This is a genomic window from Streptomyces sp. NPDC006458 (genome assembly GCF_040612135.1).
GTDB lineage: Bacteria > Actinomycetota > Actinomycetes > Streptomycetales > Streptomycetaceae > Streptomyces.
Window position 1 is genome coordinate 1 of sequence record NZ_JBEXPR010000028.1, and the last position, 56,135, is coordinate 56,135.

The following is a 56,135-nucleotide window of genomic DNA, read 5'->3' on the forward strand; positions in this document are numbered from 1 at the left end:
GAGACGGTTCTCTTGGTCGAAAACCCATCTACCAGGGGCTTCACCACGTTGTCAGCCCAACTGTCGGACTCCAGAACCAGGTTGGAAAAGGCTCACTGTCTCGACACCGATCCTGTTCCACGCCGACAAGGAGAGTCGTGACGTGACCCGTAGAGCCGAGCAGCGCGTGACGGCGGACCGCCTCGGCATCCGTCCCGAAGCCGGGGCCTGGTGCACGATCGGCAAGACGCCGCAGCCCCCCGCGGACGTGCTCCGGGCCGCAGGCAACCCTCGGCTCCGCCATGCCGGACCCGGCCCCCTGGGCGTCCTCGCCATGGTGCTGGCCGCACCGTTCCTGGCCGTTCTGATGCTCTTGAAGCTTCTGTCCGAAGCGGAAGAGGCCGTCAAGCGATCCCTTGGCACGAAGGACGAGAAGGAACGGCGGCGGGCCGAGCAGGAGGACGAGAGGCGCCGGGACGCCCTGCTCGCCCAACGAGGCCTCGACCAGGTCTTCGACGGTGACTGGCAGGGCGACGCAGGTCAGCTGCTGCTGCGTTGGTACAGCCGGTCCACGCACCCCGAACGGCTGGTCCTCGCGACACAGGAGGGGATCGTCCTGGCGGCTCCGCCACGACGCGTCACCGTCGGACGGGAGAAGCGCATGCAGGTCGTCGGCCGGATCCCCGCCGACGAAGCCGCCCTGGTCGACCCCCTGTCGGGCGAGTTCGAGACGACGTGCGTGCTCCTCAGCTTCCGCGACGGGTCCTGGCTCCGCGTCGACACGGAAGAGCCGCGCAGCGACCTCCACATGTACCTGATCCGGCAGCCCCGCCCCGGCAACTGACGGGCCCCGCCCGGTGCGTTCGGCGTGGGCCGACGCGACCGGGCGGGTACGGACCGGAGGCTTACTTGCTCCGAGCCGCCTTGGCCAGCTCCTCGTCGATCTGCTCGAACTTGTCGGCCGCCGTGGTGAGGTAGTCACCCATCCCGTCCAGGCCGTCCAGCGTGTCCTTCGTACCCCGCACGAACTCGTCGAAGTTCTCGTCGAAGGCCTTGGAGGAGCTCTTGGTGACGTAGCCGGACTGGACCAGGTTGTTGATGTACTTGCGCAGGCCCTCCAGCTTCTCCTGGAGCTTCTCCTTCTCCTTCACGACATGCTTGGCCGCGTCGCGCATGTCTGTGTATGTGATGTCAAGGTCCTTGGCCATGAAGCCGCTCCCTCTTCGCAACGCCGCAGGGCCAACCCCCGTGGCTCCCTGTTTGCGGACGTGTCGGTCTCGACGCCCTGCCCGAGGGCCGGGTGGGGACCGGTGTGATCGTCCGTCCTGAGGCAGCAGCTTACGGGTGGGGCTTGTGGTGTCACATCCCGACCGTGTGAACAAGACGCGCAGGCGCGTGTGTGAGATGTGTGCCCCACCGGGCGGACAGGCGTGGGGCGTTGCCATCGGGAAGGATGCCCCGTCCCCCACTGCTCCCCCGCCGCACGAAGCGGCTATCGTCACGAACGACTCGCACTGGGGAGGACAAGCGTGCGCCTGACTCTGACCGTCGTCGATCCGTTCGGCGGGGGCTCCGCCGACGTGGTGCTCGATGCCGATCCCGAGTCCACCGTCGGGGACATCGCCGAGGAACTGGCCAAGCAGGTCGGGGACATCGGCGCGCAGATCATCCCGATCGGGCAGCAGAGCAGGGTCGGCGGCAGCCCGCTCGTCTACGTCGACGGGTACGCCGTCGACCCCGGTGCCACCGTCGTCGGCTCGCCGCTGCGCGACGGCGCGGTCGTGAGCCTGCAGGATCCCGCCGGGTGTCTGCCCGGCGAGCCGACCGGACTGGTCGAACTGCGGGTGGTCGGCGGGCCGGCCGCCGGGTTCGTGCACCGGCTCGGGGTCGGGCGGTACGACATCGGCAGCGGGCCCGCGGCGTACATCCGCCTCGACGACCCCGAGGTCGACGCCCGCGCCCTCACCCTCTCCGTCGCCACCGACGGCACCTGCACCCTCTCCGTCCACGCGGACGAGGAGGGCGTGCGGGTCGACGGTTCGTCCGTCTCCGAGCGGGAGGACGACGACTCCTGGCCGCTCGACGCCCAGGTGTCCGTCGGCAACAGCCTGCTCCAGCTGGCCCGTTACTCCCCGCCCAACGCCGCCCTGAAGTGGTCCGACGACGGCGTCGGGCTCGACTACAACCGGCCGCCCCGGCTGCGCCCGGCCGATCGGCAGACCTCGTTCCGGCTGCCCAGCCCGCCCCGGGACTACGAGGCCCGGCCCCTGCCCTGGCTGATGGCGCTCACCCCGCTGGTCGGCGCGATCGTGTCGGTGCTGATCTTCCAGCGCTGGTACTACCTGATCATGGCGGGCCTCAGCCCGATCCTGCTGTTCGCCAACTACTTCAACGACAAGAAGCACGGCCGCAAGTCGCACGCCAAGCAGGTCAAGGAGTACAAGGAGCAGAAGGAGCGGATCGAGGCCGACGCCCAGGAGGCCCTGCGCACCGAGCGCGACGACCGGCGCAAGGCCGTGCCCGACCCGGCCGCCGTGCTGTCCATGGGCACCGGCCCGCGCACCCGGCTGTGGGAACGGCGACGTACCGACGCCGACCATCTGCTGCTTCGGGTCGGCACCGGAAAACTGCCCTCCGAGGTCGTCCTCGACGATCCCGAGCAGGACGACCACCGCCGCCATGTCACCTGGGACATCGAGGACGCGCCCGTCGCACTGGAGCTGCGCCGGCTCGGTGTCGTCGGCGTGGCCGGGCCCGGCGACTCGGCGCGTGCCCTCGGGCGGTGGGCGGTCGCGCAGACCGCCGCCCTGCACAGCCCCATGGACGTCCAGTTCTGCGTGCTGAGCGACAACTCCGCCCGTGACAGCTGGGACTGGCTGCGCTGGCTGCCGCACGCCCGGCCCGCCTCCGGCCTGGACGTGAACATCGTCATCGGCACCGACGCCGAGACTGTCGGCGCCCGTATCGGCGAACTGACCCAGATCCTCGACGCCCGCAAGAAGGCCGCCGAGCAGAACCGCGGGCAGAACGCCACCTTCTCCGACCCGGACATCGTCGTCGTATGGGACGGATCGCGGCGGCTGCGGTCGCTGCCCGGTGTCGTGCGGCTGCTGCGCGAGGGGCCGTCGGTGTCGATGTTCGCGATCTGCCTGGACTCCGAGGAGCGCTTCCTGCCCGGCGAGTGCCAGGCGTACGTCGTCGCCGAGCCGCGGCACCAGGAGGAGCAGCCCGCCGCGGACACCCCTCACCCCGTCTCCGGCGGCTTCCCCTCCTTCCAGGCCTGGCACACCGCCGGTCCGCGGGAGCCCGAACGCGCCGACGACCGCCCGCTCCAGCTGCGGCTGCGCGTGGAGGAGGCCGGTGCCCGGCGGATCGAGGACGTACGGCCCGACTTCGTCTCGCCCGCCTGGTGTCTGCGGCTGGCCCGCTCCCTGGCGCCCCTGCGGGACATCAGCGGCGAGACCGAGGACTCGGCGCTGCCCGGCTCCTCCCGGCTGCTCGACGTGCTCCAGCTCGAACCGCCGACCAGCGACGCGATCGTGGCCCGGTGGCGAATGGGCGGGCAGTCGACCATGGCCGTCATCGGCGAGTCGTACGACGGACCCTTCGGCATCGACATCCGCAAGGACGGCCCGCACGGTCTGATCGCCGGTACGACCGGTTCCGGCAAGTCCGAGCTGCTCCAGACCATCGTGGCGGCCCTGGCCGTGGCGAACACGCCCGAGAACATGACCTTCGTGCTCGTCGACTACAAGGGCGGCGCGGCGTTCAAGGACTGTGTGCATCTGCCGCACACCGTCGGCATGGTGACCGACCTCGACGCCCATCTCGTGGAACGGGCCCTGGAGTCGCTCGGCGCGGAGCTGCACCGGCGCGAGCACATCCTCGCCGCCGCCGACGCCAAGGACATCGAGGACTACCAGGACCTGGTGCGCCGCGACCCCTCGCACAAGCCGGTACCCCGACTGCTCATCGTCATCGACGAGTTCGCCTCGATGGTCCGCGATCTGCCCGACTTCGTCACGGGCCTGGTCAACATCGCCCAGCGCGGCCGGTCCCTCGGCATCCATCTGCTGCTCGCCACCCAGCGGCCCTCCGGTGTCGTCTCCCCCGAGATCCGCGCCAACACCAACCTGCGGATCGCGCTGCGCGTGACCGACGGAGGCGAGTCCTCCGACGTCATCGACTCGCCCGAGGCCGGCCACATCTCCAAGAACACGCCCGGCCGCGCCTACGCCCGGCTCGGCCACGCCTCCCTCGTGCCCTTCCAGTCCGGACGCGTCGGCGGCCGCAGGCCCGGTGCCGCCGACCCGGCCGCGCTCGCGCCCTGGGTGGGCGCGCTGTCCTGGGAGGACCTCGGCCGGGCGGCGCTCGCCAAGCCGAAGTCCGAGGCGCGCGAGGACGACGAGATCACCGACCTGAAGGTGCTGGTCGACACCGTCCGCGACGCCAACCGCTCCCTCGGCATCCCCGCCCAGCACAGCCCCTGGCTGCCCGCGCTGGACGAGACGCTGCTGCTCGACGACATCCGGGTGCCGGCCGTGGCGTCCCGGCCCGGCACCCTGCCGCCCGCGCCGTACGGCATCGAGGACCTGCCCGCCCAGCAGGCCCGCCGCCCGGTCGTGGTCGACTTCTCCGGCTTCGGCCATCTGATGATCGGCGGCGCCCCGCGCAGCGGCCGCTCCCAGGTGCTGCGCACGATCGCCGGCTCGCTGGCCCGCACCCACTCCGTCGCCGACGTCCACATGTACGGCATCGACTGCGGCAACGGCGCCCTCAACGCGCTCACCCGGCTGCCGCACTGCGGCGCGGTGGTCAGCCGCAACCAGACCGAGCGGGTGATCCGGCTGGTCAACCGGCTGAAGGGCGAACTCTCCCGCCGTCAGGACCTGTTGGCGGACAAGGGCTTCGCGGACATCGGCGAGCAGCGGGCCGCCGTCGCCGAGGACGAGCGGCTGCCGCACATCGTGGTGCTGCTGGACCGCTGGGAGGGCTGGGTGCCCACGCTCGGCGAGGTGGACCACGGCTCCCTCACCGACGAACTCCAGACGATCATGCGGGAGGGCGCCAGCGTCGGCGTCCATCTGGTCCTGACCGGCGACCGCACGCTGCTGGTCGGTCGGATCGCGACCCTCACCGAGGACAAGTACGGCCTGCGGCTCGCCGACCGCGCCGACTTCTCCTCGCTCGGCATCCCGGCCCGCAAGGTCCCCGAGGAGATCCCGCCGGGCCGCGGCTTCCGCAACGAGTCCGGTACGGAGACGCAGTTCGCGCTGCTCGCCGAGGACACCACCGGCCAGGGCCAGGCCGCGGCGCTCACCGCGATCGGCGAGGCGGCCGCGGCGCGGGACGCCGAAGTGCCGCGCTCGCGGCGCCCGTTCCGCGTCGACAGCCTGCCCAGCCGGATCTCCTTCCCCGACGCCTGGGAGATGCGCGGCCCGGAGGCCTCGCGCGCCCGGCTGTGGGCGCTGGCCGGCATCGGCGGCGACGAGATCGAGGGCCTCGGCCCCGACCTGTCCGAGGGCGTCCCGGCGTTCGTCGTCGCGGGCCCCGCCAAGTCGGGCCGCTCCACGGTCCTGATGAACTTCGCGCAGTCGTTCCTCTCGCAGGGCGTACGACTCGTGATCGCGGCCCCTCGCCAGTCGCCGCTGCGGCAACTGGACGGCACGGAAGGCGTCCTGAAGGTCTTCACCGGGGACGACATCGACGAGGACGAGTTCGAGGAACTGCTGGACGAGGCGGAGCCGTCGACGGACGAGCCGGTCGCCGTCCTGATCGACGACGCCGAGATCCTGGAGGACGCCGACGCCGCGAGCCAGCTGAAGAAGATCGTCTCCCGGGGTGCCGAACGCGGCCTCGCCCTCGTCATCGCCGGTGACGAGGAGGACGTCTGCAGCGGCTTCTCCGGCTGGCAGGTCGACGCCAAGAAGGCCCGGCGCGGCATCCTCCTCTCCCCCCAGGAGTCCTCCAGCGGCGATCTCATCGGCCTGCGCCTGTCCCGCAGCCTGGTCGGCGGCCAGATCGCCCCGGGCAAGGGCATGCTGCACCTCGGCGACGGGGAGCTGCGCACGGTCGTGGTGCCGGGGTAGGGCAGCCATGGCGAAGGGTTCGGCACGGCCGAAGCGCGGACGGGCGGCACCTGCGAGCCTGCGCTACGACAACCGGCGGGGGCGGCCGCCCGCGCCGAGGGACCGGGACGGGAACGGGGTCCTCGGATGCCTCGGTATCTTCCTCGCCGTGCTGGCGCTCATCGTGCCGGTGGCCCTGGGCACCCTGGCCTGGGGCGAGACGGTCTGGGGCGAGACGGCGTCCGCCTGGCCCGGCGGCGGCTACGGCCTGGCCGCCACGGTCGGCGCCGCGGTCCCCTTCGCCCTGGCGGCGTTCATCGCCCCGCTCACCCGGATGAACTGGCGTGCGGGCAGGGCCCGTTCGCTCGCCTGGGCGGCCGCGGCCCTGCCGGGGCTGCTCGCCTGCCAGGCACTCGCCGCGGTGATCTTCGGCGTCATGCGGCCCAAGCGTCGACGCGACTGGGACGGCGCCTGCTACAGGGAGGGCCATCCCTGCTGGGTGCATGTGCACTATCCGTGGGTCTGGCTGGTCGGCCTCCTCGTCACGCTCGCCGTGGCCGCGCTGCTGATCGCCGTACTCGTACGCCGTGCTCCGCGCGCCGGGCGGCCCGCGGCCGGGGCGGAAGCCGCTAGTTGACCCGGGACATGCGGGCCTCGGGGTTCCCCGACTCGGCGCTGTCCGACTCGTAGGTGAGGTCGTCGCCGGTGGGGACGAGGCGGACGGTGGTCCGGGCCGGGTTGCAGCCCGCGTGGTTGTCCTTCGCGCCGACGGAAGTGGCCACGAGCCGTTTGTCCGTGACCTGCTTCAGGGTCAGTACGTCGGTGCAGACGCCGCCCGCGATGTCCGTCTGGGTCAGCCGGCCGAGCTCCTCGCCCACGGCGGCCTCGCGGACGGTGATCCGGAAGGTGCCGATGGGCAGGGTGCCGTTCAGGGCGGTGCCCTGGCCCTCCCAGGTGCCGAGGTAGCGCTCGGGCACACCGCCCGGGACGGCGGTGGGTTCGGACGCGGGCAGGGACTCCGACGCGCTCGGGGCCGGGGAGTAGGCGTCCTGGGGGCCGCCGCCCGCGGTGTCCCGGCGGTCGTCCGGCATGAGGTCGAACAGGAACACCGACCCGACCGTCACCGCCGCCAGCGCGCCCGCCACCGCGAGGACGAGGGAGCAGCTCAGCCGCCGCCCGCGGCCGCCCGCGCCCGGTGTCGCGTCGGCGGCCACGGTGACGGAGAACCGGCCGGGGCTCTCGGCGGCCTTCGCCCCGGCCCCGGGCTGCCGCCCGGCCGCGCCGTGCCCGTCGGCCACCGGCTGCCCGGGGGGCATCACGGGCGGCGGGCCGAACGCCCCGGCGGCGGCCCCCTGGGAAGGCGTCCCGGTGCCGGAACCGGGCGAGGGCGCCCCGAACCCAGTGCCGGAACCGGGCGAAGACGCCCCGAATCCGTTGCCGGCCGCGCCACCCGGCGACGTCACCCCCGGCCGCGCATCCCCCGGCGCGCCCTGCGAAGGCACCCCGAAGCCCACCGGCCCGGACGGGGACGCGTGCGGCTCTCCCGCGTCCAGGTTCAGCAGTTGCACGGCACTGCGGCTGACCCGCTCCACCAGGGCCCCCGGCAGCCAGCCGCCGGAGACCAGGCGGGCCGCGCCCTCGGGGGCGAGGCGGCGGGCCAGTTCGCCGGGGGCCGGCCGCGTGCCCGGCTCCTTGGCCAGGCACGCGGCGACCAGCTCGCGCAACTCGCCCTCCAAGCCGCCCAGTTCCGGCTCCTCGTGGACGACCTTGTAGAGCAGGGCGGCGGAGGAGTCGCCGGGGAAGGGCGGTTCGCCGGTCGCGGCGTAGGCGAGGACCGCGCCCAGGGAGAAGACGTCCGCGGCGCCGGTGACGCCCTTGCCGAGGATCTGCTCGGGCGCCATGTAGCCGGGCGAGCCGACGGAGACTCCGGTCGACGTCAGGGACGCCGTGCCCTCGGTGGCACGGGCGATGCCGAAGTCGATGAGGAGGGGCCCGTCGAGCGTGAGCAGCACGTTGGAGGGCTTCACGTCCCGGTGGACCAGGCCCAGGCCGTGCACCACGACCAGCGCCTCCGCCAGCCCCGCTCCCAGCGCCCGCACGGAGGGCGTGGGCAGCGGGCCGCCGCCGGTGACCGCCGCCGTCAGGGACGGCCCGGCGGCGTACGCGGTGGCCACCCACGGCACCGGGGCCTCGGGGTCGGCGTCCAGGACCGGAGCGGTCCAGGCGCCGCCGACCCGCCGGGCCGCCGCCACCTCGCGGCGGAAGCGGGCGCGGAACTCCTCGTCGAGCGCGAAGTGCGGATGCACCACCTTCACGGCGACCGTACGGCCGCCCGCGCTTCGTCCCAGATAGACCCGGCCCATGCCCCCGGAACCCAGCCGGCCGAGCAGCCGGTAGGGCCCCACGGCCGTGGGCTCGTCCGTGCCGAGCGGCTGGATGGCGTCCACTCGTCCTCCCCCGTACGCCTGACTGCTCAGCAGCGTAGTGCCGCGCTCACGGCTGGAGGAGGTCCACCTTCACGTCTGCGGGGAAGCCGGTCGTCGGGCCGACGCGCCGGGCGAACTCGGTGACCGCCGCGAGCTGGTGCTCGCCGAAGCGGAAGTCGAGGGTGGTGAAGTACCGCTCCAGCACCCGTTCGTCGAAGGCCTCCCAGCGGGCGGCCTGTTCGGCGACCTTGGAGACCTCTTCGAGGGAGAGGTTGCGGGAGGCGAGGAAGGCCTCGTGGACCTGGCGGGTGATGACGGGCTCGCGCTCCAGGTAGTCGCGGCGCGCCGCCCATACGGCGAAGACGAAGGGCAGGCCCGTCCACTCCTTCCACAGCGCGCCGAGGTCGTGGACCGTCAGGCCGTAGCGGGGTCCGTCGAGGAGGTTGGCGCGCAGTGCTGCGTCGCCGATCAGGACGGCCGCGTCGGCCTCCTGCATCATCAGGCTGAGGTCGGGCGGGCAGGTGTAGTAGTCGGGCGTGACGCCGTAGCGCTCGGCCAGCAGGAGCTGGGCGAGGCGGACCGAGGTGCGCGAGGTGGAGCCGAGGGCGACGCGGGCGCCGTCCAGGCGCTCCAGCGGCACCTGGGAGACGATCACGCAGGACATGACCGGGCCGTCGCAGCCGACCGCGATGTCGGGGAAGGCGACCAGGTCGTCGGCGTTGCGGAGGAACTCGACGAGGGTGATCGGACCGATGTCGAGGTCGCCGCGGACCAGGCGCTCGCTGAGCTTCTCGGGGGTGTCCTTCGTCAGCTCGAAGTCGAGGAGCGTGCCGGTTCTCGCGAGCCCCCAGTACAGGGGCAGGCAGTTCAGGAACTGGATGTGGCCGACACGCGGCCGGGTGCGAGAATTGTCCACATCGTGAGGCTAGACCCTGTCGGCGCCGGACCCGTGTCCGACCCCCGCGGGCCGCGTCGGCGCAACCTCCGCGCCACCTTCCGGACCACCCCGGCGTCAGCTCCGTGACAAACTCGTCAAACGTCCGGGTGACGTGATCTTGCCCTCTATTGCTTTCGGCGGCCCGCGTGCTAGGCTCGCCGCAAGTTGCAGTTTGGTTTCCCTTGCAGTACAGAGCCTGCGGAGCATGTGACCGCGGGCTCTCGTCGTTTTCAGACATATGCAGTTGTGCAGAATTTAGTCTTCACGGTTGCTGGTTCTGGAGCAGGGCAACCCTTTTGAGCCCAAGGAGGGCTTATGGCTACCGGAACCGTGAAGTGGTTCAACGCCGAAAAGGGCTTTGGCTTCATCGCCCAGGAAGGCGGCGGCCCCGACGTCTTCGTCCACTACTCCGCGATCAACGCGAGCGGCTTCCGCTCGCTCGAGGAGAACCAGCAGGTGTCCTTCGACGTCACGCAGGGCCCGAAGGGCCCGCAGGCGGAGAACGTCACCCCGGTCTGATCGTCCGGAACCTCCCGATCCGGCTGACCGGATCGGTTCGATCCGACTTCTGATCGAAACCGAGTGCAGCACCCAAGGAGCCCCGCCGCCGTTCACGGTGGCGGGGCTCCTGCCTTTGCGATCACCAAGCCTCGGTGAATTCTCCGCGAATACCTCATAGGTGCTGCATGACCAGCACGAAGCGGCTGCCGGGTTCCAGCGCCTCGTAAGCGTGCGGCACATCCCCCCGATAGGACATGTAGTCCCCCGGGCCCAGTTCCACGCTCTCTCCGTGCGGGCCTGCTTTGACTTTCCCCGTACTGACGACGAGGTGCTCCACCGTTCCCGGAATGTGCGGTTCCGAATCCCGCACCGTGCCGGGCTCCAGCAGGATGTCGTAGATGTCCCGGCGTACTCCGGGCGGGCTCGCCGACAGCAGGGTCGCGACATAGTCGGCCTGCTCGGAGCGGACCGCGGGGCCCTCCCCCGAGCGAATTACCCGGACGGCCGGAACCGGCGGCTCCACCAGCGCGCTGAACGGCACGCCGAGTGCCACCGCCAGCGCCCAGATGGTCTCCATGCTCGGATTGCCGCTCGCCGCCTCCAGTTGGGACAGCGTCGACTTGGCGATCCCCGCGCGCTTGGCCAGTTCCGAAAGGGAGAGCCCGACGCGGGCGCGTTCGCGCCGCAGCGCGGCGGCGATCCAGTCGAGGGGGAGGCGGGGCGGTACGGAACCCGTCATGATCGTTCGCTCCATCGGTACGCTCGTTCGCCTTGACGAACACTGGGGATGCTGTTCATTGTAGAAAACATGCGTTCGGCACAGCGAACACCACGCACCGGTTCCGTCGACCCCGACCTCCTGCGGGACGTCGCTCTCGTCTGCCTCGCGGGCGGGATCGTCGGCGTCTCCTTCGGCGCGATCGCCGTCGCGGGCGGCCTGCCGGTGTGTGTGCCGGTGGTGATGTCACTGGTGGTCTACGCGGGCTCCGCCCAGTTCAGCGCGGTCGGCGTACTGCTCGCCGGAGGCGGCCCCGTCGCCGCCGCGGCCACCGGACTGCTCCTCAACACCCGCACGGCCGCCTTCAGTCTCGCCGTCGCCCCGGTCATCGGCCGCGGCCGCCTCGCCCGGCTGGCCGGCGCGCACCTGGTCACCGACGAGACGGTCGCCTTCGCCCTCGCCCAGCAGGACCCGGCCCGCCGCCGCGCCGCCTTCTGGGTCAGCGGCATCGCCCTGTTCGCCGTCTGGAACACCGGCGTCGCCGCCGGGGCCCTGGCCGGAAGCGCCCTCGGCGACACCGCCCGCTACGGCCTCGACGCGGCCTTCCCCGCCGTCCTCGTCGCCCTGGTCCTGCCGACCCTGCGCAAGGACACCGGGCTGCGCCGCGCCGCGCTCGCGGGCGCCGCCCTGGCGCTCGCTGCGACACCGTTCGTCCCGGCCGGGGTCCCGGTGCTGCTGGCCCTGGCCGGCCTGGCGCTCCACGGCCGCCCGCGCACGAAGGGCCGTACGGCATGAACGCCACGTTCGGCATGATCCTCGCCCTGTCCCTGGGCACCTACGCGTTCCGCCTGGTGGGTCCCGCCCTGCACGGCCGGGTGGAGATCCCGGCCCGCGTGCGCGAACTGCTGGCCGCCGGTGCCGTGGTGCTGCTGGCCGCGCTGCTCGCCACGGGTGCCCTCACCCAGGCCGCCGACTTCGCGGGCTGGGCCCGGCCCGCCGGGGTCCTGGTCGCCGGGGTACTGGCCTGGCTCCGTGCCCCCTTCGTGCTGGTGGTGCTGGGCGCGGCGGCGGCCACGGCCCTGCTGCGAGCGGCCGGGGTGGCTTAAGGGGACGGCACGGGCCCGCGCGGGGAAGTCGGGGGCGAGGGAAAGGCGGCCGGCTGTCGGTGGGGGCCGTTAGGGTCCCCGGCCATGACCGACTCCGACTTCCTCACCGCCACCCGGATCTTCTACGACGCCGTCGCCGAGGACTACGCCGACCGCTTCCGCGCCGAACTCGCCGCCAAGCCCCTGGACCGCGCCCTGCTCACCGCCTACGCCGAGCTGGTGTCCGGCCCGGGGCCGGTGGCCGATCTCGGGTGCGGTCCCGGCCGGGTGACCGCGCACCTCGCCGGGCTGGGGCTGGACGTCTACGGACTGGACCTGTCGGCGTCCATGCTGGCGGTGGCCCGCCGGGAGAACCCCGCCCTGCGGTTCGAGCAGGGCTCGATGCTGGACCTGGACGTGCCCGAGGGGCATCTCGCCGGGATCGTGTGCTGGTACTCCTCCATCCACACCCCTGTGGACCGCCTGCCCGCCCTGTTCGCCGGTTTCCACCGTGCCCTGGCCCCCGGCGCACCGCTGCTGCTCGCCTTCCAGGCCGGTGATGTCCCGCGCCGCCTGCAGCACCCGTTCGGGCACCCGGTGACGCTGGACTTCCTGCGCAGACGCCCCGAGGCCATGGCGGCACTGCTGGAGGAGGCCGGCTTCGCCCTGCGTTCGCGGACGCTGCGCGAGCCGGACGAGACGGTCGGGGAGTCCGCCCCTCAGGCCTTCCTGATCGCCGTCAGGGCGGACTGACCCGAGCCGCGGGCACCTTCGCTACAGCCCCCCCCCGGCGATGTCCCGCGCCGCGATGTGGCCGAAGGTCATCGCCGGGCCGATCGTCGAGCCGGCTCCGGCGTACGAGCGCCCCATGACGGCCGCGCTCGCGTTCCCGGCCGCGTACAGCCCCGGGATCACCGAGCCGTCGGCACGCAGTACGCGGGCACGGGCGTCCGTCACCAGCCCGCCCTTCGTGCCCAGATCCCCCGGCACGATCCGGAAGGCGTGGTAGGAGTCAATGGCGACTCGGGTGCGGCCCCGGAAACCGGTTCGGATGCGCGGGCGCGGTGGGGCGGCCGCCCGGGCGGGGCCGGGTCGGGCGGGGAGCCGGGGGGTCAGAGTCGTCCGGTCGTGCTGCGGTCGTCGAGTACGGCGACACAGTCGTCCCACGCCGCCGGGCTCAGCAGCGGCCTCAACCGGCCGAACAGGTCGAGCAGTTCGGCCCCCCACAGCGCGCGGAAGGCCTCGTCGCGGCCGGCGAGGTCGAGCTCGTTGGCGGCGGTCAGCTCGGCGAAGTCGCGGCGGAGGCGCGGGGTGGGGGCGACCGGGCGGCCGGTGAAGCGGTCGTGGAAGGGCGCGCCGGGTTCGGCGAGGGCCGCGTAGGTGGCGCCCCGGTCGCAGCTGCCGTACGCGTAGACGATCTCCTCCGCCTCCGCGCCGATCAGGGCGGCGAGTTCGGCACGCCGGTCGAGCGGGAGGAGGGTGGTGGGGAAGCCGTCGGTGCCGTAACAGGCGTGACAGAGCCCGGCGAGCTGGAGTGCGGGGCGGGCGTCCCAGGAGGCGAGGCGCCGGCGGACCCGGTCGAGATGGGCGAGGAGGGTGCCGCCGGGGTGCGCGATGGCTTCGGCGCCCGACCGGCGGAGGAATTCCAGGACTTGGCTCGGCATGAGGTGCGTCCCTTCGTGTGGGGCCCCGGCTGGGTCGGCACCCGCCCCCGCGTCCTCGCACTGGTCCGGACCTCGGCGGGACGGGGAGCGGGTTGCCGCCCTGGGCCCGTGGAGATCGTCGCGCAGCGGGCGGAGCCCAGTCAATCCTAAGGTTTTCTCTCCAACTCCAAGGAAATGCTTGGGTATTGTCGCGGTATGACCCTCGACGACCTACGCGTGTTCGTGGCGGTGTGCCGGGCCGGCAGTCTGAGTGCGGTGGCCCGGGAGCTGGGCTGCACTCAGTCGGCGGTGAGCCAGCATGTGAAGCGGCTGGAGCGGGAGACGGGTGTGAGCCTGCTGGAGCGGCTGCCGCGCGGGGTGGCGCCGACCGGGGCGGGCCGGGTGCTGGAGGCGGCCGCGGCGGAGGGCATCGCCGGGCTGGATCAGGCGGTGCGGCGGCTGCGGGACCTGGCGGACGGGGAGAGCGGCTCGGTGCGGGTGGCTACGGGCGCGACGACCGTGCGGCACTTCATGGCGGACGCGATCGTCGCCTTCCGTCGGCTGCATCCGAAGGTCAACCTGGATTTCCGTACGGAGAGTTCGAGCCGCGCGTGTTACACGGCGCTGGCCGACAGCGCGCTGGATCTGGCGTGGATCACGCTCGGGGCGCCCGTGCGCGGGATCGAGCAGCGGCCGGTGGCGGAGCTGCCCTGGGTGCTGGCCGTGCGGCCCGAGGACCCGCTGGCCGGGCGGGAGCGGCTGACCCTGCGGGATCTCGCCGCGCTGCCCGAGCCCCGGCTGATCCGGCTGCCGCCGAACTCGGCCTCGGCGGCTCATCTCGACGCGGCCTGCGCCGAGGCGGGTGTCCGGTTCGCCTTCGACACCGGGGTCGCCGACTGGGACACCGCGTTGCTGCTGGCCGAACTGGGGCTCGGGCGGGCCCTGGTACCGGCCCGGCCCGGGCTGCCCTTCTCGGGCGAGAGCGGCGGTGGCCTGTGCCTGTTGCCGCTGCCCGAGATCGACGCTCTGCGGGTGGGGTGGGCGGTGCGGCGGTGGGACGCGCTGACGCCTGCCGCTCGGGCGTTCGCCGACACGGTTGCTGTGGCGCGGGCCGCCGATCGCCGGTCGCCGTGGCTCCGGCCTCTGTGACGCGGGCTGCGGCGGCGTCGTGGCTTGTCGCGCAGTTCCCCGCGCCCCTGAGGGCGGTGCCGTTGCGGCTCGTCGCTCAGCCCCTGAGGACGGTGCCGTTGCGGCTCGTCGCTCAGCCCCTGAGGACGGTGCCGTTGCGGCTCGTCGCTCAGCCCCTGAGGGCGGTGCCGTTGCGGCTCGTTGCGCAGTTCCCCGCGCCCCTCAAGGCGATGCCGGGCGCCGTGGGTCCGGCCGTCGTGACGCGGCCTGCGGCGGTGTCGTGGCTTGTCGCGCAGTTCCCCGCGCCCCTGGGGGCGGTGCCGTTGCGGCTTGTTTTGTCGTTATCTCACCTCACTGACACACCCCCTCACTCCCGCGCCCGGCCCTCGTACAACCCCTCCACCGCGTCCGCGAAGTCCCGCAGGATCGTCTGGCGGCGCGGTTTCATGGACGGGGTCAGATGGCCGTCGATCTCGTTGAAGTCGACGGGCAGGACGGCGAAGCGGCGGATGGACTCGGGGCGGGAGACGAACCGGTTGGCGTCGTCCACGGCGCGCTGCAGGACCTCGCGCAACTCCTCGTCGTCCACCAGGAGTTCGGCGGGGACGGGATGCTTGCCCCGCATTCGCCGCCAGTGGCCCACCCCGTCCATGTCGAGGGTGATGAGCGCGGCGACGTAGGGGCGGCCCTCGCCGACCAGGAGGCACTGGGAGATCAGCGGATGGGAGCGCAGCCAGTTCTCCAGCGGCGCCGGGGCCACGTTCTTGCCGCCCGCGGTGATGATGATCTCCTTCTTGCGGCCGGTGATGACGAGGGGCTGTGCAGCCGTGACCCCTTGCGGCTCCTTGGTTTACCTACGGTAACCTTACTTCGGAGTAAGAAGATAGAGCCGTGCTGTGAATCGCCGCGTCGCCGAACGCGCTGGGAGCCGCCCCATGCCCGAGGTCACCCTCACCGGCCCGCCCGCCCTCGCCCCGCTGCTCGCCCGCGGCGCGACGCGCTCCGCGTCCAAGCGGCGGCGCGCTGCCTCGCCGCGTACGGCGTGCCGCAGCGGGCGCTGGTGGAGGTGGAGTTCCGCACGCCCGTACTGCTGCCGGGTGTCGTGGAGTACGGGGCGCGGGACGGGCGGTTCGAGCTGCGCGGCGGGGGGGCGGGTGCATCTGACCGGGCGGCTGCGGGGGTGGTGAACTTCGCCGCCGGGTCGCGTCCTAGGGGCGGGCCGACCAGCCCTGGTCCGTCATCAGGTGTGCCAGGCCCGACCACGCGAAGTTCATCAGCGTCGACGCCGTCTGCCGGGCCGTCACGCCCTGGGTCGCGTTCGCCCAGGTCGCCAGGGACTCGGCGGACCCCACCAGGGCCTCCGCCAGGCCGGCCACCTCGCGTTCGGCGAGATCCGGGTCCTGATGGGCCTCCCGCGCCGCGACCGCGATCAACCGGGTGACGAAGGTGACCATCTCCGCGCGCATCGCGGCCACCTCGACGGCGAAGCGCTCGCCGTGGGTGCGGGCCTGGAGGTGCAGGACGGACCAGGCGTCGGGGTTGCGCGAGGTGTGCGTGAAGAAGGCCAGCAGGCCGTCCCAGAGGCGCTGGTCGACGGGCCGGCCCGGGTCGACGGCCTCCCGGACCGCCCGGATGAGCGCGGCGGCCTCACGGCGTATGACGGCGGTGAAGAGGTCGTCCTTGGAGTTCAGATAGAGGTACACCAACGGCTTGGAGACACCGGCGAGTTCCGCGATGTCGTCCATCGACGCGGCCGTGTACCCCCGCTGACCGAAGATCCGTACCGCGGCGTCCAGCATCTGCTGCTCACGGACTGCGCGCGGCATCCGCTTGGTCTTCACAGCTCCCATGGGAGCAAGGGTAGTTACGAAGTCTGCCGGGTACGGGCCGCCTCGTCGACCGCGGCGTCCTCCTGGCCGGCTTCGGCCTCGAACCTGGCCTTCATCCGCTCCACCTTCGGCACGATCGCCATCGACGCCCGGTCCCGCTCCTTGCGGAGCACGACGAAGCTGATGGGCGCCGAGATCACCAGGGCGAGCAGCACGACCCACATGCCATTGGAGCCGCCGAGGCCCCGCGGGACGATGCCGGAGTAGACGAGGCCCCAGACGACCACGAGGCAGCCCGCGAAGATTCCGAGGCGCATCAGTGTGTAGCGGAGCATCGCAATTCCACTCTTCCGGTTCCTTACAGGACGACAGTCCAGTGAACCACGCCGGATCGCCGATCTTGGAGGGGGGCCTCAGGCCAGGGGCAGCAGCATGATCACGTCGTCCCGGTCGTCGCCGGGGGCCACGCGGATGGCGTCGGGGACGCGGCCGACCTCCTTGTAGCCGCAGGAGGCGTAGAAGCGTTCCAGGCCCAGGCCGCCGCGGCAGGTCAGGCGGATGGCCTCGATGCCGTCCAGGGTGCGGACGGACCTCTCGGCGGCGGCCAGCAGGTCGCGGCCGTAGCCGCGGCCCTGGTGACGGGGGTGCACCATGACGGTGTACAGCCACACCCAGTGCTTCATCAGGGGGTGGCTGTTGTGCGTGACGAAGGCGGTGGCGGCGACCGTGCCGTCCTCGTCGTGGCCGACCAGCAGGCGGCTGGTGCCGTCGGCCATCGCGGTGAAGTGCTTGAGCAGCGACGGGCGGATGTCCTCGCGGGTCACGGGCGGCACGAAGCCGACGGCTCCGCCGGTGTTCGAGACGTCGGTCCAGAGGGTGAGGAGGCCGTCGCGGAGGGTGGGGGTGATGGCGGGGTCGAGGGTGAAGGTAAGGGCCACGGAGGAAGCGTAGCTATTACGGGGAGTTCTGTACCGCGGCTTTCAGATGCTGGACGGGTCGCGCGCGCCGTGAGGCACCTCGGGTTCATGCCCTCCGGGGGTGCGGGGAGTTGCGCGAGCGACCACGACGTGGCCAGGGACCGAGTCTCACAGTCACCGTCCCCGAGCGGACTCGGCACCATGCCCCTCGCGGGGGGCGGAGGCCTTTGTCCGGTGCGGGCCCGTGGGGCTTGTCGCGCAGTTCCCCGCGCCCCTTGTCGGGGGGTGGCGGAGGGCCTGTCCGGTGCGGGGCCGTTCGTGGTCTGTTGCGCAGTTCCTCGCGCCCCTTGCCCGGTGGTGGCTGAGGGCTTGTCCGGTGCGGGGGCGTGCGTGGCTTGTCGCGCAGTTCCCCGCGCCCCTTGTCGGGGGGTGGCGGAGAGCTTGTCCGGTGCGGGGCCGTGCGTGGCCTGTTGCGCAGTTCCCCGCGCCCCTTGCCGGGGGGGGTGCGGGGGGATTGTTCCGTGTGGGGTCGTGCGTGGCTTGGCGCGCAGTTCCTCGCGCCCCCTGTCGGGGGCGGTGCGGTGCCGTGGGGGATTGGCGCGGAGTTTCCCGTGGCCCTGGGAGAGGGGCGGTTGGGTATCCCGCTGATCCTCGGAAGGGGGTGGTTGTGGTCAGAGGCGCATGGGCTGGGGGGATTCTCGGCGGGTGGGGTCGGGGGACTCGTGTTCGCGGATGATCTCGTAGCGCGTGTTGCGTTCCACCGGGCGGAAGCCGGCGTCGCGGATCAGGTCCAGGAGGTCGTCGCGGGTCAGCTTGTTGGGCGTGCCGTAGTTGTCCGCGTCGTGGGTGATCTTGTACTCCACGACCGAGCCGTCCATGTCGTCCGCGCCGTGCTGGAGGGCGAGCTGCGCGGTCTGGACGCCGTGCATGACCCAGAAGACCTTGACGTGCTGGACGTTGTCGAACAGCAGACGTGAGACCGCGAAGGTCTTCAGGGCCTCGGCCGGGGTCGCCATGGTGGTGCGGGCCTGGAGGGTGTTGCGGACCTTGCCGTCCTGCACGTCGACGAAGTCGTGCTGGTAGCGCAGCGGGATGAAGACCTGGAAGCCGCCGGTCTCGTCCTGGAGCTCACGCAGCCGCAGCACGTGGTCGACGCGGTGGCGGGGCTCCTCGATGTGGCCGTACAGCATGGTGCACGGGGTCTTCAGACCCTTCTCGTGCGCCAGGCGGTGGATGCGGGACCAGTCCTCCCAGTGGGTGCGGTGGTCCACGATGTGCTGCCGGACCTCCCAGTCGAAGATCTCGGCGCCACCGCCGGTCAGCGACTCCAGGCCCGCGTCGATCAGCTCGTCGAGGATCTCCGAGGCCGACAGCCCGCTGATCGTCTCGAAGTGGTGGATCTCCGTCGCCGTGAACGCCTTCAGCGAGACGTTCGGCAGCGCCGCCTTCAGCTCCCGCAGCGAGCGCGGGTAGTAGCGCCACGGCAGGTTCGGGTGCAGGCCGTTGACGATGTGCAGCTCGGTGAGGTTCTCGCTCTCCATCGCCTTGGCGAGCTTGACGGCCTCCTCGATGCGCATCGTGTACGCGTCCTTCTCGCCCGGCTTGCGCTGGAAGGAGCAGTACGCACAGGAGGCCGTGCACACGTTGGTCATGTTGAGGTGGCGGTTGACGTTGAAGTGGACGACGTCGCCGTTCTTCCGCGTCCGCACCTCGTGCGCCAGGCCGCCGAGCCAGGCCAGGTCGTCCGACTCGTACAGCGCGATGCCGTCCTCGCGAGTCAGCCGCTCACCGGAGCGGACCTTCTCCTCCAGCTCGCGCTTGAGCCCGACGTCCATGCGTTTGCCCTTTCTACGACAGCCCGCCCCACGTTACTCCCCCGCCCCACCGGCGCAGGGACCCCTACCAGGCCCTCAGGTCCTAGACCTCGTCGGGGAGTTCGCCGACGCGGTTCTCCCACTTCGTGGAGAGCACGATGGTGGTCCGGGTCCGCGACACGCCCTTGGTCCCGCTGAGCCGCCGGATGATCCTCTCCAGGCCGTCCACGTCGCTCGCCCGCACCTTGAGCATGAACGAGTCGTCACCGGCGATGAACCAGCAGTCCTCGATCTCGGTGAAGTCCTTCAGCCGGCGCGCCACGTCCTCGTGGTCGGCGGCGTCGGACAAGGAGATGCCGATGAGGGCGGTGACACCGAGGCCGAGGGAGGCGGAGTCGACCGTGGCCCGGTAGCCCGTGATCACCCCGGCCGCCTCCAGCCGGTTGATGCGGTCGGTGACGCTGGGGCCCGACAGGCCGACGAGGCGTCCCAGCTCCGCGTAGGAGGCCCGGCCGTTCTCTCTCAGGGCCTGGATGAGCTGCCTGTCCACCGCGTCCATGCGATCGAAGCCTTCCGAGATAAAAAGTGATGGGGTCTTGGTACGAGTAACCGGTCAGGAGGGGCGGGCCCCGCCGAGGCCGCCCTCCCACCGGCGGTAGAGGCCGTGCGGGACACCCGCCGCGTCCAGCACGCGTCCGGCCACGAAGTCCACCAGGTCCTGGATGTGCGTGGCCCCCGCGTAGAAGGCGGGTGAGGCGGGTACGACGGCGGCGCCGGCGTCGTCGAGTGCGACGAGATGGCGCAGGGTCTGGCCGTTCAACGGGGTCTCCCGTACGGCCACGACCAGGGCGCGGCGCTCCTTGAGGGTGACGCTCGCCGCGCGCTGCAACAGGTCCTTGGACAGGCCGAGCGCGACACCCGCGACACAGGCCGTGGAGGCGGGCACGATCAGCATGCCCTTCGTGGAGTACGAGCCCGAGGACGGCCCGGCCGCGAGGTCACCGGCGTTCCAGTACCTCACCCCGGACAGGTCGACATCGAAGCTGTCCGGCTTTCCGTCGGCCCCTCTGCCCAGCCATTCCCGCAGGTCGTCCCTCCAATGGGCGTCCCGGAAGGAGATCCCGGTCTCGTCCAGCAACGTGAGCCGCGAGGCCCGGCTGACCACGAGATCGACGCTCTCCCCGGCGTCCAGCAGTGCCCGCAGTACAGCCGCCGCGTAGGGCGTCCCGGACGCACCGGACACCCCCACGATCCAAGGCTTGCGCTGCGTTTCTCCTGCGTTCACATCTTGAGCGTACCGGTGAGACGGGCGTCGCTCAGGCCGGGGCGGGTGCCTTGGGGTCCACGGGCGGTCGCCCCGTCCGCCTCGGGCCGCGGATTCGGCGCGCCCGATCGCGCAGTTCCCCGCGCCCCTCAGAACGTGCGGGTCCGTGGTGGCTGGTCGCGCAGTTCCCCGCGCCCCTTGAGCCTGCCGGCCCGTCGTAAGCGTTCGCGCAGTTCCCCGCGCCCCTCAGAACGTGCGGGTCCGCCGTGGCCGGTCGCGCAGTTCCCCGCGCCCCTCAGAACGTGCCGGTCCGCCGTGGCTGGTCGCGCAGTTCCCCGCGCCCCTTGACCCCTGCCGGTCCCCCGTCGGTGTTCGCGCAGTTCCCCGCGCCTCTCGGGGCCCGACGGTCTCTCGTGGGTCGGGGTGTGGTGTCACGCGCTCGCAGGACCCGGCGGGGTGGCGTTTGGGGGCGCGGGGAACTGCGCGAACGGCCACGGGCGGCCTGTAGTCGGAGACGTTGCTCAGTCGGCGGAGCGCACTCGCGTCAGAGAGTCAGCCCTCGGACCAGCAGATCCAGCAGCGCGCACACGAACAGGGCGATGCCGATGAAGCCGTTGACCGAGAAGAACGCGCGGTTCAGGCGGGACAGGTCGTGCGGGCGGACGATGTTGTGCTCGTAGACGAAGGCGCCCGCCACGATCAGCAGGCCCAGCCAGAAGAACGCGCCGGCGTCCGTGGCCAGGGCGTACCAGGCGAGCAGGACCGTCGTGACGACATGGCACACCCGCGCGCCCCGGATCGCCGCCGGGATGCCGAAGCGCGCCGGGACCGACATGACGCCGGTCTCGCGGTCGGTCTCGACGTCCTGGCAGGCGTAGATGAGGTCGAAGCCGCCGATCCAGACGCCGACCGCCAGGCCCAGCAGGACCGCGTCCCAGGACCACTCCCCGGTGATCGCCAGCCAGCCGCCCACCGGGCCCATCGCCTGGGCGATGCCGAGGATGGCCTGCGGGAAGTTCGTGAACCGTTTGCCGTACGGGTAGACCACCATCGGGATCACCGCGACCGGGGCCAGCGCCAGGCACAGCGGGTTCAGCAGGGCCGCCGCGCCCAGGAAGACCGCCAGGGCGATCAGGGCGCCCGTCCAGGCGTGCCTCACCGACATCGCGCCGGTCACCAGCTCACGGTGCGCCGTACGGGGGTTGCGCGCGTCGATCTCCCGGTCGATGATCCGGTTCACCGCCATGGCGAAGGTCCGCAGTCCGACCATGCAGACGGTGACGAGCAGCAGCTTCGCCCAGTGGATGTTCTTGTCCCACTCGTACATCGCCGTGAGCGAGGCGATGTACGCGAAGGGCAGCGCGAAGACCGAGTGTTCGATCATGACGAGGCGCAGGAAGGCGCGTGCCCTGCCGGGCTGGGGCATCGCGGCGGCGGAGGCGCTCACAGCCCGTATTCCTTCCAACGCCGCGTCACCCGTTCGGCCGTGTCCGGGTCGGACTCGACCATGTCCGGCCACCCCCCGTCCCGCGTGTACCCCTCCTCGGGCCACTTCTTCGTCGCGTCGATGCCCGCCTTGCCGCCCCAGAACTGCTGGTAGGAGGCGTGGTCGAGATGGTCGACGGGGCCTTCCACGACGGTGAGGTCGCGGGCGTAGTCCGTGTTGCCCAGCGCCCGCCAGGCGACCTCGTGCAGGTCGTGGACGTCGCAGTCGGAGTCCACGACCACGATCAGCTTGGTCAGGGACATCATGTGGGCGCCCCAGATCGCGTGCATGACCTTCTGCGCGTGTTTGGGGTACTTCTTGTCGATCGAGATGATCGCGCAGTTGTGGAAGCCGCCCGCCTCGGGCAGGTGGTAGTCCACGATGTCCGGAACGATGATCTTCAGCAGGGGGAGGAAGAAGCGCTCGGTGGCGCGGCCCAGGGGGCCGTCCTCCGTCGGCGGCCGGCCGACCACGATCGACTGGAGCAGCGGGCGCCTGCGCATCGTCACACAGTCGATGGTCAGCGCCGGGAACGGCTCCTGCGGCGTGTAGAAGCCGGTGTGGTCGCCGAACGGCCCCTCCGGGAGCGTCTCCCCCGGCTCCAGCCAGCCCTCCAGGACCACCTCCGCCTGGGCGGGCACCTGGAGCGGAACCGTCTTGCAGTCGACCATCTCGATCCGCTTGCCGGAGACGAACCCGGCGAAGAGGTACTCGTCGATGTCGCCGGGCAGCGGGGCCGTGGAGGCGTACGTCACGGCGGGCGGACAGCCGAAGGCGATGGCGACCGGGAGGCGCTCTCCGCGGCGGGCGGCGACCTGGTAGTGGTTGCGGCTGTCCTTGTGGATCTGCCAGTGCATACCGATCGTGCGCTTGTCGTGCCGCTGGAGCCGGTACAGCCCGAGGTTGCGGATGCCCGTCTCCGGGTCCTTGGTGTGGGTCAGACCCAGGTTGAAGAAGGAGCCGCCGTCCTGCGGCCAGGTGAACAGCGCCGGCAGCCGGTCCAGGTCGACCTCGTCGCCGCGCAGGACGACCTCCTGCACCGGGGCGTTGTCGGGCTTGACCTTCTTCGGCGGCACATGGGCCATCGCGCCGAGCTTGCCGAACGCCTCGCGCACGCCGACGAACCCGTGCGGCAGCTCCGGCTTCAGCAGCCCGCCGATCTTCCCGCTGATCTCGTCGTACGACTTCAGGCCCAGGGCCTTCAGCAGGCGGCGGTCGGTGCCGAACACGTTCATCGCGAGGGGCATCGAGGAGCCCTTCACGTTCTCGAAGAGCAGCGCCGGACCACCCGCCTTGTTGACCCGGTCGACGATCTCCCCGACCTCCAGATACGGGTCGACCTCCACCTTGATGCGCTTCAGGTCCCCGTCGCGCTCCAGTGCCCTGAGCAGGGAGCGAAGATCGTCGTAAGCCATGCGGCCAAGTATCCCCGAGCGGCTAACCTGAGCCCGTCACCGGGGCCGGACACAACGCCCCACCGCCTTCACAAGGGGCTGTACTCCATGCTCAGGGTGCTGATGTTCCTCGTGCCGCTGGCACTGAGCATCTACGCGTTCATCGACTGCATCAGCACGGACGAGAAGGACGTCCGCCATATGCCCAAGCCGCTGTGGGCGATCCTCGTGCTGCTGTTCCCGCTCGTCGGCTCGCTGTCGTGGATCCTCGCGGGCAAGCGGCGCAGCCCCGCCGCCGAGGGCTGGTCGGGGGTGTCGGGCAGCCGTACGCGCTGGGTCGCGCCGGACGACAACCCCGAGTTCCTCAAGTCCCTGGGCGAGGCGACGGAGCCGAAGGACGAGGGGACACGCGAGGACGAGAGGCCGCGGAAGGACGACGAGCCGAAGGGCGAGTGATGGAGCTGCGGCTGCTGGTCACCTTCGAGAAGGTCGCCACCGTGCTGAGTTTCACCCGCGCGGCGGCCGAACTCGGGTACGCGCAGTCCAGTGTGACCTCCCAGGTCCGGTCTCTGGAAGTCAGAATCTGGAAGGCGAGTCCGGGCTGGGGGCTGTTCCTGGTCGCCCGTGCCGCCGCGTCGTGGGGAAGCCGTAAGGGGCGCGCTGGGCGGGTCGTCCGGGCGCATGTGGATGCGCCCGGTGCCATGGCATGAATCTGCCGTCGAGCGGAGCGGCACGGCGTTGACTCACCATGAGAGCCCGAGCAAGAGGCTCTTCACGGGGACTCCGGTTGAGCTCCCAGCCGTGTCTCGATGGCATGGCGGGCCGCCTGCAGAGGCGTGAGGTGACTGCTGAGGTTCCGCGAGGTCAGCCGTGTGGCCGGGCCTGCCACGGTCAGTGCGCCCACGACGGCGCCGGTGTAGTCCCGGAGGGTCACGGCAACGGAGCACAGGCCCACTTCCCGTTCCTGCCAGCAGGTGGCGTAACCCTGCTGGCGCACCTGTGCCAACTCCTGCCTCAACTGGGCCGGGTCAGTGATGGTGGTCTTGGTGTAGCGGTGCTGGGGCTCACTAAGGATCTTCTCGACGAGTTCGCAGTCGGCCGCGAACGCCAGCAGTGCCTTTCCGGAGGCGGTGGCATGCAAGGGGCCGCGTCGGCCGGCGTTGGCCACCATGCGCAGCCCGTGGGGAGGTTCTCCGCGGTCGAGGTAGAGCACCGACTCGTCGTTGAGAATGCCCAGCAGGACCGACTCGCCGGTCTGTACGGCCAGTTTGTCCAGGTAGGGACGGGCGACGCGAGAGAGGTCCACGTCGCGTACAACGTTGGCTCCAAGTTCATACAGACCCCAGCCGAGGCGGTAGCGGGTGGTTTCCTCGTCCCGCATGACAAGGCGCCGGCTCTCCAGTGTGGCCAGCAAGTGGTGGACGGTCGCCTTGCTCAGGCCGGTGCGTCGCGCGAGGTCACTCACTCCGACGGGATGCGCGGCTCGCGCGATGGCCTGCAGCACGTCCACCGCGTGATCTACGGCCCGGACACGGCGTGACGTGGTGGCTGCACCGGCGGCCGTCGTCTGGTGACTGATCAACGCTTCCCACCCACTCCTGGATGTGCTTGCCCATACCGAACGGCTCCGGGAACAGTCTGCACGCGAAGACCCTCAGGGCCGCAAACAAGTGTTTGCCTCTCGCTAACAGCGTTAACGAGAACGAAACGTCGGGCCTACGGTGAGCGCAGTTCGGCTGCAGTGACCGCATTACGGCGATTTCCGCAGCCTTGGTCGGTAGTCCTGGAAAGTTGGTTTCGTTCTATGAGATACGCAAAGGCGCGTCTGCTCGCTGCATGTGCCACGGGGGTCCTCGTCCTGGCCGGGTGCAGCACCAACAACCCGAGCTCGTCCTCATCCGCGCAGGCCAAGGGCAACAGCGGCGGTTACAAGATCGCCCTGCTGCTGCCCGAGACCGCCGTTCCGCGATACGAGGGCAAGGACAAGCCGTACTTCCGAGCCCATCTGAAGAAGCTGTGCCCCTCGTGCAGCCTGCTGTACGCCAACGCCAACTCCAGCGCCGAAACGCAGCAGCAGCAGGCACAGTCCATGCTTACCCAGGGCGCGGATGTGCTCGTGGTGGACCCGGTGGACGGCGTGGCGGCAGCCAGCATCGTCACGGCCGCCAAGTCGAAGAACGTCCCCGTCGTCGCCTACGACCGTCTCATCAAGAGCCCGGATCTGTCGTACGTCGTGTCCAACGACTACGAGCAGGTCGGAAAGCTGCAGGCGCAGGCTCTCGTCGACAGACTGAAGGCCGACAAGGTGTCTCCCTCGCGGGGCGGCATCATCATGATGAACGGCGCCGCCACCGACAACAACGCGGGCACTATCAAGGCGGGCGCGCTCAGTGTGATCGACAAGAGCGGCTACAGGGTCCTGTCCTCCACCGACACCTGGGACCCCGCAGCCGCGCAGAAGTGGGCAGCCGGACAGATCACCCGCTTCGGCAAGAAGATCACCGGCGTGTACTCGGCCAACGACGGCAACGCCGGCGGTGCGATCGCCGCGTTCAAGGCAGCCGGTGTCTCGCAGCTTCCGCCGATGACCGGGCTGGACGCGACACTCGCGGGGCTGCAGGCCATCCTCGTCGGCAACCAGTACATGACGACGTACAACTCCTTCCAGCATGAGGCGGAGACCGCCGCCACGGCCGCCTACGACCTCGCGCAGGGCAAGACGCCGAAGGCTCCCGCCACCGTGGACGGGCATCCCGCCACGCTGAACCCGCCGGTCGCTGTCACGGCGTCCACCATCGAGTCGACCGTGATCCGTGACCGCTTCTGGCGGGCAGCCGAGCTGTGCACCTCTCCTTACCAGGCGGCATGTGCCGAGCACGGCATCAAGTAGCGGAGACGCGTACCGAACTTCCCCGGCCGCCCGGTGCACCGTCCCATCCGCACAACCCGGCACTGCCAGGAGCAACGATGACGTCTCCCACCCCTACCGCATCAATCCCCCCGCCTTCGCGGCACCCGCGACCCCTGCTGTCCTTGCGGGGCGTGAGCAAGACCTTCGGCGCCGTCCGAGCCCTCACCGATGTCGACCTCGACATCTACCCGGGCGAGGTCGTGGCCCTGCTCGGCGACAACGGCGCAGGCAAGTCCACCCTGGTCAAGACCCTCTCCGGCGCACATCTCCCGGACTCCGGCGAGATCAGCTTCAACGATGAGCGGGTGAGCATCACCTCTCCCGGTGAGTCCCGCAGCCTCGGGATCGCCACCATCTACCAGGACCTGGCCCTGTGCGACAACCTCGACGTCGTCGCCAACCTGTTCCTCGGCTGCGAACGTACCCGCTTCACCTTGAGTGAAGAAGACATGGAGGAGCGGGCCTGGACCCTGCTGCGCCAGCTGTCCGCCAAGATCCCCTCAGTGCGTACCCTGGTCGCCGGACTGTCCGGCGGCCAGCGCCAGACCGTCGCCATCGCGCGTTCGCTGATCGGCGACCCGTCCATCGTCATCCTCGACGAGCCGACCGCCGCCTTGGGCGTCGAGCAGACCGCCGAGGTCCTCAACCTCATCGAACGGCTCCGCGACCGCGGCCACGGAGTCCTGCTGATCACGCACAACATGGCCGATGTGCGCGAGGTGGCCGACCGCGCTGTTGTCCTGCGACTGGGACGCAACAACGGGGTCTTCCAGGTCAAGGACGTGACCCACGAGGAGATCATCGCGGCCATCACCGGAGCCAGCGACAGCGCCGTCACACGCCGGGCGGCCGCCGTGGTGACGACCAAGAACACGGAAGGGGCCGCGTCATGAGCGCCACGAAGACCGACCAGACACCGGCCGGCACGGCCCCCACGCCGATCGACCTGCGAGACGAACGCCTCATCCTCCCCGACCGGGCGCACGGCACCCTGCGCGGCTTCCTCGACCGCGTCCGCGGCGGCGATCTGGGCTCGCTGCCGGTCGTCATCGGCCTGGTCCTCATCGCCGTCATCTTCCAGAGCCTGAACGGGTTCTTCCTCTCCAGCGCCAACCTCGTCGAACTCGCCACCGAGTGCGCCGCCGTAGGCACCATCTCCCTGGGCATCGTGCTGGTCCTGCTGCTTGGCCAGATCGACCTGTCCGTGGGATCCATGAGCGGCCTGGCCTCGGCCATTCTCGGCGTTGGCCTCACCCAGCTGGGCTGGTCCGTGTGGACCGCCCTGGCCTGCGCACTCGCCGCGGGACTCCTCATCGGCATCATCTACGGGATGATCTTCACCCGGTTCAGCGTGCCGTCGTTCGTCATCACCCTCGGCGGACTACTGGCACTGCTGGGACTGCAGCTGAACATCCTGGGCACGAACGGATCCATCAACCTCCCCTTCAGCAGCTGGATCGTCCGCTTCAGCCAGCAGACGTTCGTCGCACGCCCCGTGGCCTATGTTCTGGCGGCCCTCATCGCTGGGGGCTACCTCGCCTCCCAACTGGCCCGCCACTGGCGCCGGCGCCGGCATTCCCTGTCTACACCGGCACCCATAGCGGCGATCGTCAAGTCCAGCATCTTCCTGGCTGCCTTGGAGGCCGGCTGCTGGTACCTGAACCGGGACCGCGGTGTGAGCGCGCCCTTCGTGCTCTTCGTCGCCCTCGTCGCGGTGATGAACTTCCTGCTGACCCGGACAGTGTGGGGCCGGTCCGTGTTCGCCGTCGGCGGCTCCGTCGAAGCGGCCCGCCGTGCCGGCATCCGGGTGAACCACATCTACATCTCCGCTTTCGCCCTCTGCTCCCTGCTCGCGGCCCTGGGCGGACTGCTCGCCGCCGGCCGCCTGGCCACTGCGAGCACCAGCAGCGGCGTGGGCGACACCAACCTGAACGCCATCGCCGCGGCGGTCATCGGGGGAACCAGCCTCTTCGGAGGACGGGGCAGCGCCTATTCCGCCTTGCTGGGCATCGCGGTCATCACGGCCATCGCAAGCGGCCTGACACTGCTCAACCTCAGCTCGTCCATCCGATTCGTCATCACCGGTGTCGTTCTGCTGATCGCCGTGATCGTCGATTCACTCGCGCGGCGATCCCGCGCGGCACACGGACGCGCCTAGCGCACAGCCGCCGACAACACCGCACGACCGTGAGAAAGAGGCAAGAGCAATGACCGCACAGACCACACAAGTTCCCGGACGTTCGGACACGAACCGCCCGCGCATCTGCGGACACTTCATCGACGGGTCCTGGCGCGAGCCCGCCGATGTACTGCAGCGGCATGCGCCGGGCACGGGCGCCGTCGTCAGCACCGTGGGGGCGGGCACTGCCGGCGACGTGGACGAGGCCGTCCGGGCTGCCCGGCACGCCTTCGACAGTGGCATCTGGTCGGATGCCACGGGCACCGAGCGGGCCCGCATCCTGCACCGCGTCGCAGACATGATCGAGGCCAACAGCGCGCTGCTGGCCGCCCTCGACGCCGAGGAAGGCGGCAAGCCCATCCGCCTCAGCGAGGGCGACATCGCAGGCGCCGCCGCCCTCACCCGTTACGCGGCCGGCCTGGCCGTCCAAATGCACGGCACCACCTACACCAATCACGGCGCCGACCACACCGGACTGGTGCTCCGCGAACCCGCCGGGGTCGCCGGGCTGATCACCCCCTGGAACTTCCCGGCCCTCATCCTGTGCCAGAAGCTGCCCTTCGCACTGGCCGCCGGTTGCACCGTGGTCGTCAAGCCGTCGGAGCTGACCAGCAGCAGCACCCTGGAGATCGCCCGGCTGTACGCCGAGACCGGACTGCCCGACGGTGTGCTCAACGTCGTCACCGGCGATGGCCGTGCAGGGCAGGCACTGGCCGAGCACCACGGCGTGGACGTGCTGTCCTTCACCGGCTCGACCACGACCGGGCGGAAGATCCTCACCGCCTCGCAGGGCAACCTCAAGAAGCTCTCCCTGGAACTGGGCGGGAAGGCCGCCAACATCGTGTTCGCCGATGCTGACTTGGATGACGCCGCGGAGGGTGTGCTCTTCGGTGCCTTCTTCAACAACGGCGAATGCTGCGTCTCCCAGGCCCGCCTGCTGGTGCACGACAGCATTGCCGACGATTTTCTCGCGGAACTGAAGTCCCGCGTCGGGCGGATCAGGGTTGGCCAGCCCCTTGATCACGCCACCGACGTCGGCGCCATGATCCACCCCGGACACCTGGAAGCGGTCCTCGGCCACATCACCCAGGGCACGGACCAGGGTGCCCACGTGGTGGCGGGGGGCGCCCGCGCCTCGGGGCCGGCTCTGGACGAGGGCCTGTTCGTTCAGCCGACCATCCTCGACGGCGTCGGTCCCGGTATGAGCGTCTTCCGCGAAGAGATCTTCGGACCGGTGCTGACGGTCTCGCGCTTCCACGACGTGGCAGAGGCCATCAACCTGGCCAACGACGTCGACTACGGCCTCGCCAACAGCATCTGGTCCAAGAACGTCGACACGGTGCTGCCCGTGGCCAAAGCGCTCAAGAGCGGCACCGTCTACGTCAACACCACCATTGACGCCCCGCCGACCCTGCCCTTCGGCGGATTCAAGACAAGCGGCGTGGGGCGGGAAATGGGGCAGGCCGGCTTCGAGGAGTTCACCGAGCTGAAGTCGGTGAGCATCCGGACCGGCAAGCGCAGCGGCACTTTCGCCTTCGGCGGCGTCCATGCGCCCAGGTCCTGACCCTTCTCTGCCCGGCGATCGCGCACGGGCCACCCACGCAAGTTCCTCAAGGAGCGGTGGCGATGAGAATCTGTAACACCCAGGAGGCGGCGGCCCTGGTGCCGGACGGTGCGACCGTCCTCGTCGACGGGTCCGGCGGCGGAGTCAACGAGCCGGCAGCGATCCTGGCTGGCCTGGAAGCCCACTTCCTGGCAGAGAGCCATCCCCGTGACCTCACCTTGGTGCACATCTCCGGCATGGGGGACGGCCACGGCGGCGGCATCGATCGTTTCTCCCACCCCGGCATGGTCCGCCGCGTCATCGGCGGTCACTGGGGCTGGACCCCAAGCATGCAGAACCTCGCTCTCACGGAACAGATCGAGGCCTACTGTCTGCCCCAGGGCACCCTGTCGCACCTCATGCGCGACATCGCCGCCGGGCGCCCCGGTGCCATCTCCGCCGTCGGACTGGGCACCTTCGTCGACCCCCGCCTCGGCGGAGGGCGCCTCAACGCCTCCGCGACCCAAGACATCGTGCAGCTGATCGAGCTCGCCGGACGCGAGTGGCTGTTCACACCCGCTTTCCCCATCGACGTCGCCGTCATCCGCGGAACCCGCGCCGACACAAAGGGCAACATCACCATGGACGGCGAGGGCCTGTTCGCCGAGACCCTCTCTGCCGCACAGGCCGCCCGCAACAGCGGCGGCCTGGTCATCGCCCAGGTCCGCGAACTCGTCCAGGCCGGCACCCTCGACCCGCGGCGGGTCCGCGTCCCCGGCGTCCTCGTCGACGCCCTGGTCATCGACCCCGCCCAGCGGCTGTCCTTCGCCACCGCGGACGACCCCTTCATGACCGGCGAACTACGCGCCCCGGCCGCTGCCCACGCCCCCATGCCGCTGTCCGTGCGCAAGGTCATCGCCCGCCGCGCCGCTCTCGAACTCCGCCACGGCGACGTGATCAATCTCGGCTTCGGCATGCCCGACGGGGTGGCCGCCGTCCTAGCCGAGGAAGGACTCAGCGACGAGGTCACCTTCACGGTCGAGCAGGGTCACATCGGCGGTGTCCCGGTCGGGGGCAGCGACTTCGGCATGTGCGTCAACCCCGAGGCCTCCATCGACGCCGGTCACCAATTCGACTGGTACGACGGCGGTGGCCTGGATGTCGCGGTCCTCAGTTTCGCCCAGGTGGACGCCGCCGGGAACGTCAACGTGGGCCGGTTCAGCGGCCGCATCCCCGGCGTCGGCGGCTTCATCAACATCTCCCAAGGCGCCAAACGCCTCGTCTTCATCGGCACCCTCGTCGTCGGCGGCGACTACGCCATAGGCGGTGACCAGCCCCTCACCCTTCCCGAGAACCGCCCCACCAAAGCGGTCCAGGAAGTCGCCCAGATCAGCTTCTCCGCCGAGCAGGCGTTGCGCGCGGGGCAGCCCGTCACCTACGTCACGGAGCGGGCCATCTTCCGGCTGACCGAGGAAGGGCTGGAGCTCACCGAGATCGCACCAGGCCTGGATCTCACCCGGGACGTGCTCGATCACCTCGAGTTCAAACCACGCATCAGCCCCGACCTTCATGCGATGGACTCCCGCCTCTTCCAGGCACAACCCATGGGGCTCACCCTGCCCTCCTCCCGAAAGGAACACGGTCGTGGCGCAGAATGACGACCTCCTGCTGCGCGAGCGGCGCGGAACGGTCCTGCTGGCCACCCTCAACCGCCCGCGCAAAGGCAACGCCCTCAACCAGCCCCTCATCGACGCCCTCGACGACCTGGCCGACGAGGTGGAGCAGTCCCAGGCCAGCACCGATCCCCACCGGGCCCTGGTCATCACCGGTGCCGGGACGAAAGCCTTCAGCGCCGGCGCGGACATCACCGAACTCGACGGCATCGGCGGATCCCGGGCAGCCGAGCAGATGCGGCGCGGCCAGCGGGTCTTCGACCGCATCGAGCAGCTTCCCGTCGTGGTCATCGCCGCGATCAACGGTTTCGCGCTCGGTGGCGGCCTCGAACTCGCCATGGCTGCCGACCTCCGCATCGCTGCGCCCTCCGCCCGCCTCGGGCAGCCCGAGATCACCTTGGCCAACCTGCCCGGCTGGGGAGGAACCCAACGCCTGCCGCGGCTCCTCGGCCGCAGCCGCGCCACACGGCTCATCCTCACCGGCGACCTCATCACCGCCCAGCACGCCCACAAGCTCGGACTCACCGACGAGGTGGCCGACGACCCGGTCACCGCCGCCGTCGACCTCGCCGCCCGGATCGCCGCCCACAGCGCGACCGCGGTCGCAGGCGCCAAACGCGCCATCCACATCGGCCTGACGCACGGCTACGAGGCGGGCTTGGACGTGGAAGCGGATGGCGTCGCCGCCTGCTGCGAGACGGCCGAGCAGAAAGCGGCCGTGCAGGCATTCCTCAAGCGCAGAACCCCGAGTGGCTCCTGACCGGCCGCGTCACCGCGCCTGACCACTGCCACCCGATGAAAGGTCCACCGCCATGGCTTTCTCGCACCGCGACCACCATCCACAGCGGTCCGCTGCCTCCCACCCCGAAGACGTGGGCCGCACGCTGGACTTCGGCGAAGCGTTCGCCTTCGCCCAGCAGCAGGTCCGCAACCTCATCACCAAGGCGCCCGGACAGATGCCGACCTATACCGAACACGGCACCTGGGCCCTTACGGACGACCCCTGGGCTCCGACCTGGAGCGGCGGCTTCCTGACCGGCATGATGTGGATCTTCGCCGACCGCACCCAGGACCCGTGGTGGCGTCAGCAGGCCGAGCGGTACAGCGAGTTGCTCGAGCCGCGCAAAGCCGACACCGGCACCCACGACATCGGGTTCGTCCTCGAACCCAGCTGGGGTCGCTGGTACGACCTCGACCCCAACCCCCGCGGCCGCGACGTCCTCATCGAAGGCGGCCGCACCATGGCCGGCCGACTCGAAGCCCCCGGCGGCTACCTCAGCACCTGGGTCGACCCCGGCAGCACCTTCATCGACGTCATGATGAACGTCGGCATCATCTTCCGCGCCGCCGCCTACAGCGACGACCCAGAACTTCACAAGATCGCCGTGACCCACTGCCACACCACCCGCCGCTATCTGATGCGCGGGGACGGCAGCACCCTGCACGAGGCCTGGTTCGACACGGCCACCGGCGAATTCCTGCGCAGCGCCACTCACCAGGGCTGGCGCGCTGACTCCACCTGGTCACGCGGGCAGGCCTGGGCGATCTACGGCTTCACCACCGCCTATGAGCACACCGGCGACCACAGCATGCTCGACACCGCCCGGCGTGCCGCCGACTACTACATCGGGCACACGCCCGACCACGGCGTGCCGCCCAACGACTGGAACGATCCCTCGCCCGCCCAGCCGTTCGAAGCCTCCGCCGCAGCCATCGCCGCCGCCGCGATGCTCCGCCTCGCCGGCTGCCTCAGTTCGACTGCGGACGCCGACCGCTACCGGGACTACGGGCTGCGGATCCTCACGACGCTGCGCTCGACCGAGTTCATCGCCGCCGACACCCCCGGCTGGCAGGGCATCATCCGCCACGCCACCTATCACCAGCGCAACGGCCTCGGCATCGACGAGAGCGTCATGTGGGGCGACTACTACTTCCTCGAAGCCCTCGATCTGGCCGCCGGCCAGACACGTCAGGGAGGACCACAGGTATGACGGTCACATCACGCCCCGTTCCCACTCCGGCTTCTGCCGCCGAGCCCGTCCCCGGTCCGCGACACGACGCCACCGCGGCCATCACCGCCAGCGGCCTCATCGCGATTTTGCGCGCCCCGACCGCCCACCACTTTCCCGCCATCACCGACGCCCTGGTCCGCGCCGGCGTGCGTGCCATCGAGGTGACGCTGACCACCGGCGGAGCCCTGTCCTGCTTGCGCGCGCTGACGGCCGCCTACGGCGACGACATCGCTATCGGGGCAGGCACGGTACTGACCGCCGACCAGGCCGACATGTGCATCGAGGCCGGAGCCGGCTTCCTCGTCTCCCCCGTCGCCGCGCCGGACGTCGTCGCGGCAGCCCGCATCGCCGGAGTCCCGGCCTACCCCGGTGCCCTCACCCCGACCGAAATCGCCGCCGCGCACCATGCCGGAGCCCCGGCCGTCAAACTCTTCCCCGCCTCGGCCGCCTCGCCGCGGTTCATCACCGACGTGCACGGGCCCCTGCCCGACGTCTCCATCATCCCGACCGGCGGCATTGCCCTGACCGACATCCCCGCCTGGATCTCCGCAGGCGCCGCCGCCGTCGGACTCGGCAGCCCCCTCAGCGGCGCAGCCGGCACCGACGGAGTCACCAAAGACCTCACCGTACGGGCCCGGCAGGCTCTGGGATTCATCGCTGCGGCACGGAGTACATCATGACCGTCAACGCCGCTGTCCCCAGTCGGCGCACGCCGGTCGGTCTGCTCACTCTCGGTGAGACGATGGGCCTGGTCAGCGCCATCGGAACCGGCTCCCTCGACTATGTGCACGCCTTCACCTTCGGTATCGGCGGAGCCGAGAGCAACGTCGCCATCGGCGCGGCTCGCCTGGGAGTCCCGGTCACCTGGGTCGGCCGTATCGGATCCGACGCCACCGGCGATGTGATCGAACGCCGCCTGCGCGCCGAGGCCATCAACGTCCGTGCCATCCGTGACCGCAGCTTCACCGGGCTGATGGTGCGCCATTGCCGCGCCGGGACCGCCGTACACGTCGACTACCACCGCGCGGGATCGGCAGGCTCGCACCTGACCCCGTCCGACCTGCCTGCCGAGCTGATCGAGCAAGCCTCGATCGTGCATCTGACCGGCATTACACCCGCTTTGAGCGACTCTGCCCGGAAGACCGTTCAACACGCGCTGGCTGCCGCTAAAGCCGCCGCCGTGCCTGTCAGTGTCGACATCAACTACCGCAGCAAGCTCTGGGAGCGCAACCACGCCCGCCCCCACCTTCGCGAACTCGTCAGTTCGGCGGACATCGTCTTCGCCGGTATCGAAGAGGCACAACTCGTCCTCGATACCCATACCGGTTCCGCAGCATCGCTGGCCGAGGGCCTTTCGCTGCTGGGCCCGAAGGAAGCGATCATCAAGGCAGGACGTGACGGCTGCGCGGCGTGCATCGACGGAGCCGTGCTCGCCGAGCCCGCCATCAGCGTGCACCTGGTAGACCCCGTCGGCGCCGGAGACGCCTTCGTCGCCGGCTATCTCACCGAACGCCTCACCGGCGCCGACGCCGAACAGCGGCTGCGTACCGCCTGCGCCATGGGCGCCTACGCGGTCACCGTGCCCGGTGACTGCGAACTGCTGCCCACCCGCAACGAACTCGACGCCCTGCTGTCGCCATCCGACGACGTCGTGCGCTGACCCGCCAACCCGGCACCATCCCGCCACAAGACGCAGGGGCCGCATGCCCCCGCTCGAGCTCCCGCCTGGGGTTCGACAGCCAAGGAGAACGTCCGTGAGTTACGACTACATCATCGTCGGCGCCGGAACATCCGGCTGCGTTCTGGCCAACCGGCTCACCGAAGACCCCAGCGTCAAAGTTCTGCTCCTGGAAGCCGGCAGCCGCGACATCAACCCCATGATCCACGTCCCGGGCGGCATCGGCATGCTCTTCGGCCCCCGGGTCAACTGGCGCTTCCACACCGTCCCCCAGCCGCACCTCGACAACCGGCGTATCTGGTACCCCCAGGGCAAGACCCTGGGCGGCTCCAGCGCCATCAACGCCATGATCTACATCCGCGGCCAGAAGGAGGACTACGACCATTGGGCATCGCTCGGCAACGACGGCTGGTCCTACGACGACGTGCTGCCGTACTTCAAGAAGTCCGAGGACAACAGCCGCCTCGTCGACGACTACCACGGCCAAGGCGGTCCCCAGGCGGTGTCGGACCAGACCAACCCGCACATCCTGAGCACCTCCTTCGTCCGCGCCGCCACCTCCTGGGGGCTGCCCTACAACCCCGACTCCAACGGCGCCTCCATGTACGGCGCGGGCATGTACCAGGTGACGTACCGCGCGGGCATGCGCCGCTCTCAGGCAACCTCCTTCCTGCACCCGATCCGGCGCCGCAAGAACCTCACCCTCAAGACCGGCGCCCGCGTACTCCGCGTCGTCGTCGAGAAGGGACGAGCCGTGGGCGTGGAGATCGGCCGTGGCTACGGCTCCACCATCGTGCGCGCCGACCGCGAGGTCATCCTCTCCAGCGGCGCCATCAACACCCCGCGCCTGCTCATGCTGTCCGGCATCGGAGCAGCGGACGAACTCGACGCGATAGGAATCAGGCCCGTCCACGACCTCCCGGCCGTCGGTAAGAACCTGATGGACCACCTCAACACCAACGTCCACTCCCGCTTGAAGGAACCCATCAGCTACGACGGGCTCGACCGGTTCCCCAAGCTCCTCGCTCCCGGCATGCAATGGGTCTTCCTGCGCACCGGACCGGCCGCATCCGTCATCGTCGAAGGCGGCGGCTTCTTCAAGAGCCCCGGAGCCGACCGCCCGGACATGCAGATCCACATCGCACCCGCGCTCGTCGTACGCGGTGGCCAGACCCGGCTCGACGGGCACGGCTTCACCATCAACTCCACATTCCTGCGCCCCGAAAGCGTCGGCTCCGTCAAGCTCGCCAGCAACGACCCCACCGCCGAACCGCTCATCGACCCCCAGTACCTCAGCGCCCCGCGGGACAGGGAGATGGCACTGCGGCAAGTGCGGACCATCCGCGAAGTACTCGCCCAGCCGGAGATGGCCCACTTCATCAAGGAGGAACTCCTGCCAGGGACCCATCTGCAGACGGACGAAGAAATCATGACCTACATCCGCCAGTACGCCTCCTGCGACTACCACCCGGTCGGCACCTGCCGCATGGGCACCGGCGAAGACGCCGTGGTCGACCCGCAACTGCGCCTTCGCGGCCTGACCGGCCTGCGGGTTGCAGACGCCTCCATCATGCCCAAGCTGATCAGCGGCAACACCATGGCACCCACGATGATGATCGCCGAGAAGGGTGCGGACCTCATCAAGGCATGACAAAAGAAGCAACCCCACGTCCCTGTCCCCTGCCACCAGGGGCGCAAGACCGGTCCCTCGCCCGGAAAGCACCTCGTGTGAACACCCGTAGTGTGCAAGTCACCATTGCTCGACGCGCTCCCGTAGCAATGATCACCACAGCGATCCTCGTCTCACTCACCGCCTGCGGCACCGTGGATGGAATCGGCGGCGACAGCGGCTCGTTCCGCGTGACGATGGGGTCATCGGGCCCGCCGATGGGGCCTGGTCAGTCCAGTCGGGCCTGATCCACCTGCTCGACCCTGATGTGCTCGGTGCCGAACTCGCGCTCGATCAGCGGGCGGGCGGTGTCGGGATCGTCGACGCCGATCCTGACGTATCCGCGCTCGTCGACGCCGACCTCCCGCATCTGGAAGGTGCCCTCCCAGCGGCTCATGTCCTCGCCGACCCGATCGGCGAGGGCGTCGAGGTCGCGGCGGTTGGCGTCGGCGTCGTGGAAGCGGACGCGGACGCCCTGCTCGGCCGCGGCGCAGACGGCCTCCTCGAAGGCGGTGGACGGGATGCGCCAGACGTCGGCGGCGTTGGTGTCCTCGTCGACGGCGAGGCCGGCGAACACCCCGGAGTGCCGTCCGGTGGCCAGCTCGTCGATCCGGGCGAGCGTGCGGTACAGCGGGCTGTCCTCGGGCGCGTCGCCCGTTCCGGCGGACCCCGGCCGCCCGCCGACACACCCCCGCGCCGCCTTCCGCGACTCGGCCGGAGCCCCGTCGCCGCCGCGCCCGGTCCCGTCCGCGTCCACCCACACCGCGAGCGCGACCACAGCCGCGGCCGACGCGGCCCCTGCCGCCAGGCTGCCGTATTTCATGGTGGCTCCTTCGTCCGTCACCGGCTTCTCGGGACTGTGACGCGGGAAGGGTCCGAAACGTTGTGCACGGGGTGGCGCCCATACTGAGCGTGCTGACTCTGGGCGTATCGGACGTCACTCACGGGAACCGTCCGTGTCAACGCCGGCAGAGAGGGCTGTTTGTGATCAGTACCGCTGAGTTCCTCGGCGAACTGCTCCGGCACTTCCGCGAGTCGGCGCCGCTCACCCAGGAGGCTCTCGCCCGGGAGATCCACTGCGATCGGCGCCGGCGGCATGGGCCGCGTCTATCTCGGCGTCCACGAGGCCCGCTACGCCGCCGTCGAGCAACTCCTGCCCTCCGTCGTGGCCGAGAACAACCAGACCTACGGCGCTGCCAGCCACGGTGGCTGCTCCGGGTCCGCCACGTACTGGACGGCGCAGAGCGTCTCGGGGGGCTTCCGGCTGGTCAACCAGCAGTCCGGTGGCTGCCTGTCGGCCAACATGCTCGGCCAGGCCGTCTTCGTGAACACCTGCGACGGCTCGACCTCGCAGATCTGGCGCAACGGCTCCGACGGCAGCCTCGGCGGCTGCCTGGACCTGGCCCTCACCATGGCGGGCGTGGACGCGACGACCTGTGCGGGGGAGGCGTCCCAGCGCTGGAGCCCGCTCTGACGTCGGATCCCCACCCGCGGCAGCGGCTCGTCCGTGCGGGTGCCCACGGCCCCCGAGGGTGTTCGATGGGAGCAGCGCTGCGGGAGGACATGTCATGAAGGTGCTGGACCGTGCGGCGGCCCGGGTATGGCTCGGGACCGCGCTCGAAGAGGCCCGCGAGGGGCTCGCCGAGGGCGGTGTCCCGATCGGGGCCGCGCTCTACGGGCCCGACGGCGAGCTGCTCGGCCGTGGGCACAACCGGCGGGTGCAGGACGGCGACCCGTCCCTGCACGCGGAGACGGCGGCGTTCCGCGCGGCCGGGCGGCAGCGGTCGTACCGCGGGACGACGATGGTGACGACCCTGTCGCCCTGCTGGTACTGCTCGGGGCTGGTGCGGCAGTTCGGGATCTCGCGGGTCGTGATCGGCGAGGCCGAGACGTTCCACGGCGGGCACGACTGGCTCGCCGAGCACGGCGTGGAGATCATGCTGCTGGACGACCCCGCGTGTACCGCGCTGATGCGGGCGTTCATCGACAGCGACCCGGCTCTGTGGCAGGAGGACATCGGTGCGTGAGCCCCGTATCCCGACCATCGATCTGCGGCCCTGGGCGGAGGGGGACTCCGGCGCCCGCGCCCGGATCGCGCGGACCGTCGACGACGCCCTGCGCGGCGCCGGGTTCCTGCTCGTCACCGGGCACGGCGTCCCGGCGGAGCTGCGCGCCCGGGTCCGGGCGGCCGCCCGCCGCTTCTTCCTGCTGCCGTCCGGGGCCAAGCGGGCCTACGAGGCGAAGGTCGGCGGGCGCGGCTGGCTCGGGCCGGGCGCCGAGGCCAACGGGTACGCCGAGGGGACCGAGACGCCGCCCGATCTGAAGGAGTCGCTGACCTTCGCCACGCACGAGCCGTTCGAGGACCCGGCCGTCAACGCCGAGTGGTACGCGCCGAACGTCTACCCGGCCGAGGTGCCCGAGCTGCGGCCGCTGTGCGAGGAGTACCTCGCCCGGATGGCCGCTCTGGAGAACCTGCTGCTCACGCTGCTGGGGCAGGCGCTCGGGCTCGGCCCGGACTTCTTCTCCCGGCACATGGACCATCCGACGTACGGGTTCAACATCAACTGGTATCCCGGGACGGAGGTCGTCGGGGAGCCGCAGCCGGGGCAGTTCCGCATCGGGCCGCACACCGACTTCGGCACGGTGACGATCCTGGACCGGCAGGCCGGGAAGGGCGGCCTTCAGGTGTGGACCGAGGAGGGCGGCTGGGAGGACGCGCCGTTCGATCCGGCGGCCTTCACGATCAACATCGGGGACCTGATGGCGCGCTGGACCGGGGACCGGTGGCGATCCGGGCGGCACCGGGTGCTGCCGCCGCCCGCCGACGTCCCCGCCGAGGAGCTGATGTCCCTGGTCTACTTCGGCGAGTGCACCCCGGGGACGCGGGTGGAGTCGGTGCCCGCGCCGGTCGGGCGGGTGGCGTACGAGCCGGTGGACTCGCACGTGTATCTGCGGGCCAAGCTGGACTCGATCACCGTCGACCCGTGATCTCGATCAACCGTTCGAAGCGGGCGCGCCAGCTCTGTTCCGTCTCGCCCTCGCCCTGGAACTCGTGGGTGAAGCGCAGCACGCTGGCGCCGGCGCCCTCGCGCTCCAGATGGAAGCGGATGCGGCCGCCGTCCTCGACGGTGTACTCGGCGATCCGGTCCACGTCCCAGGCGCTGACCCGGCCCGTACCCAGACCGCGCAGCACGACCGCGCCGCCGAGCCGTGGCTCCAGGACCTCGGCCGGGGCCAGCCAGCCGGACAGCCCCTCGGCGGTCGCCAGCGCGGGCCAGACCGTGTCCATGGGCCCCGGGAGCCGTACCAGGAAGTGCAGGATGTGGGTGTTCCCGTGGGTCTGGCTGGTGCCCGCCTCGATGGAACCGGTCATGAGACCAGACTGACCCCGCAGGGCGTGATGCGCACGCCCTCCGGGGTCGGGTCGGGATCGGGAGGAGACCCCCGGCTCAGAAGCCCGCGGCCCGCAGGGCGCCCAGGCCCACGTCGGCGTAGGAGTGCTTGCCGGAGACGAAGATGTTGACGCCGTAGTAGTTGAACAGCCAGCAGCCGAAGGCGATCAGGGCCAGCCAGGCGGCCTTGCGGCCCTTCCAGCCGGCCGTGGCGCGGGCGTGCAGATAGCCGGCGTAGGCGACCCAGGTGATGAAGGACCAGGTCTCCTTGGGGTCCCAGCCCCAGTAGCGGCCCCAGGCGTCACCGGCCCAGATGGCGCCCGCGATGATCGTGAAGGTCCACAGCGGGAAGACGGCCGCGTTGACGCGGTAGGAGAACTTGTCCAGGGAGGCGGCGGAGGGCAGCCGGTCCAGGACCGAGCCGGCGAAGCGGCCCGGCCTGCCGCCGGACGCCAGCTTGTTCTCGAAGGAGTCCTTGAACAGGTACAGGACCGTGGAGACCGCGCCGAGGTAGAACACCGCGCCGCAGAAGATCGCCGTCGAGACGTGGATGTACAGCCAGTACGAGTGCAGGGCGGGAACCAGCTGGTCACTGGCGGTGTACAGGACGGTGACGGCGAGACCGAGGTCGAGGAGGACCGACGTGGTCAGGAACAGACCGATCCAGCGCACGTTCTTCCTCAGCGCCAGCAGCAGGAGATAGACGCCCACCGCCACCGTGGAGAAGGTGATGTTGAACTCGTACATGTTGCCCCACGGCGCCCGCTCCACCGACAGGGCCCGGGTGAACACACCACCGAACTCGACCAGGAACGCGAGCACGGTGAGCGAGACGGCGATACGCCCGTAGAGGTCGCCCTGCTCGTCGCCGCCGTGCGCGCCCGGACCGTCGGGCACGTCACGGGCGCCGGCCGCGGCCCGGACGGTCACCTTGGGGCGCTCCAGCACCGCGGTGCCGCCGGCCTTGTTCACCGTGACCGCCGGGGCGTCCGCCTCCGACCTGGCCTGGGCGGTGAGCGCGGCGGCCGTGCGGCCGACCTTGCTGCGGCTGCCGAAGAGCCATTCGGCGATGTACGCGAAGAAGGCCAGGGTGTAGACGGCCATCGAGGAGTAGATCAGCGTGTTGCTGATGTTCGCGAGGTTCTCGTTGGTCGCGGCGGCCAGATCGCTCGCGGCGGCGAAAGTCACGGCTTGTCAGCCCCTTCGGCAGATACGGCGTGGGGGTCGGGGGTGGATGAGGGATCGCCCTCGGGGTCTTGTCCGGGGCCGGGCGCGCCCGGCGCCCTCTCGTACAGTGCCGCCGCGAGGTCACCCAGCTCCTCGGGCAGCTTCGCGGACTCGCTGCGGCCGAGGCCGGCCATCTCGACGACCGTGACCCCGTCGTCGCCGGTGGCGGCCCGCACCCAGACGCGGCGGCGCTGGATGAACAGGGAGCCGGCGAGGCCCGCGATCGCGGCGATGGCGCCGGCCAGCGCCCAGCCGCCGCCCGGCTCCTGCACGATCTGGAAGCCGGCCCACTCCCGGGTCTCCTTCTCGTACGTGAGGGAGCCGGCGCCGTCCGGGAGCTCAAGGGTGTCGCCGGGGCGCAGCTGCTTCTTCAGCAGATTGCCCTTGGCGTCCTTGAACTCCTTCATGTGCGTCTTGTCCAGCTGGTACACGTTCTTCGGGATGCCGGAGTTCACGCCGAGGTCGCCGTGGTAGGCGTTCACGGCCATCATCGGGCTGATCAGCGCGGGGAACTGGGAGACCATCGCGCCCTTGCCGTAGGTCGGCAGGAACCAGATCTGGAAGCCGAGCTGGTCGCTCCTGCCCTGGGCGTCCTTGTAGCCGTCCATGACGCGGACGACGCCGGAGGAGGTGACGTTGCCGTCCTGCGGGAGCAGCGGTACGGCGTCCTGGAAGACGATGTCGCCCTTGCCGTCGCGGACCGTGATGACGGGCGCGTAGCCGTGGCTGACCAGGTAGGCCTTGGCGTCGCCGATCCGCAGCGGCTCGTTGACCTCGACGGTGGTCTTCCGCTCCTCGCCGTCGGCGCCCTCGCTGTAGGTGAGGTCGGCCTCGTAGGTGCGGGGGGTGCCGCGGTTGGGGCCGGTGAGCTCGTAGGTGCCGGTGAAGCGGTCCAGGCTGAAGCTGAAGGGCTCCAGGTCGTCGTTGCGGAAGAGGTTGCCGGACTTGAAGTCGTCGTACTGCGAGAGCGTGTTGGAGAAGCCGTCGCCCTCGACGATCAGCTTGTTGCCCTCGGACTTGAACAGCTGGCCCCAGGCGAAGGCGACCAGCAGCACGATCAGGGCGATGTGGAAGGCCAGGTTGCCGGCCTCGCGCAGATAGCCCTTCTCGGCTGCGACCGCGTCGCCCACCTCGTGGGCGCGGAAGCGACGGCGCTTGAGCAGGGCGAGGGCGGCCTCGCGGACCTCCTCGGGCGGGGCCGTGGTGCGCCAGGTGGTGTGCGCGGGCAGCCGGGTCAGACGCCGGGGCGCACCCGGCGGGCGGCCGCGGAGCTGGCCGACGAACTGCCAGGTGCGCGGGACGATGCAGCCGATGAGGGAGACGAACAGCAGGATGTAGATCGCGGAGAACCACACCGAGCTGTAGACGTGGAAGAGGCCGAGCTTGTCGTAGACCGACGCCAGGGTGGTGTGCCGCTGCCGGAAGTCCTCGACCTGGGTGATGTCGACGCCGGTCTGCGGGATGAGCGAGCCGGGGATCGCGGCGAGCGAGAGCAGCAGCAGGAGCAGCAGCGCGACCCGCATGGAGGTCAGCTGGCGCCAGAACCAGCGGGCCCAGCCGATCACGCCGAGGGTGGGCAGGCCGGGTGCCTCCTCCTCGGGCGCGGTGGACAGCTGGGAGCCGGCGGCGCCGAGGTCCTGGTCCTCGGGGGCGCTGGGTGTCGTCTTGCTCATGGTTCAGATCCCCACAACGAATCCGTTGGACCAGTTCTGCATCTCGCGCACGAGACTGTCCCACGCCCCGGTCAGCAGCAGCACGCCGGTGACGATCATCATCGTGCCGCCGATCCGCATCACCCACACGTAGTGGCGCTTGACCCAGCCGAAGGCGCCGAGAGCCTTGCGGAAGGCGACGGCGGCGAGCACGAACGGGATGCCCAGGCCCAGGCAGTAGGCGACGGTCAGTATGGCACCGCGCCCGGCGCTGGCCTGTTCCATGGCGAGGGTCTGCACCGAGGCGAGGGTCGGGCCGATGCAGGGCGTCCAGCCGATGCCGAACAGCGCGCCGAGCACCGGGGCGCCGACCAGGCCGGTGGCGGGGCGCTTGTGGAAGCGGAACTCCCGCTGGGTGAGCCAGGGCATCAGGCCCATGAAGAACACACCCATGAGGATCATGAGCACGCCGAGCACCTTGGACAGGGTCTCCTGGTGCTCACGCAGGGTGTAGCCGAAGAAACCGAACAGCGCGCCGCCGGAGACGAACACGACCGTGAAGCCGAGCACGAACAGCGTGGCGCCCGCGACCATCCGTCCGCGCCGGGCCTCGGCCAGGTCGGTGCCGCTGACTCCGGTGACGTAGGAGAGGTAGCCGGGGACGAGCGGGAGGACGCAGGGGGAGAAGAAGGAGACGAGGCCGCCGAGGACCGCGAGCGGCAGCGCCAGGAGCATGGCGCCGTGCAGCACGGTTCCGTTGGTGTCGGTGGCCGCGGCCAGGGTGGACAGCGCGGTCACGTCACTTCTCCGCGAGGACCGGCTTGATCATGTCGCGCAGCTTGTCCTCGCTGAGCGGCTGGAGCGCTCGGGCGGCGATGCGGCCTTCGCGGTCGATGACGAGCGTGGACGGCACCAGCTGCGGGTTGAGGGTGCCCTTCTTGAAACGGAGCATCAGCTTGCCGGTCGGGTCGTACAGGCTCGGGTAGGTGATGCCCCACTCCTTCTCGAAGGCGAGGGCGGGGACCGTGCTGGTGTCGCGGGTGTTGATGCCGACGAACTCGACGCCCTGGCCCTTGACGTCCTGGTAGACCTTCTCGAAGTTCTTCGCCTCGACCCGGCAGGGGCCGCACCAGGAACCCCACACGTTCAGGACGAGGACCTTGCCCCGGTAGTCCTTCGTGCTGAGCGGACTGCCCTCCAGGGACTCGCCGTCGAGCACGGGTGCCTCGGACCTCTCGCCCTGCTTGGCGGTGGCGATGCCGTCGTTGCCCGTGACGAAGTTGGTGTCACCGCCGCCGCCGGACGTTCCCCCGGAGGTGCACGCGGACAGTGCCAGCGCGGTGACGACGGCACCGGCGGCGAGCAGGGTGGTACGGCTGGCGGCACTCATGTGAAAAGTTTCGCATGTCCGTTCCGGGGATCTTGCGCACCCCCCTGACGGGGGCGAAGCCGCATTTCACAGGGCCTTGAAGCCCCCGGCGGGCGGCTGCCCGACACCGAGCGTGCGCAGCTTGTCGAGGACCTCGGGCCGCTGCACGTCCAGCCAGTCGGCGAACTGCCTGAAGGACACCATCCGCACGTCCCCGCCCTTGTCCCGCTCGCGCGCGATGCGCTCGATCACCTGCTGGACGGCGTCCATGTAGATGCCGCCGTTCCACTGCTCGAAGTGGTTGCCGATGAAGAGAGGCGCGCGATTCGTCCCGTACGCCCGCTCGAAGCCGGATATGTACGCCTGCGCCGCCTGCTCGCGCCAGGCCGGGTAGTTGTGGGCCGGGGCGTTGGTGGAGGCCAGCGACTGGTTGGCGAGCATGTTGTAGTCCATCGACAGGACCTCGAAGCTGCGGCCCGGGAACGGCACCTGCTGGAGCGGCAGGTCCCAGATGCCCTGCTTCTTCGCCGGCCAGACCTGGAGGCCGCCCGGCGAGGAGGCGTCGTAGCGCCAGCCCAGCTCGCGGGCGACGGGCAGCAGGTTGTCCTGGCCGAGCAGACAGGGCGTGCGGCCGCCGACGAGTTCCTTGTCGTAGTCGAAGGGCAGCGAGGGCAGGTCGGTCCAGCCGCTGTTGGTGCGCCACTGCTTGACGAAGGACTTCGCCTGGTCGATCTCGCTGCGCCACTGCGCCTGCGTCCAGTGCGCGACGGAGCCGTGGCCCTCGCCGCAGAAGTGCCCGTTGAAGTGGGTGCCGATCTCGTGGCCCTCCAGCCAGGCCCGGCGCAGACCGGCGAGCGTCGCCTTGATGTGGTCGTCGGTGAGGTAGCCGATGTCGGAGGCGCCGCGCGGATTGTTGGGCGGGTCGTACAGGCGCTGCTTCGACTCGGGCAGCAGATAGAGCCCGGAGAGGAAGAAGGTCATGGCCGCGCCGTGCTCCTCGGCGAGGTCCAGGAAGCGCGGGAAGAGGCCGTTGCCGACCTCGCCCGCGCCGTCCCAGGAGAAGACGACGAACTGCGGCGGGGTCTCGCCGGGCTCCAGCGGGACGGGCCGGGGCGGCTGGTGGGGCTGCTTGCCGGTGAAGGCGGTGGAGCCGTCCCCGATGGGGCGGGCGGTGGGCGAGGGGCTGCGCGACGGCTTGCCCGACGGTCCGCCGGAACGGTTCTTCCCGGAACCGGGAGCCGGGGTCGTTCCGTCGGAGGCGGTGAGGGTGCCGCACCCGCCGAGTCCGACGGTGGCGGCGACGCCCGCACCGAGTCCGAGTGCTCCCCTGCGAGTGACAGTGCGCATCGCGCACCCCCCGTTCGTCGCGTTCTCTCGTTGTCATTCAGAGAGAGGGCGCGGCGAACGGGGAGGTTCCCGCCGGAATTCGGCGGTTGCGTAACAGATCGGCGCATCGCTCGACGGAGGGCGTCCTGCGCCCCGGAGAGCGACTGCCGTGCCCCGCGGGGCGGGGGCCCGCGCCGGGACGGTGCGCCTGCGCGCGGGGCCCACGCCGGGGACGGTACGCCTGCGCGCGGGGCCCACGCGGGGGCCGCGCGCCTGCGCGGGGGCCTACGCCCCGAAGGCCTTGTCCTTGCCCTGCACCGGCTTGGCGCCGGCCCGCAGATGCGCGGGGACGAGGTCGAGGGCCGGCTCGGTGTAGCCGACGGACACGATCCGGTCGCCCTCGTAGGTGAAGGACGTCAGCGAGGCGAGCGTGCACTGCCGGCGGCGCGGGTCGTGCCACAGCCGCCGCCTCTCGGCGTAGGAGCGCACGATCCAGATCGGCAGCTGGTGGCTGACCAGCACCGCCTCGTGCCCGCGCGCGGCGTCCTTGGCGGCGTCCAGCGCGCCCATCATGCGCACGACCTGGTCGACGTACGGCTCGCCCCAGGACGGCCTGAACGGGTTGACCAGGTGCTTCCAGTTCTCCGGCTTCTTCAGCGCGCCGTCGCCGACACCGAAGGTCTTGCCCTGGAAGACGTTGTCCGCCTCGATCAGCCGGCCGTCCGTGGCGAGGTCGAGGCCGTGCGCCTTGGCGATCGGGGTCGCGGTCTCCTGCGCCCGCTCCAGCGGGGAGGAGCAGACGTACGTCACATCCCGCTCGGCGAGGTGCTCGGCGACCCGGTCGGCCATCCGGCGGCCCAGCTCGGACAGGTGGTAGCCGGGCAGGCGGCCGTAGAGCACCCCGTCCGGGTTGGCGACCTCCCCGTGCCGCATCAGGTGGACGACGGTGATGTCCCGGCCGTTCAGACGTTCCCGCGTGCCGCTCATGCGCTCGCCTCCGCCGCCGCGCGGGCCGCCGCCGGAAGGGCGTCGGCGATCCGGTCGAGGGCGCGCTCGTCGTGCGCGGTGGACACGAACCAGGACTCGAAGGACGAGGGCGGCAGATAGACGCCCCGCGCGAGCATCGAGTGGAAGAACGCGTTGAAGCGGAAGGACTCCTGGCGCCGGGCGTCCTCGTAGTCGCGCACCTCGCGGTCGGTGAAGAACACCGAGAACATGTTGGAGGCCGTCTGCAGCCGGTGGGCGACGCCCTCCTTGGCCAGGGCCCCGCTGACCAGCGCCTGGATCTGCGCCGACACGGCGTCGACCTTCTCGTAGGCCGCGTCGTCGAGCAGCCGCAGCTGGGCGAGCCCGGCGGCGGTGGCGACGGGGTTCCCGGAGAGGGTGCCGGCCTGGTAGACGGGCCCGGCCGGGGCGAGGTGGGCCATGACGTCGGCACGGCCGCCGAAGGCCGCGGCCGGGAAGCCGCCGCCCATGACCTTGCCGAAGGTCATCAGGTCGGGGACCACGCCCTCGACGCCGAACCACCCGGCCCGGCTGGTGCGGAAACCGGTCATGACCTCGTCGGAGACGAACAGCGCGCCGTTCTTCGCGCACGCGTCCTTCAGGCCCTGGTTGAAGCCGGGCAGCGGCGGGACGACGCCCATGTTGCCCGGGGCGGCCTCGGTGATCACACAGGCGATCTCGCCGGGGTGCCGGTGGAAGGCCTCCTGCACGGCCTCCAGGTCGTTGTACGGCAGCACGATCGTGTCGCCCGCCTGGGCGCCCGTGACGCCGGGCGTGTCGGGCAGCGCGAAGGTGGCGACGCCGGAGCCCGCCGCGGCCAGCAGGGAGTCGACGTGGCCGTGGTAGCAGCCGGCGAACTTGATCACCTTGGACCGCCGGGTGAAGCCGCGGGCGAGCCGGATGGCCGACATGGTGGCCTCGGTGCCGCTGGAGACGAGGCGGACCTGCTCCAGCGGGGCGATCCGCGCGACCATCTCCTCGGCGAGCGCGACCTCGCCCTCACCGGGCGTGCCGAAGGAGGTGCCGCGGGCGACGGCGGCCTGCACGGCGGCGACGACCTCGGGGTGGGAGTGGCCGAGGATCATCGGACCCCAGGAGCAGACCAGGTCGACGTACTCGCGCCCGTCCGCGTCCGTCAGATAGGGGCCGGTGCCCGAGACCATGAACCGGGGCGTACCGCCGACGGCCCGGAAGGCGCGCACCGGGGAGTTCACACCACCCGGGGTGACGGCAGCCGCACGGTCGAACAGCACCTGCGAGACGGGTGCTTCGTATGGATATGGCAGTTCGCTCATGACCTGCGACTTCTCCGACTTCTCGGACTCCGGTGGGCAGTGACCCGTTCAGGGTAGGCCGAGGGGGACGTTGATCGATCCTCCACCGCTCGTGAAAGCATCTGCGAAACTGAGAGCTGACACACACGTCATTCGGGCGAAGGTGGTCAGGGGCTGCGAAGATCCTGCGGACACGAGTTCCCGCCGCACGTTTCGGCGGGCGGCCGTGGGGGAGGTCACTGACACGATGATCAGGTTGCGCGGCGGGGGCCACGCGTCCTAGAAAAGCAGTCGGGTGGAGATATGCATCGCGGTGGCGGACTGGGCGAGGGGACTGACGATCTGGGTCCTCGACGTGCCAGGCGGGGACGGCACCGGCGCGACGCGGACGAGACGAGCGAGGCACGTCAGGCACACGGTGGACCGGGTGAGCCCGAGAGCGCCGACCGGCGGTGGGAGCGCCGCTCGGATCCGCTGGGGGCCGAAAGCAGGAATGGTGGTCGGGTGGGGGTGACGTACAAGTACTTCGGCGCGCCGGACGGCGCGACCGCGGCCCGTGTCCCGATCTCGATGCGCCCCGAGGAGCTCGGCGGCGACGAGCTCGGGATGAACGGCATGTTCACCAAGATCAAGCCCGAGACGATGGCCGCGATGGTCCTCACCGGCATCGAGGGCGTCCCCCTGCACAAGGTCCCCCCGCTGGAACTCGTCGTCCTGCATCCGGACTACGCCGTCGTCAAGCTCCCCATGACGGTCGTCGACCCGCTGCGCGACATCGGCGAGGAGGCCGTCGGCGCGGCGGCCTTCATCTGGTCGACGGTCCCGGACCGCGGCGGTCCGCGCGACGCGTTCGACGTGTACCAGCTGCTGCACGAGTGGCAGGACTTCTCCAAGCGTCTACACGATGCCGGGCATCAGCCGTACTGTCTGGTGTGGCCCTGAGCGTCCGTTAGGTCCGTGCCCTCGTCGAAGTGACGTGCGTACGGCCGCCCGAGCCCGGCGGGGCGAGTCACCGCCCGCCCCCGCGGACCGCCGTGGGTTCCGCCCGCCCCCGCAGACGACCACAGGTCTCCGGCCACCCCCGCGAACCGCCCTGGACTGCCGCCCGCCCCCGCAGACGCCCCTGGGCTACAGCCCGCCCCGGCGGACGGCCGCCGTCACGGGTGCGCTCCCACGACGGGCGGTCGGCCGCGCTCGGTGTCACACGATCTTGCGGACCCCGTATCCGGCCACACGGTCGGCCGCGCGCAGGGCCGCGCCGACGCCACTGCTGTCGTGGTCGGTGGTGGCCTGGGCGGCGCCGATGTACCGGCCGGGCAGCAGCCGGGACAGGGCGTCGAGCACCCCCCGGGAGCCGGGGCGGGCGCCGACGACGACGAAACGGCTGTGGGAGCGGGTCAGTTCGGCCGCCGCCACCTCCAAGTGCTCGTCGTCCAGGTACACCAGGTGCGCGTGGGCGAGCCAGGGCGCACAGGCACGGGCGGCGCGGGCGGTGCCGGTGCCGTACTCGCCGACCGAGACCAGACACACCGGGTCGTCGTCGCCGTGGCCCGTGGACTCCCAGACCAGGGGCGAGGTCAGCCCGCCCGCCCCGAGGTCGGGGCGCTGCCAGTAGGGGCGCGGCGCGGAGCCGACCCTGATGTGGAAGGGCCGGTCCGTGGCCGCCGCGGTCCGCACCACCGCCCTGGTCTCCGCGTCCCCGCAGGGCGCGGCCAGCGTCACCCCCTCCAGGCGGCGCAGCACCTGGTAGTCCTCCAGGATTCCGGCGTACGGCGTGACCACGCTGGCGCCGGCCTCCAGCAGCCGTGCACGTAGGCCGAGTTCGCCGGCCGCCCCCAGCCCGCGCGGGCCCTGCCCCGTGCACACGAAGGGGCGGAACCCGGCGGCCACCATGCCCTCGACGACGTCCACCATCACCGAGGCGACGCCGGCCAGGCCGAAGAAGCGGTCGGGGTGGGTCGACTCGAAGGGGTGGCCGGCCCGCCCCGGTGAGGAGTCCAGGCACACCACCCGGCCGTTGTGCACGGCCAGCGCGGTGAGCTCACTACGGTAGGCGTCGTACCCCGAGAGGTTCATCGCCTCACCCTGGTACCTCGCGTGGTCCGCTCCCCTGACCGGGGCGCCCGACGCGTTGTCGCCGTGGCTTCGAACGGTTTCATGACCTCGACCCCACTCCATCCAGCATCCAGTGGAAAATCACAGCGGTTTCACACCCTTCACCTCTTGGGCGGTCGGTTCCCCTCCTCTACGCTCCCTTCGCATGCTCTGCTCGTCCGCGGCCGCCGCCCTCGCCCAACTCGCTGCCGAAGGTGTGGCCGTGTGGCTGTCGGAGAGCCCCGGCGACCCTGTCCCCGCCGCCACACTGCGACGCCTTGTCACCGGTGCTCCGTACGCCTTCCAGGGGCTGCTCGGCACGGCCGCCTCGGTCGCGGAGGTCCGCACCGTCTGCGACGCGCTGCTGCCCGCCCACCGGGCCGGCGGCGGGCGCACCGGTCTGGTCTCCGTGCCCCTGGACCCGGACGCCGCGCTCGCGGTCGCCAGGCCCAACCTGCTGGTGCGGATCGTGCCGGACACCAAGGGCCTCGCCGCCATCGCCGAGGCCCTCGGCCGGGGGCTGCGGGTGGACGCCGCCCCGGTGACCACGCCCGAGTGCTACGGGCGGGTCCTGGATGCCTGTTTCGCCGGTCTGGAACAGGCGTTGGCACGTGGACTGCCGCTGCGCACCGCCACCGCCGTGACCTCCGTCCCGGTGGGCGCGATCGACGCGGCGGTCAACGCCAGGCTGGACGGCCGGCAGGCCGGCGGCAGCCGGGTGCAGGCCTCGCTGGCGCTGGCCCGGGTGCTGTTCCGGATGCGCGAGGAACGTCTGGAGGACGGCTGGTGGCAGGTGCTCCGGGCGGGCGGCGCGCAGCCGCCGAGGCTGCTGTGGACGACGTCCACGCCCCGGCATCTGACCGCGCTCGTCGGCTGGAACACCGCGCACACGGTGCCGGCCGCGATGGCCGAACGCCGCCTGGCGGTCGCCGGGTTGCGCGGTGACACCCTCCTGAACGAGCACGCGCGCGGCCGCTCCGGGCTGGACGGCCTGCGCAGGCTGGGCATCCGTCTGGAACGGCTGGGCCTCGGCCCGCAGGATCGCGGCACCTCCCTGACCGGGGTGACCGGTCACTGACCCGGGGCGGATCTCCTCCCCGGCGCACCCCGTGTGCGCACCGGATGTACGCCTGTGCCGTCGCGCTCCCCCACGCCCGGTTCCCTTCGTCTCTCCCCCGCTGACCTCTGTCCGGGCCGCGGCCCGCACGACCCTCCACAGCGAGGCTGCCTCCCGGCCCCGCCCGGGGGGAAGGTGTTTGGGCAACAGCGTTCCGCCGCCGGGTGGTGGTTGGACCACCCGCCCGCCTCCGACCTGCGGTGATGCACCGTCAAAAAGGATCGGAGGAACGGATTCCGGCCAATGTTGACGGTGGCGGCGGAAGGCATCTAGGTTCACAAAAGCCCGAGGCGGATTCCCGTGTCCGCCAGGGCATGGCTGGGGGTGACAAACGGTGCCGGACGAGGACCGTCTCGTACGTGACGGGCTGCTCGGGCTTCTGGAACTCCTGGCCGCGGAGGCACCGTCGACCACGCCGAGCCGCTCCGACGCCGCCGCGCCCGCCGCGCCGCCGGTCGAGGAGCAGTCCGAGGGCCTGACCAAGGGGCTGGCCCGCGACATCCAGGCGCTGTTCGCCCGCCGCCGCCAGCGCGAGGCGGGCCTGGCCGCGCTGATGGAGACCACCCGTGAACTGACCGTGCCCTACGAGGTCGAGGAGTTTCTCGGCGTGGTCGCCCGCCGGGCCCGGTTACTGCTCAACTGCGACACCTCCTGGGTCGATCTGGCCGCCTCGGCCGGGACCCGCTCGGGACGTACCGTCGCCGTCGGCACCGACGGCCGCTCCCGGGCGCTGACCGTCGGCCTGCCGCCGTCGTCGTCGCCGCAGCCCGGAGCCTCGGCGGGCCCCACGGTTGGTAGCACGTGCGAGGCGGAGGGCGGGGCGGGAGCGGTCGACGCGGTCGACCCGGACCACACGGTCGACGCAGAGGGCCCGGGCGACGCCGAGGCCGCGGACGGCTCGGGCCGCTCGCGCCATGCGACCGCCGGCAGGCACTCCCTGGACTCCGCCGCGAGCCCCCTGGACTCCGCCGCGGGACGCGGGTTCGCCGGGGTCTCTCCGGCCGACAACGGCGGCGACGGCGGCGACGGCGACGGCTACCTGGACGGCACCACCGCCGAGCTCGACCCGGGCCCCGGCGGCCCCGGCAGCCCGGACGGCCCCGGCAGCCCGGTCGGCTCCGACAGCGTCAACCGCCATGCGGAGCAGCTCTGTTCGGCCCCCTTCTGGACCCCCGACTACCTCGCCGACGAGCGGTTCCCGCACGCGCCCGCGCTGGACGACACGGTCCGCGAGGACGGGCTGCACGCCTTGCTGACGGTGCCGTTGAAGCAGGGCGGCACCGTGCTCGGGACGCTCTACGTCGCCGACCGCGCGGTGCGCCACTTCACGCCGGACGAGATCACCCTGATGTCGGCCCTCGGCGACCTGGCCGCGCTCGCGATCGAGAAGGCGCGGCTGCTCGGACTGGCGGGTGAGCAGCGGTCCGGCGGCGGTGCGCGGGAGGCCGGTCCCGAGGAGGTCCACACCCGGCTGATCGACATGGTGCTGCGCGGCTGCGACGTGGGCGAACTGGCGGCGAGCGCGGCCGACGAGCTCGGCGGCGCGCTGCTGGTGCGAGACGCTGCCGGGCGCACCCTCGCGGCGACGGACGGCTTCCCGGCGGTGAGCGCGGACGAGTGCGACCGCTGGACGCTCCAGGCACACGCCGCGCGCGGCCCGGTCCGGGTGGCCGACAGGCTGTGGGTGTGCCCGGCCAGCGCGGGCGAGGAGCCGGTCGGCACCCTGTTCCTCGCCCTGGGCCCGGGAGGCCGGGGACCGAGGCTGCTGGAGGCCGTCGCGCAGTCCACGGCCGTACTGCTGCGGCTGCGCTCCACGGCGGCGGCCGCCGAGGGCACCGGGCGTGACGAGCTGCTGGCCGAGCTGCTGGGCGACCGGCCGCGCTCGGGCCGGCTCCAGGGCCGGGCCCGCCGTCTCGGCGTCGACCTGGACCAGCCGCACATCGTGCTCGCCATCAGGCCGGAAGGGGGTCCGCACGGCCGGGCCCTGGTGTGGGCGACCTCGTACGCCAACCGGCTCACCGGGCTGAAGACCACCGACGGCGGCTGTCTGGTGCTGGCGCTGCCGGGCACCGACCCGTCGGCGGCCGGGCGGAAGGCGGCGGCGGAGCTGCGCGCGGCGATCGGCCAGCCCGTGACGGTCGGTTCGGCCGGGCCGGTGACCGGGCCGGAGGCCGTGCACCGCGCCTACGCCGAGGCCCGCCGCTGCCTGGACGCGCTCACCTCGCTGGGCGGCACCGGCGGCAGCGCCTCCCCGCAGGACCTCGGCTTCCTGGGCCTGGTCCTGGCGGAGAACCCGGACACCTCGGCGTTCATAGCGGGCGCGATCGGGCCGGTGCTGGAGTACGACGAGCGCCAGGACACCGAGCTGGCGCGGACCCTGGAGGCGTACTTCGCCTCGGGCGGCTCGCCGCGCCGGGCGGCGGAGAGTCTGCATGTGCACCCGAACACCGTCTCGCGCCGGCTGGAGCGCATCACCGACCTGCTGGGTCCGCGCTGGCAGGAGCCGGTCCAGGCGCTGGAGGTCCAGCTGGCCCTGCGGCTGCGCCGCGCCCGTCACGCGGTGCGCGGCCGCCAGATGCCGATGGCGACCACCGACGAACACCGGCCCTGACCTCCGCCGGAGCCCGTCCTGGCGGAGCCCGACCGGCGGAGCCCGTCCCGGCGGAGCCCGACCGGCGGAGCCCGTCCCGGCGGAGCCCGACCGGCGGAGCCCGTCCCGGCGGAGCCCGTCCCGGCGGAGCCCGACCGGCGAAGCCCGTCCCGGCGAAGCCCGTCCCGGCGAAGCCCGACCCGGCGAAGCCCGACCCGGCGGAGCCCGACCCGGCGGAGCCCGTCCCAGCGGAGCCCGTCCCGGCGAGGCCCGACCGGCGGAACGCACCCCGCGAACCGCACCCCGCGGCACGCACCCCGCGGCACACACCTGGCGGCACACACCTGGCGGAACGGTTCTCGGCGCGCGGTCCCGGCCGGTCCGCTCAGGTCAGCGCGATGTCGTCGATGAGGGAGGACTTGGCCAGCAGATAGGCGAGTTGGGCCCGGCTGCGGCTGTTGAGCGCCTCGGATGCCTTCTTGATGTGGGCCGAGACGGTGCGGGTGCTGATGCCGAGGCGCTTGGAGATGGCGGAGTCGGTGTAGCCCTCCACCATCAGCCGGAGCACGGCGCGCCGGGTCTCGTCGGTCATCAGCGGCGGACGCATGTGGTCCTGGGCGAAGTTCAGCCGCTCGGCGCGCTCCCAGGCGTGGTTGAAGACCCCTACCAGGTAGGCGACGATCGCGCGGTGCTCGATGGCGAGGGCCGTGGTGTTCACGTCGAGCATGGGGTCGGGGATGAAGGCGACGCTGCGGTCGAAGATGATCAGCCGGTCGAACAGCTCGTCCAGCGTGCGGACTTCGGCGCCCGCGGCGGTGACCTGCTCGATGTAGGCGAGCGTGGGGCCATGGGTGCGCACGGTGTGCTGGTAGAGCGTGCGCTGCTTGATGCCCTGCTTGAGCCGGGCCAGGTCGTCGGGCAGGGCACGGGCCAGCACCTCGGGCGGGCGGGCGCCGCCGGGTTTGGCCGTGAGCACCTCGTACTCCAGCCCGTCGTGGGCGCGTTGGAGCGCCGCTTCGATGACATCCGGCCCGCGCAGCAGTCGAACCGCCGTGCCCGAGCCGCTGCTGCTCTCCCCGCGGTAGACGTCCTCGGCGATGGCGAGCGAGTCACGGATCGCGGCGATGGTGTGCTGCTGCATGAGCACGGCGCGCTCGATGGGGCGGCGCAGTTCACTGCTCGCGATGTCCGGGGGGACGGCGCTCAGCAGGGTCGGGTCTTCGGCCAGGGGCCGCAACAGCCCCAATTCGATGAGGCAGTCGGGCACTTCGGCGCGTAACGGGCCGTGCACCAGGGCCTGCCGGTAGCGCTCCAAACCTTCCTCGCACAGTCGTACGACATTCGGCTGCGGATGTATGTCCGGATTTCTGCACATATGACCCCCCTTCCGGTTTCTACATTGCGCAATGTCGATGCTACCCAAATCCCTGTCGGCCCTGCCCGGCAAGGCATGATTCTCGAGGCGAGAACAATGCAAGATTTCGGTCAAGGGGATGAGGGAAATGAAGAACACGCGAGCTCTTGTACAAGGCATTACCGGTGGTCTTTCTCTGACCCTGGCGCTCATGGGTGCGACCGTCATTCCGGCCCATGAGGCGAAGCGGGACTCGTCCTCCAGCGTGGCCCTTCCGATTTCCTCGCAGGAGGTGCCGATGAGTGCGGAGGACGACGTCAAGTGGCCGTAAGGCCAAAGACGCACCGGACTCGACACGATGGGGGGCGTGATGGGCAAGCAGTCTGAAATCGTCGGCATCTTTCTGGCCGGCGGTCGCGGCGAGCGGGCGAAACCGATCACTCTCGAGTCCGCCGACTACATCAGGAGCAAGGCGCTCATCCCGCTGGTCGGCCGACGGCTGGTCGAGTGGGTGCTGGACGCCTGCCGGGAGCAGGGGATCCGCCGCTTCTACGTGGTCAGCCACGGCCTGGAGAACCGCAACCAGATCAAGCTGCTGCTCGGGCACGGAGCACGCCACGGCGTGCAGATCACGTACTCGCGCTCCCGATTCGACCGCTACAACGTAGGTTCCGCCGGTGCCACGCTCCACAATCTGGAGCAGTGGGACCTGCAGGACCGGGCCCTGGTGCTGCCCGTCGACTCCCTCTTCGACTTCGACCTGTCGGCGATGGAGCGGACCCACGACGAGCGCGGCGCCCTGGTCACCATCGCTTCCGTGGCCCGCACGCCCGCCGAGATCGCGCACAAGTACGGCGTGATGCGCACCGACCGGGCGGACC

At 71.0% G+C, this 56,135-nt stretch carries 52 protein-coding genes and 2 pseudogenes (1 of these 54 running past the window's edge); 27 read left to right on the top strand and 27 right to left on the bottom strand.

Translation table 11 applies throughout. The annotated features are described in order from the left end of the window. Positions 1–142 precede the first annotated feature (142 nt). A complete protein-coding gene (locus ABZZ79_RS30845) occupies positions 143–823 on the top strand; it encodes a hypothetical protein (protein WP_356694332.1) in 681 nt (226 codons plus the stop codon). Positions 824–884: 61 nt separating this feature from the next. On the opposite strand, the gene ABZZ79_RS30850 is transcribed toward ABZZ79_RS30845, so the two are convergent. After that, the gene (locus ABZZ79_RS30850; protein ID WP_356694334.1) at positions 885–1,187 is read right to left on the bottom strand and encodes a WXG100 family type VII secretion target; all 303 of its coding nucleotides are present in this window, start codon (positions 1,185–1,187) and stop codon (positions 885–887) included. A 321-nt stretch (positions 1,188–1,508) separates the two neighbouring features. Between ABZZ79_RS30850 and ABZZ79_RS30855 the strand changes: the two genes are divergently transcribed. Together ABZZ79_RS30855 and ABZZ79_RS30860 are read left to right on the top strand one after the other, a co-directional pair. Then, positions 1,509–6,068, top strand: a complete 4,560-nt coding sequence (locus tag ABZZ79_RS30855) for an FtsK/SpoIIIE domain-containing protein (protein ID WP_356694336.1) — start codon at positions 1,509–1,511, stop codon at positions 6,066–6,068. Positions 6,069–6,075: 7 nt separating this feature from the next. Continuing rightward, entirely contained in the window at positions 6,076–6,684 is a 609-nt protein-coding gene (locus ABZZ79_RS30860; protein WP_356694338.1) for a hypothetical protein, read from the top strand. On the opposite strand, the gene ABZZ79_RS30865 is transcribed toward ABZZ79_RS30860, so the two are convergent. Together ABZZ79_RS30865 and ABZZ79_RS30870 are read right to left on the bottom strand one after the other, a co-directional pair. After that, positions 6,677–8,485 carry a protein kinase gene (locus ABZZ79_RS30865; RefSeq protein ID WP_356694543.1) on the bottom strand — a complete coding sequence of 603 codons (1,809 nt, stop codon included), beginning with the start codon at positions 8,483–8,485 and terminating at the stop codon, positions 6,677–6,679. The two genes, ABZZ79_RS30860 and ABZZ79_RS30865, sit on opposite strands and share 8 nt — an antisense overlap. A 55-nt stretch (positions 8,486–8,540) precedes the next feature. Next, positions 8,541–9,389, bottom strand: coding sequence for a menaquinone biosynthesis protein (locus ABZZ79_RS30870; RefSeq protein WP_356694340.1), 849 nt, complete (start codon positions 9,387–9,389; stop codon positions 8,541–8,543). Between the two features lie 336 nt (positions 9,390–9,725). On the opposite strand from ABZZ79_RS30870, the gene ABZZ79_RS30875 reads away from it, so the two are divergent. Then, positions 9,726–9,929, top strand: coding sequence for a cold-shock protein (locus ABZZ79_RS30875; RefSeq protein WP_003992177.1), 204 nt, complete (start codon positions 9,726–9,728; stop codon positions 9,927–9,929). A 154-nt stretch (positions 9,930–10,083) separates the two neighbouring features. On the opposite strand, the gene ABZZ79_RS30880 is transcribed toward ABZZ79_RS30875, so the two are convergent. Next, positions 10,084–10,665, bottom strand: a complete 582-nt coding sequence (locus ABZZ79_RS30880) for an XRE family transcriptional regulator (RefSeq protein ID WP_356694343.1) — start codon at positions 10,663–10,665, stop codon at positions 10,084–10,086. Between the two features lie 54 nt (positions 10,666–10,719). Here ABZZ79_RS30880 and ABZZ79_RS30885 point away from each other — a divergent pair, with 54 nt between their 5' ends. From ABZZ79_RS30885 to ABZZ79_RS30895, 3 genes are all read left to right on the top strand, one after another. Then, positions 10,720–11,424 carry an AzlC family ABC transporter permease gene (locus ABZZ79_RS30885; protein WP_356694345.1) on the top strand — a complete coding sequence of 235 codons (705 nt, stop codon included), beginning with the start codon at positions 10,720–10,722 and terminating at the stop codon, positions 11,422–11,424. Continuing rightward, the gene (locus tag ABZZ79_RS30890) at positions 11,421–11,735 is read left to right on the top strand and encodes an AzlD domain-containing protein (RefSeq protein WP_356694347.1); all 315 of its coding nucleotides are present in this window, start codon (positions 11,421–11,423) and stop codon (positions 11,733–11,735) included. Before ABZZ79_RS30885 ends, ABZZ79_RS30890 begins: the two co-directional genes overlap by 4 nt. An 84-nt stretch (positions 11,736–11,819) precedes the next feature. After that, positions 11,820–12,467 carry a class I SAM-dependent methyltransferase gene (locus ABZZ79_RS30895; protein ID WP_356694349.1) on the top strand — a complete coding sequence of 216 codons (648 nt, stop codon included), beginning with the start codon at positions 11,820–11,822 and terminating at the stop codon, positions 12,465–12,467. A gap of 21 nt (positions 12,468–12,488) precedes the next feature. On the opposite strand, the gene ABZZ79_RS30900 is transcribed toward ABZZ79_RS30895, so the two are convergent. Beyond that, positions 12,489–12,941, bottom strand: a complete 453-nt coding sequence (locus ABZZ79_RS30900) for an FAD-binding protein (RefSeq protein WP_356694351.1) — start codon at positions 12,939–12,941, stop codon at positions 12,489–12,491. Next, complete coding sequence (locus tag ABZZ79_RS30905) at positions 12,827–13,378, bottom strand: DUF6817 domain-containing protein (RefSeq protein ID WP_356694353.1); 552 nt, start codon at positions 13,376–13,378, stop codon at positions 12,827–12,829. The genes ABZZ79_RS30900 and ABZZ79_RS30905 overlap by 115 nt, the downstream gene beginning before the upstream one ends. A gap of 195 nt (positions 13,379–13,573) precedes the next feature. Between ABZZ79_RS30905 and ABZZ79_RS30910 the strand changes: the two genes are divergently transcribed. Then, on the top strand, positions 13,574–14,506 hold the full coding sequence (locus tag ABZZ79_RS30910; protein ID WP_356694355.1) for a LysR family transcriptional regulator: 933 nt from the start codon (positions 13,574–13,576) through the stop codon (positions 14,504–14,506). A gap of 346 nt (positions 14,507–14,852) precedes the next feature. On the opposite strand, the pseudogene ABZZ79_RS30915 reads toward ABZZ79_RS30910, so the two are convergent. The 9 genes and pseudogenes from ABZZ79_RS30915 to ABZZ79_RS30955 all read right to left on the bottom strand — a co-directional run. After that, a pseudogene (locus tag ABZZ79_RS30915) lies at positions 14,853–15,293 on the bottom strand (long-chain fatty acid--CoA ligase); the annotation flags it as partial. A 400-nt stretch (positions 15,294–15,693) separates the two neighbouring features. Further along, positions 15,694–16,335 carry a TetR/AcrR family transcriptional regulator gene (locus tag ABZZ79_RS30920; protein ID WP_356694357.1) on the bottom strand — a complete coding sequence of 214 codons (642 nt, stop codon included), beginning with the start codon at positions 16,333–16,335 and terminating at the stop codon, positions 15,694–15,696. A gap of 14 nt (positions 16,336–16,349) precedes the next feature. After that, entirely contained in the window at positions 16,350–16,649 is a 300-nt protein-coding gene (locus ABZZ79_RS30925) for a DUF4229 domain-containing protein (RefSeq protein WP_356694359.1), read from the bottom strand. 78 nt (positions 16,650–16,727) lie between these two features. After that, on the bottom strand, positions 16,728–17,252 hold the full coding sequence (locus tag ABZZ79_RS30930) for a GNAT family N-acetyltransferase (RefSeq protein WP_356694361.1): 525 nt from the start codon (positions 17,250–17,252) through the stop codon (positions 16,728–16,730). Positions 17,253–17,902: 650 nt separating this feature from the next. Further along, positions 17,903–19,066 (bottom strand): aminofutalosine synthase MqnE, encoded by a 1,164-nt coding sequence (mqnE, locus tag ABZZ79_RS30935; RefSeq protein WP_356694363.1) that lies wholly within the window; start codon positions 19,064–19,066, stop codon positions 17,903–17,905. An 82-nt stretch (positions 19,067–19,148) separates the two neighbouring features. Further along, positions 19,149–19,604 (bottom strand): Lrp/AsnC family transcriptional regulator, encoded by a 456-nt coding sequence (locus tag ABZZ79_RS30940; RefSeq protein ID WP_356694365.1) that lies wholly within the window; start codon positions 19,602–19,604, stop codon positions 19,149–19,151. Between the two features lie 54 nt (positions 19,605–19,658). After that, entirely contained in the window at positions 19,659–20,330 is a 672-nt protein-coding gene (locus tag ABZZ79_RS30945; protein ID WP_356694367.1) for a UbiX family flavin prenyltransferase, read from the bottom strand. 523 nt (positions 20,331–20,853) lie between these two features. Beyond that, positions 20,854–21,756, bottom strand: coding sequence for a menaquinone biosynthesis prenyltransferase MqnP (gene mqnP, locus ABZZ79_RS30950; RefSeq protein ID WP_356694369.1), 903 nt, complete (start codon positions 21,754–21,756; stop codon positions 20,854–20,856). After that, positions 21,753–23,210, bottom strand: a complete 1,458-nt coding sequence (locus tag ABZZ79_RS30955) for a menaquinone biosynthesis decarboxylase (protein WP_356694371.1) — start codon at positions 23,208–23,210, stop codon at positions 21,753–21,755. The genes mqnP and ABZZ79_RS30955 overlap by 4 nt, the downstream gene beginning before the upstream one ends. A gap of 87 nt (positions 23,211–23,297) precedes the next feature. Between ABZZ79_RS30955 and ABZZ79_RS30960 the strand changes: the two genes are divergently transcribed. Together ABZZ79_RS30960 and ABZZ79_RS30965 are read left to right on the top strand one after the other, a co-directional pair. Further along, positions 23,298–23,645 carry a PLD nuclease N-terminal domain-containing protein gene (locus ABZZ79_RS30960; RefSeq protein WP_356694373.1) on the top strand — a complete coding sequence of 116 codons (348 nt, stop codon included), beginning with the start codon at positions 23,298–23,300 and terminating at the stop codon, positions 23,643–23,645. Further along, positions 23,645–23,764, top strand: a pseudogene (locus ABZZ79_RS30965) (LysR family transcriptional regulator); the annotation flags it as partial. The gene ABZZ79_RS30960 and the pseudogene ABZZ79_RS30965, both read left to right, overlap by 1 nt. A 197-nt stretch (positions 23,765–23,961) precedes the next feature. Here ABZZ79_RS30965 and ABZZ79_RS30970 read toward each other — a convergent pair. After that, complete coding sequence (locus ABZZ79_RS30970) at positions 23,962–24,771, bottom strand: IclR family transcriptional regulator (protein WP_356694375.1); 810 nt, start codon at positions 24,769–24,771, stop codon at positions 23,962–23,964. Positions 24,772–24,993: 222 nt separating this feature from the next. On the opposite strand from ABZZ79_RS30970, the gene ABZZ79_RS30975 reads away from it, so the two are divergent. From ABZZ79_RS30975 to ABZZ79_RS31020, 10 genes are all read left to right on the top strand, one after another. Beyond that, on the top strand, positions 24,994–26,079 hold the full coding sequence (locus ABZZ79_RS30975) for a substrate-binding domain-containing protein (protein WP_356694377.1): 1,086 nt from the start codon (positions 24,994–24,996) through the stop codon (positions 26,077–26,079). 77 nt (positions 26,080–26,156) lie between these two features. Next, positions 26,157–26,993, top strand: coding sequence for an ATP-binding cassette domain-containing protein (locus ABZZ79_RS30980; protein ID WP_356694379.1), 837 nt, complete (start codon positions 26,157–26,159; stop codon positions 26,991–26,993). After that, on the top strand, positions 26,990–28,258 hold the full coding sequence (locus ABZZ79_RS30985) for a sugar ABC transporter permease (RefSeq protein WP_356694381.1): 1,269 nt from the start codon (positions 26,990–26,992) through the stop codon (positions 28,256–28,258). Before ABZZ79_RS30980 ends, ABZZ79_RS30985 begins: the two co-directional genes overlap by 4 nt. Positions 28,259–28,307: 49 nt before the next feature. Then, positions 28,308–29,843: an aldehyde dehydrogenase family protein gene (locus ABZZ79_RS30990; RefSeq protein ID WP_356694383.1), complete on the top strand. Its 1,536-nt coding sequence runs from the start codon at positions 28,308–28,310 to the stop codon at positions 29,841–29,843. 62 nt (positions 29,844–29,905) lie between these two features. After that, positions 29,906–31,480: a CoA-transferase gene (locus ABZZ79_RS30995; protein ID WP_356694385.1), complete on the top strand. Its 1,575-nt coding sequence runs from the start codon at positions 29,906–29,908 to the stop codon at positions 31,478–31,480. Then, positions 31,467–32,255: an enoyl-CoA hydratase/isomerase family protein gene (locus tag ABZZ79_RS31000; RefSeq protein ID WP_356694387.1), complete on the top strand. Its 789-nt coding sequence runs from the start codon at positions 31,467–31,469 to the stop codon at positions 32,253–32,255. Before ABZZ79_RS30995 ends, ABZZ79_RS31000 begins: the two co-directional genes overlap by 14 nt. Positions 32,256–32,307: 52 nt before the next feature. Continuing rightward, positions 32,308–33,486 carry a glycoside hydrolase family 88 protein gene (locus ABZZ79_RS31005; protein ID WP_356694389.1) on the top strand — a complete coding sequence of 393 codons (1,179 nt, stop codon included), beginning with the start codon at positions 32,308–32,310 and terminating at the stop codon, positions 33,484–33,486. Beyond that, positions 33,483–34,187, top strand: a complete 705-nt coding sequence (locus ABZZ79_RS31010; protein ID WP_356694391.1) for a bifunctional 4-hydroxy-2-oxoglutarate aldolase/2-dehydro-3-deoxy-phosphogluconate aldolase — start codon at positions 33,483–33,485, stop codon at positions 34,185–34,187. The genes ABZZ79_RS31005 and ABZZ79_RS31010 overlap by 4 nt, the downstream gene beginning before the upstream one ends. Then, positions 34,184–35,167: a sugar kinase gene (locus tag ABZZ79_RS31015; protein ID WP_356694393.1), complete on the top strand. Its 984-nt coding sequence runs from the start codon at positions 34,184–34,186 to the stop codon at positions 35,165–35,167. Before ABZZ79_RS31010 ends, ABZZ79_RS31015 begins: the two co-directional genes overlap by 4 nt. A 94-nt stretch (positions 35,168–35,261) precedes the next feature. After that, on the top strand, positions 35,262–36,836 hold the full coding sequence (locus ABZZ79_RS31020) for a GMC family oxidoreductase N-terminal domain-containing protein (RefSeq protein WP_356694395.1): 1,575 nt from the start codon (positions 35,262–35,264) through the stop codon (positions 36,834–36,836). Positions 36,837–37,083: 247 nt separating this feature from the next. On the opposite strand, the gene ABZZ79_RS31025 is transcribed toward ABZZ79_RS31020, so the two are convergent. Then, positions 37,084–37,677, bottom strand: a complete 594-nt coding sequence (locus ABZZ79_RS31025) for a hypothetical protein (RefSeq protein ID WP_356694397.1) — start codon at positions 37,675–37,677, stop codon at positions 37,084–37,086. A 273-nt stretch (positions 37,678–37,950) separates the two neighbouring features. Between ABZZ79_RS31025 and ABZZ79_RS31030 the strand changes: the two genes are divergently transcribed. The 3 genes from ABZZ79_RS31030 (at position 37,951) to ABZZ79_RS31040 (ending at position 39,842) form a co-directional block, all read left to right on the top strand. Next, positions 37,951–38,328 (top strand): ricin-type beta-trefoil lectin domain protein, encoded by a 378-nt coding sequence (locus ABZZ79_RS31030; protein ID WP_356694399.1) that lies wholly within the window; start codon positions 37,951–37,953, stop codon positions 38,326–38,328. A 94-nt stretch (positions 38,329–38,422) separates the two neighbouring features. Further along, a complete protein-coding gene (locus ABZZ79_RS31035; RefSeq protein ID WP_356694401.1) occupies positions 38,423–38,881 on the top strand; it encodes a nucleoside deaminase in 459 nt (152 codons plus the stop codon). After that, positions 38,874–39,842 carry a 2-oxoglutarate and iron-dependent oxygenase domain-containing protein gene (locus ABZZ79_RS31040; RefSeq protein ID WP_356694403.1) on the top strand — a complete coding sequence of 323 codons (969 nt, stop codon included), beginning with the start codon at positions 38,874–38,876 and terminating at the stop codon, positions 39,840–39,842. The genes ABZZ79_RS31035 and ABZZ79_RS31040 overlap by 8 nt, the downstream gene beginning before the upstream one ends. On the opposite strand, the gene ABZZ79_RS31045 is transcribed toward ABZZ79_RS31040, so the two are convergent. The 8 genes from ABZZ79_RS31045 to hemL all read right to left on the bottom strand — a co-directional run bounded on the left by ABZZ79_RS31045 (position 39,826) and on the right by hemL (position 48,120). Continuing rightward, entirely contained in the window at positions 39,826–40,227 is a 402-nt protein-coding gene (locus ABZZ79_RS31045) for a hypothetical protein (RefSeq protein ID WP_356694405.1), read from the bottom strand. The two genes, ABZZ79_RS31040 and ABZZ79_RS31045, sit on opposite strands and share 17 nt — an antisense overlap. A 76-nt stretch (positions 40,228–40,303) precedes the next feature. Beyond that, entirely contained in the window at positions 40,304–41,434 is a 1,131-nt protein-coding gene (gene ccsB / locus ABZZ79_RS31050; protein WP_356694407.1) for a c-type cytochrome biogenesis protein CcsB, read from the bottom strand. Beyond that, positions 41,431–43,146: a cytochrome c biogenesis protein ResB gene (locus ABZZ79_RS31055; protein WP_356694409.1), complete on the bottom strand. Its 1,716-nt coding sequence runs from the start codon at positions 43,144–43,146 to the stop codon at positions 41,431–41,433. Before ABZZ79_RS31055 ends, ccsB begins: the two co-directional genes overlap by 4 nt. Before the next feature lie 3 nt (positions 43,147–43,149). Continuing rightward, a complete protein-coding gene (locus ABZZ79_RS31060; protein WP_356694411.1) occupies positions 43,150–43,923 on the bottom strand; it encodes a cytochrome c biogenesis protein CcdA in 774 nt (257 codons plus the stop codon). 1 nt (position 43,924) lies between these two features. Further along, positions 43,925–44,515: a TlpA disulfide reductase family protein gene (locus tag ABZZ79_RS31065; RefSeq protein WP_356694413.1), complete on the bottom strand. Its 591-nt coding sequence runs from the start codon at positions 44,513–44,515 to the stop codon at positions 43,925–43,927. A gap of 66 nt (positions 44,516–44,581) precedes the next feature. Next, on the bottom strand, positions 44,582–45,841 hold the full coding sequence (locus ABZZ79_RS31070) for a hypothetical protein (RefSeq protein ID WP_356694415.1): 1,260 nt from the start codon (positions 45,839–45,841) through the stop codon (positions 44,582–44,584). A gap of 264 nt (positions 45,842–46,105) precedes the next feature. Beyond that, positions 46,106–46,807, bottom strand: coding sequence for a histidine phosphatase family protein (locus ABZZ79_RS31075; protein ID WP_356694417.1), 702 nt, complete (start codon positions 46,805–46,807; stop codon positions 46,106–46,108). Next, complete coding sequence (gene hemL / locus ABZZ79_RS31080; protein ID WP_356694419.1) at positions 46,804–48,120, bottom strand: glutamate-1-semialdehyde 2,1-aminomutase; 1,317 nt, start codon at positions 48,118–48,120, stop codon at positions 46,804–46,806. The genes ABZZ79_RS31075 and hemL overlap by 4 nt, the downstream gene beginning before the upstream one ends. A 282-nt stretch (positions 48,121–48,402) precedes the next feature. Between hemL and ABZZ79_RS31085 the strand changes: the two genes are divergently transcribed. Beyond that, positions 48,403–49,041, top strand: a complete 639-nt coding sequence (locus ABZZ79_RS31085; protein WP_356694421.1) for a hypothetical protein — start codon at positions 48,403–48,405, stop codon at positions 49,039–49,041. Positions 49,042–49,299: 258 nt separating this feature from the next. Here ABZZ79_RS31085 and ABZZ79_RS31090 read toward each other — a convergent pair whose 3' ends face one another. Continuing rightward, a complete protein-coding gene (locus tag ABZZ79_RS31090; protein WP_356694423.1) occupies positions 49,300–50,175 on the bottom strand; it encodes a transketolase in 876 nt (291 codons plus the stop codon). A gap of 184 nt (positions 50,176–50,359) precedes the next feature. Here ABZZ79_RS31090 and ABZZ79_RS31095 point away from each other — a divergent pair, with 184 nt between their 5' ends. Both ABZZ79_RS31095 and ABZZ79_RS31100 read left to right on the top strand, forming a co-directional pair. Further along, on the top strand, positions 50,360–51,271 hold the full coding sequence (locus ABZZ79_RS31095) for a hypothetical protein (protein WP_356694425.1): 912 nt from the start codon (positions 50,360–50,362) through the stop codon (positions 51,269–51,271). A gap of 373 nt (positions 51,272–51,644) precedes the next feature. Then, complete coding sequence (locus ABZZ79_RS31100) at positions 51,645–53,921, top strand: helix-turn-helix domain-containing protein (protein ID WP_356694427.1); 2,277 nt, start codon at positions 51,645–51,647, stop codon at positions 53,919–53,921. Between the two features lie 364 nt (positions 53,922–54,285). On the opposite strand, the gene ABZZ79_RS31105 is transcribed toward ABZZ79_RS31100, so the two are convergent. After that, positions 54,286–55,215, bottom strand: a complete 930-nt coding sequence (locus ABZZ79_RS31105; protein ID WP_356694429.1) for a LuxR C-terminal-related transcriptional regulator — start codon at positions 55,213–55,215, stop codon at positions 54,286–54,288. A 409-nt stretch (positions 55,216–55,624) separates the two neighbouring features. Between ABZZ79_RS31105 and ABZZ79_RS31110 the strand changes: the two genes are divergently transcribed. Continuing rightward, positions 55,625–56,135, top strand: partial view of an NDP-sugar synthase gene (locus ABZZ79_RS31110; RefSeq protein WP_356694431.1) — the 5' end (the start) only. It continues 830 nt past the right edge of the window; the window shows 511 of its 1,341 coding nt (coding positions 1–511); the start codon lies at positions 55,625–55,627; its stop codon lies beyond the right edge, outside the window.

Coding starts and splice junctions, on each gene's coding strand:
- ABZZ79_RS30850 (WP_356694334.1), bottom strand. CDS start 1,187: ATGGCCAAGGACCTTGACATCACATACACAGACATGCGCGACGCGGCC.
- ABZZ79_RS30860 (WP_356694338.1), top strand. CDS start 6,076: ATGGCGAAGGGTTCGGCACGGCCGAAGCGCGGACGGGCGGCACCTGCG.
- ABZZ79_RS30875 (WP_003992177.1), top strand. CDS start 9,726: ATGGCTACCGGAACCGTGAAGTGGTTCAACGCCGAAAAGGGCTTTGGC.
- ABZZ79_RS30880 (WP_356694343.1), bottom strand. CDS start 10,665: ATGGAGCGAACGATCATGACGGGTTCCGTACCGCCCCGCCTCCCCCTC.
- ABZZ79_RS30885 (WP_356694345.1), top strand. CDS start 10,720: ATGCGTTCGGCACAGCGAACACCACGCACCGGTTCCGTCGACCCCGAC.
- ABZZ79_RS30890 (WP_356694347.1), top strand. CDS start 11,421: ATGAACGCCACGTTCGGCATGATCCTCGCCCTGTCCCTGGGCACCTAC.
- ABZZ79_RS30895 (WP_356694349.1), top strand. CDS start 11,820: ATGACCGACTCCGACTTCCTCACCGCCACCCGGATCTTCTACGACGCC.
- ABZZ79_RS30905 (WP_356694353.1), bottom strand. CDS start 13,378: ATGCCGAGCCAAGTCCTGGAATTCCTCCGCCGGTCGGGCGCCGAAGCC.
- ABZZ79_RS30910 (WP_356694355.1), top strand. CDS start 13,574: ATGACCCTCGACGACCTACGCGTGTTCGTGGCGGTGTGCCGGGCCGGC.
- ABZZ79_RS30920 (WP_356694357.1), bottom strand. CDS start 16,335: ATGGGAGCTGTGAAGACCAAGCGGATGCCGCGCGCAGTCCGTGAGCAG.
- ABZZ79_RS30925 (WP_356694359.1), bottom strand. CDS start 16,649: ATGCTCCGCTACACACTGATGCGCCTCGGAATCTTCGCGGGCTGCCTC.
- mqnE (WP_356694363.1), bottom strand. CDS start 19,066: ATGGACGTCGGGCTCAAGCGCGAGCTGGAGGAGAAGGTCCGCTCCGGT.
- ABZZ79_RS30940 (WP_356694365.1), bottom strand. CDS start 19,604: ATGGACGCGGTGGACAGGCAGCTCATCCAGGCCCTGAGAGAGAACGGC.
- ABZZ79_RS30955 (WP_356694371.1), bottom strand. CDS start 23,210: ATGGCTTACGACGATCTTCGCTCCCTGCTCAGGGCACTGGAGCGCGAC.
- ABZZ79_RS30960 (WP_356694373.1), top strand. CDS start 23,298: ATGCTCAGGGTGCTGATGTTCCTCGTGCCGCTGGCACTGAGCATCTAC.
- ABZZ79_RS30975 (WP_356694377.1), top strand. CDS start 24,994: ATGAGATACGCAAAGGCGCGTCTGCTCGCTGCATGTGCCACGGGGGTC.
- ABZZ79_RS30980 (WP_356694379.1), top strand. CDS start 26,157: ATGACGTCTCCCACCCCTACCGCATCAATCCCCCCGCCTTCGCGGCAC.
- ABZZ79_RS30985 (WP_356694381.1), top strand. CDS start 26,990: ATGAGCGCCACGAAGACCGACCAGACACCGGCCGGCACGGCCCCCACG.
- ABZZ79_RS30990 (WP_356694383.1), top strand. CDS start 28,308: ATGACCGCACAGACCACACAAGTTCCCGGACGTTCGGACACGAACCGC.
- ABZZ79_RS30995 (WP_356694385.1), top strand. CDS start 29,906: ATGAGAATCTGTAACACCCAGGAGGCGGCGGCCCTGGTGCCGGACGGT.
- ABZZ79_RS31005 (WP_356694389.1), top strand. CDS start 32,308: ATGGCTTTCTCGCACCGCGACCACCATCCACAGCGGTCCGCTGCCTCC.
- ABZZ79_RS31010 (WP_356694391.1), top strand. CDS start 33,483: ATGACGGTCACATCACGCCCCGTTCCCACTCCGGCTTCTGCCGCCGAG.
- ABZZ79_RS31015 (WP_356694393.1), top strand. CDS start 34,184: ATGACCGTCAACGCCGCTGTCCCCAGTCGGCGCACGCCGGTCGGTCTG.
- ABZZ79_RS31025 (WP_356694397.1), bottom strand. CDS start 37,677: ATGAAATACGGCAGCCTGGCGGCAGGGGCCGCGTCGGCCGCGGCTGTG.
- ABZZ79_RS31030 (WP_356694399.1), top strand. CDS start 37,951: ATGGGCCGCGTCTATCTCGGCGTCCACGAGGCCCGCTACGCCGCCGTC.
- ABZZ79_RS31035 (WP_356694401.1), top strand. CDS start 38,423: ATGAAGGTGCTGGACCGTGCGGCGGCCCGGGTATGGCTCGGGACCGCG.
- ABZZ79_RS31045 (WP_356694405.1), bottom strand. CDS start 40,227: ATGACCGGTTCCATCGAGGCGGGCACCAGCCAGACCCACGGGAACACC.
- ABZZ79_RS31055 (WP_356694409.1), bottom strand. CDS start 43,146: ATGAGCAAGACGACACCCAGCGCCCCCGAGGACCAGGACCTCGGCGCC.
- ABZZ79_RS31065 (WP_356694413.1), bottom strand. CDS start 44,515: ATGAGTGCCGCCAGCCGTACCACCCTGCTCGCCGCCGGTGCCGTCGTC.
- ABZZ79_RS31070 (WP_356694415.1), bottom strand. CDS start 45,841: ATGCGCACTGTCACTCGCAGGGGAGCACTCGGACTCGGTGCGGGCGTC.
- ABZZ79_RS31075 (WP_356694417.1), bottom strand. CDS start 46,807: ATGAGCGGCACGCGGGAACGTCTGAACGGCCGGGACATCACCGTCGTC.
- hemL (WP_356694419.1), bottom strand. CDS start 48,120: ATGAGCGAACTGCCATATCCATACGAAGCACCCGTCTCGCAGGTGCTG.
- ABZZ79_RS31085 (WP_356694421.1), top strand. CDS start 48,403: ATGCATCGCGGTGGCGGACTGGGCGAGGGGACTGACGATCTGGGTCCT.
- ABZZ79_RS31090 (WP_356694423.1), bottom strand. CDS start 50,175: ATGAACCTCTCGGGGTACGACGCCTACCGTAGTGAGCTCACCGCGCTG.
- ABZZ79_RS31095 (WP_356694425.1), top strand. CDS start 50,360: ATGCTCTGCTCGTCCGCGGCCGCCGCCCTCGCCCAACTCGCTGCCGAA.